Annotated in this window: 52 protein-coding genes and 1 pseudogene (2 of these 53 cut by a window edge); 40 read left to right on the top strand and 13 right to left on the bottom strand. The window is 46.3% G+C overall.

The window, feature by feature from the left end; translation table 11 throughout:
- The 17 genes from HMPREF1508_RS04745 to HMPREF1508_RS04670 all read left to right on the top strand — a co-directional run.
- Nucleotides 1–464, top strand: partial view of a glycoside hydrolase family 43 protein gene (locus tag HMPREF1508_RS04745; protein ID WP_044959889.1) — the final stretch only. It extends 511 nt beyond the left edge of the window; the window shows 464 of its 975 coding nt (coding positions 512–975); its start codon lies beyond the left edge, outside the window; its stop codon occupies nt 462–464.
- Between the two features lie 19 nt (nt 465–483).
- The gene (gene arfA / locus HMPREF1508_RS04740) at nt 484–2,025 is read left to right on the top strand and encodes an arabinosylfuranosidase ArfA (RefSeq protein ID WP_044959887.1); all 1,542 of its coding nucleotides are present in this window, start codon (nt 484–486) and stop codon (nt 2,023–2,025) included.
- A 169-nt stretch (nt 2,026–2,194) separates the two neighbouring features.
- Nucleotides 2,195–3,262, top strand: a complete 1,068-nt coding sequence (locus HMPREF1508_RS04735) for a LacI family DNA-binding transcriptional regulator (RefSeq protein WP_044959884.1) — start codon at nt 2,195–2,197, stop codon at nt 3,260–3,262.
- Between the two features lie 208 nt (nt 3,263–3,470).
- Nucleotides 3,471–3,704: a prolyl oligopeptidase family serine peptidase gene (locus HMPREF1508_RS10170; protein WP_156923184.1), complete on the top strand. Its 234-nt coding sequence runs from the start codon at nt 3,471–3,473 to the stop codon at nt 3,702–3,704.
- Nucleotides 3,705–4,009: 305 nt separating this feature from the next.
- Nucleotides 4,010–5,347, top strand: a complete 1,338-nt coding sequence (locus HMPREF1508_RS04730) for an ABC transporter substrate-binding protein (RefSeq protein WP_044959881.1) — start codon at nt 4,010–4,012, stop codon at nt 5,345–5,347.
- A gap of 172 nt (nt 5,348–5,519) precedes the next feature.
- Nucleotides 5,520–6,359: a carbohydrate ABC transporter permease gene (locus HMPREF1508_RS04725; protein ID WP_242834501.1), complete on the top strand. Its 840-nt coding sequence runs from the start codon at nt 5,520–5,522 to the stop codon at nt 6,357–6,359.
- Nucleotides 6,356–7,147: a carbohydrate ABC transporter permease gene (locus HMPREF1508_RS04720; RefSeq protein ID WP_044959878.1), complete on the top strand. Its 792-nt coding sequence runs from the start codon at nt 6,356–6,358 to the stop codon at nt 7,145–7,147. The genes HMPREF1508_RS04725 and HMPREF1508_RS04720 overlap by 4 nt, the downstream gene beginning before the upstream one ends.
- An 84-nt stretch (nt 7,148–7,231) precedes the next feature.
- Nucleotides 7,232–9,139: a sensor histidine kinase gene (locus tag HMPREF1508_RS04715; RefSeq protein ID WP_044959876.1), complete on the top strand. Its 1,908-nt coding sequence runs from the start codon at nt 7,232–7,234 to the stop codon at nt 9,137–9,139.
- 2 nt (nt 9,140–9,141) lie between these two features.
- On the top strand, nt 9,142–10,731 hold the full coding sequence (locus HMPREF1508_RS04710; RefSeq protein ID WP_242834500.1) for an ADP-ribosylglycohydrolase family protein: 1,590 nt from the start codon (nt 9,142–9,144) through the stop codon (nt 10,729–10,731).
- On the top strand, nt 10,728–11,459 hold the full coding sequence (locus HMPREF1508_RS04705) for a response regulator transcription factor (RefSeq protein WP_044959873.1): 732 nt from the start codon (nt 10,728–10,730) through the stop codon (nt 11,457–11,459). Before HMPREF1508_RS04710 ends, HMPREF1508_RS04705 begins: the two co-directional genes overlap by 4 nt.
- 281 nt (nt 11,460–11,740) lie before the next feature.
- A complete protein-coding gene (locus HMPREF1508_RS04700; protein ID WP_198015564.1) occupies nt 11,741–12,700 on the top strand; it encodes a LacI family DNA-binding transcriptional regulator in 960 nt (319 codons plus the stop codon).
- A 74-nt stretch (nt 12,701–12,774) separates the two neighbouring features.
- Nucleotides 12,775–14,397, top strand: a complete 1,623-nt coding sequence (locus tag HMPREF1508_RS04695; RefSeq protein ID WP_044959869.1) for an ABC transporter substrate-binding protein — start codon at nt 12,775–12,777, stop codon at nt 14,395–14,397.
- Between the two features lie 148 nt (nt 14,398–14,545).
- Nucleotides 14,546–16,522 (top strand): ABC transporter permease subunit, encoded by a 1,977-nt coding sequence (locus tag HMPREF1508_RS09645; protein ID WP_049906891.1) that lies wholly within the window; start codon nt 14,546–14,548, stop codon nt 16,520–16,522.
- Nucleotides 16,523–16,555: 33 nt separating this feature from the next.
- Entirely contained in the window at nt 16,556–17,416 is an 861-nt protein-coding gene (locus HMPREF1508_RS04685; protein WP_049906890.1) for a carbohydrate ABC transporter permease, read from the top strand.
- A 10-nt stretch (nt 17,417–17,426) separates the two neighbouring features.
- Complete coding sequence (locus tag HMPREF1508_RS04680; RefSeq protein WP_049906889.1) at nt 17,427–20,051, top strand: alpha-L-rhamnosidase; 2,625 nt, start codon at nt 17,427–17,429, stop codon at nt 20,049–20,051.
- 193 nt (nt 20,052–20,244) lie between these two features.
- On the top strand, nt 20,245–20,475 hold the full coding sequence (locus HMPREF1508_RS04675) for a Fic family protein (protein WP_156923183.1): 231 nt from the start codon (nt 20,245–20,247) through the stop codon (nt 20,473–20,475).
- A gap of 22 nt (nt 20,476–20,497) precedes the next feature.
- Nucleotides 20,498–21,400 carry a DUF4261 domain-containing protein gene (locus HMPREF1508_RS04670; RefSeq protein WP_198015563.1) on the top strand — a complete coding sequence of 301 codons (903 nt, stop codon included), beginning with the start codon at nt 20,498–20,500 and terminating at the stop codon, nt 21,398–21,400.
- Nucleotides 21,401–21,660: 260 nt separating this feature from the next.
- Here the strand turns inward: HMPREF1508_RS04670 and HMPREF1508_RS04665 are convergent, their stop codons facing one another.
- From HMPREF1508_RS04665 to HMPREF1508_RS04650, 4 genes are all read right to left on the bottom strand, one after another.
- Nucleotides 21,661–22,350 (bottom strand): D-lyxose/D-mannose family sugar isomerase, encoded by a 690-nt coding sequence (locus HMPREF1508_RS04665; RefSeq protein WP_044959866.1) that lies wholly within the window; start codon nt 22,348–22,350, stop codon nt 21,661–21,663.
- 62 nt (nt 22,351–22,412) lie between these two features.
- Nucleotides 22,413–23,243: a carbohydrate ABC transporter permease gene (locus HMPREF1508_RS04660; RefSeq protein WP_044959864.1), complete on the bottom strand. Its 831-nt coding sequence runs from the start codon at nt 23,241–23,243 to the stop codon at nt 22,413–22,415.
- A complete protein-coding gene (locus HMPREF1508_RS04655; RefSeq protein WP_044959862.1) occupies nt 23,240–24,103 on the bottom strand; it encodes a carbohydrate ABC transporter permease in 864 nt (287 codons plus the stop codon). The genes HMPREF1508_RS04660 and HMPREF1508_RS04655 overlap by 4 nt, the downstream gene beginning before the upstream one ends.
- 65 nt (nt 24,104–24,168) lie before the next feature.
- Complete coding sequence (locus HMPREF1508_RS04650; protein ID WP_044959860.1) at nt 24,169–25,482, bottom strand: ABC transporter substrate-binding protein; 1,314 nt, start codon at nt 25,480–25,482, stop codon at nt 24,169–24,171.
- Nucleotides 25,483–25,708: 226 nt separating this feature from the next.
- On the opposite strand from HMPREF1508_RS04650, the gene HMPREF1508_RS04645 reads away from it, so the two are divergent.
- From HMPREF1508_RS04645 to HMPREF1508_RS10355, 14 genes are all read left to right on the top strand, one after another.
- A complete protein-coding gene (locus HMPREF1508_RS04645) occupies nt 25,709–27,478 on the top strand; it encodes a sensor histidine kinase (RefSeq protein WP_198015562.1) in 1,770 nt (589 codons plus the stop codon).
- An 80-nt stretch (nt 27,479–27,558) separates the two neighbouring features.
- Nucleotides 27,559–30,342, top strand: coding sequence for an alpha-L-rhamnosidase (locus HMPREF1508_RS04640; RefSeq protein ID WP_044959857.1), 2,784 nt, complete (start codon nt 27,559–27,561; stop codon nt 30,340–30,342).
- An 81-nt stretch (nt 30,343–30,423) separates the two neighbouring features.
- The gene (locus HMPREF1508_RS04635; RefSeq protein WP_156923182.1) at nt 30,424–31,212 is read left to right on the top strand and encodes a hypothetical protein; all 789 of its coding nucleotides are present in this window, start codon (nt 30,424–30,426) and stop codon (nt 31,210–31,212) included.
- A gap of 115 nt (nt 31,213–31,327) precedes the next feature.
- Nucleotides 31,328–32,068 carry a DUF6577 family protein gene (locus HMPREF1508_RS04630; RefSeq protein WP_242834499.1) on the top strand — a complete coding sequence of 247 codons (741 nt, stop codon included), beginning with the start codon at nt 31,328–31,330 and terminating at the stop codon, nt 32,066–32,068.
- Complete coding sequence (locus tag HMPREF1508_RS04625; protein ID WP_044959851.1) at nt 32,065–33,120, top strand: nucleotidyl transferase AbiEii/AbiGii toxin family protein; 1,056 nt, start codon at nt 32,065–32,067, stop codon at nt 33,118–33,120. The genes HMPREF1508_RS04630 and HMPREF1508_RS04625 overlap by 4 nt, the downstream gene beginning before the upstream one ends.
- Nucleotides 33,121–33,681: 561 nt before the next feature.
- Entirely contained in the window at nt 33,682–34,272 is a 591-nt protein-coding gene (locus HMPREF1508_RS09640; RefSeq protein WP_049906888.1) for a DUF1294 domain-containing protein, read from the top strand.
- Nucleotides 34,273–34,635: 363 nt separating this feature from the next.
- A complete protein-coding gene (locus HMPREF1508_RS04615; protein ID WP_044959850.1) occupies nt 34,636–35,118 on the top strand; it encodes a helix-turn-helix domain-containing protein in 483 nt (160 codons plus the stop codon).
- Nucleotides 35,119–35,178: 60 nt separating this feature from the next.
- A complete protein-coding gene (locus HMPREF1508_RS04610; RefSeq protein ID WP_044959849.1) occupies nt 35,179–35,697 on the top strand; it encodes a helix-turn-helix domain-containing protein in 519 nt (172 codons plus the stop codon).
- A 279-nt stretch (nt 35,698–35,976) separates the two neighbouring features.
- The gene (locus HMPREF1508_RS04605; RefSeq protein ID WP_044959847.1) at nt 35,977–36,198 is read left to right on the top strand and encodes a hypothetical protein; all 222 of its coding nucleotides are present in this window, start codon (nt 35,977–35,979) and stop codon (nt 36,196–36,198) included.
- Between the two features lie 32 nt (nt 36,199–36,230).
- Complete coding sequence (locus HMPREF1508_RS10545; protein ID WP_242834498.1) at nt 36,231–36,743, top strand: Sec23/Sec24 zinc finger-containing protein; 513 nt, start codon at nt 36,231–36,233, stop codon at nt 36,741–36,743.
- Between the two features lie 10 nt (nt 36,744–36,753).
- The gene (locus HMPREF1508_RS04590) at nt 36,754–36,978 is read left to right on the top strand and encodes a hypothetical protein (RefSeq protein ID WP_044959845.1); all 225 of its coding nucleotides are present in this window, start codon (nt 36,754–36,756) and stop codon (nt 36,976–36,978) included.
- Nucleotides 36,979–36,999: 21 nt separating this feature from the next.
- Nucleotides 37,000–37,266, top strand: a complete 267-nt coding sequence (locus HMPREF1508_RS04585; RefSeq protein WP_044959843.1) for a hypothetical protein — start codon at nt 37,000–37,002, stop codon at nt 37,264–37,266.
- Between the two features lie 17 nt (nt 37,267–37,283).
- Nucleotides 37,284–37,505, top strand: a complete 222-nt coding sequence (locus tag HMPREF1508_RS04580) for a hypothetical protein (RefSeq protein WP_044959840.1) — start codon at nt 37,284–37,286, stop codon at nt 37,503–37,505.
- A gap of 16 nt (nt 37,506–37,521) precedes the next feature.
- On the top strand, nt 37,522–37,668 hold the full coding sequence (locus HMPREF1508_RS10355) for a hypothetical protein (RefSeq protein WP_198015561.1): 147 nt from the start codon (nt 37,522–37,524) through the stop codon (nt 37,666–37,668).
- 256 nt (nt 37,669–37,924) lie between these two features.
- Here the strand turns inward: HMPREF1508_RS10355 and HMPREF1508_RS04575 are convergent, their stop codons facing one another.
- Together HMPREF1508_RS04575 and HMPREF1508_RS10880 are read right to left on the bottom strand one after the other, a co-directional pair.
- Nucleotides 37,925–39,424, bottom strand: coding sequence for a response regulator (locus HMPREF1508_RS04575; RefSeq protein WP_044959839.1), 1,500 nt, complete (start codon nt 39,422–39,424; stop codon nt 37,925–37,927).
- Between the two features lie 60 nt (nt 39,425–39,484).
- Complete coding sequence (locus tag HMPREF1508_RS10880; RefSeq protein ID WP_084640249.1) at nt 39,485–39,685, bottom strand: helix-turn-helix domain-containing protein; 201 nt, start codon at nt 39,683–39,685, stop codon at nt 39,485–39,487.
- Nucleotides 39,686–39,708: 23 nt separating this feature from the next.
- Between HMPREF1508_RS10880 and HMPREF1508_RS04570 the strand changes: the two genes are divergently transcribed.
- Nucleotides 39,709–40,077: a thioredoxin family protein gene (locus HMPREF1508_RS04570; protein ID WP_044959838.1), complete on the top strand. Its 369-nt coding sequence runs from the start codon at nt 39,709–39,711 to the stop codon at nt 40,075–40,077.
- A 5-nt stretch (nt 40,078–40,082) separates the two neighbouring features.
- Here the strand turns inward: HMPREF1508_RS04570 and HMPREF1508_RS04565 are convergent, their stop codons facing one another.
- From HMPREF1508_RS04565 to HMPREF1508_RS04550, 4 genes are all read right to left on the bottom strand, one after another.
- Nucleotides 40,083–41,162, bottom strand: coding sequence for a LacI family DNA-binding transcriptional regulator (locus HMPREF1508_RS04565; protein WP_006907120.1), 1,080 nt, complete (start codon nt 41,160–41,162; stop codon nt 40,083–40,085).
- 355 nt (nt 41,163–41,517) lie between these two features.
- Nucleotides 41,518–42,825 (bottom strand): TRAP transporter large permease, encoded by a 1,308-nt coding sequence (locus HMPREF1508_RS04560; RefSeq protein WP_006907122.1) that lies wholly within the window; start codon nt 42,823–42,825, stop codon nt 41,518–41,520.
- A gap of 1 nt (nt 42,826) precedes the next feature.
- Nucleotides 42,827–43,339: a TRAP transporter small permease gene (locus HMPREF1508_RS04555; protein WP_006907123.1), complete on the bottom strand. Its 513-nt coding sequence runs from the start codon at nt 43,337–43,339 to the stop codon at nt 42,827–42,829.
- Nucleotides 43,336–44,385 (bottom strand): TRAP transporter substrate-binding protein, encoded by a 1,050-nt coding sequence (locus HMPREF1508_RS04550; protein ID WP_044959837.1) that lies wholly within the window; start codon nt 44,383–44,385, stop codon nt 43,336–43,338. The genes HMPREF1508_RS04555 and HMPREF1508_RS04550 overlap by 4 nt, the downstream gene beginning before the upstream one ends.
- A gap of 101 nt (nt 44,386–44,486) precedes the next feature.
- Between HMPREF1508_RS04550 and HMPREF1508_RS04545 the strand changes: the two genes are divergently transcribed.
- The 4 genes from HMPREF1508_RS04545 to HMPREF1508_RS04530 all read left to right on the top strand — a co-directional run bounded on the left by HMPREF1508_RS04545 (nt 44,487) and on the right by HMPREF1508_RS04530 (nt 49,745).
- Nucleotides 44,487–44,813, top strand: a complete 327-nt coding sequence (locus HMPREF1508_RS04545) for a hypothetical protein (protein WP_044959834.1) — start codon at nt 44,487–44,489, stop codon at nt 44,811–44,813.
- Nucleotides 44,814–44,846: 33 nt separating this feature from the next.
- On the top strand, nt 44,847–46,286 hold the full coding sequence (gene uxaC, locus HMPREF1508_RS04540; RefSeq protein ID WP_044959832.1) for a glucuronate isomerase: 1,440 nt from the start codon (nt 44,847–44,849) through the stop codon (nt 46,284–46,286).
- 85 nt (nt 46,287–46,371) lie between these two features.
- Nucleotides 46,372–47,868, top strand: coding sequence for a tagaturonate reductase (locus tag HMPREF1508_RS04535; protein WP_044959829.1), 1,497 nt, complete (start codon nt 46,372–46,374; stop codon nt 47,866–47,868).
- Between the two features lie 272 nt (nt 47,869–48,140).
- Nucleotides 48,141–49,745, top strand: coding sequence for a UxaA family hydrolase (locus HMPREF1508_RS04530; protein WP_044959826.1), 1,605 nt, complete (start codon nt 48,141–48,143; stop codon nt 49,743–49,745).
- 136 nt (nt 49,746–49,881) lie between these two features.
- Here the strand turns inward: HMPREF1508_RS04530 and HMPREF1508_RS04525 are convergent, their stop codons facing one another.
- On the bottom strand, nt 49,882–51,096 hold the full coding sequence (locus HMPREF1508_RS04525) for an ATP-binding protein (RefSeq protein WP_044959825.1): 1,215 nt from the start codon (nt 51,094–51,096) through the stop codon (nt 49,882–49,884).
- Between the two features lie 442 nt (nt 51,097–51,538).
- Between HMPREF1508_RS04525 and HMPREF1508_RS04520 the strand changes: the two genes are divergently transcribed.
- On the top strand, nt 51,539–52,231 hold the full coding sequence (locus HMPREF1508_RS04520; protein WP_044959823.1) for an MgtC/SapB family protein: 693 nt from the start codon (nt 51,539–51,541) through the stop codon (nt 52,229–52,231).
- 285 nt (nt 52,232–52,516) lie between these two features.
- Here HMPREF1508_RS04520 and HMPREF1508_RS04515 read toward each other — a convergent pair whose 3' ends face one another.
- The gene (locus tag HMPREF1508_RS04515) at nt 52,517–53,404 is read right to left on the bottom strand and encodes a hypothetical protein (protein ID WP_049906887.1); all 888 of its coding nucleotides are present in this window, start codon (nt 53,402–53,404) and stop codon (nt 52,517–52,519) included.
- A 9-nt stretch (nt 53,405–53,413) separates the two neighbouring features.
- On the opposite strand from HMPREF1508_RS04515, the pseudogene HMPREF1508_RS10875 reads away from it, so the two are divergent.
- Together HMPREF1508_RS10875 and HMPREF1508_RS04505 are read left to right on the top strand one after the other, a co-directional pair.
- Nucleotides 53,414–53,674: pseudogene (locus HMPREF1508_RS10875) on the top strand (response regulator); the annotation flags it as partial.
- 107 nt (nt 53,675–53,781) lie between these two features.
- Entirely contained in the window at nt 53,782–54,288 is a 507-nt protein-coding gene (locus HMPREF1508_RS04505; RefSeq protein ID WP_242834497.1) for a helix-turn-helix transcriptional regulator, read from the top strand.
- 9 nt (nt 54,289–54,297) lie between these two features.
- Here HMPREF1508_RS04505 and HMPREF1508_RS04500 read toward each other — a convergent pair whose 3' ends face one another.
- Complete coding sequence (locus HMPREF1508_RS04500) at nt 54,298–55,818, bottom strand: UxaA family hydrolase (protein WP_044959819.1); 1,521 nt, start codon at nt 55,816–55,818, stop codon at nt 54,298–54,300.
- A gap of 223 nt (nt 55,819–56,041) precedes the next feature.
- Between HMPREF1508_RS04500 and HMPREF1508_RS04495 the strand changes: the two genes are divergently transcribed.
- Nucleotides 56,042–57,671, top strand: partial view of a sigma-54-dependent Fis family transcriptional regulator gene (locus HMPREF1508_RS04495; protein WP_044959818.1) — the 5' portion only. Its footprint extends 293 nt past the window's final position; the window shows 1,630 of its 1,923 coding nt (coding positions 1–1,630); the start codon lies at nt 56,042–56,044; its stop codon lies off the right edge, out of view.

Genomic DNA, 57,671 nt, shown 5'->3' with positions numbered 1-57,671 from the left:
ATAGACTTGCTACGCGTCAGGTGCTGTTATCCACGCCAGATTACGAGTGGGAGCGACATGGTTTCTGGGTTAATGAAGGCCCATCTGTTTTAAAGCATGAAGGCCGAATTTATTTAACTTATTCAGCCAGTGATACAGGACCAGCTTACTGTGTTGGAATGTTGTCTGCGGATGAGAAATCAAATCTTCTTGATCCTGGCAGTTGGAAGAAGAACAGAGAACCGGTTCTTGCCAGTTGCCCGAAGTATTCCATTTTTGGCCCGGGACATGATTGCTTTACTGAGGATGAGAGAGGAAATACCATTCTTGTCTATCATGCCAGAACAAAGCCTGAGATAGAGGGGGATCCGCTCTATAATCCAAATCGGCATACGATGCTGATGAAGGTGCGTTGGGACGAGAAAGGAGAGCCGGTTTTTTCTCTTGATGAGAAGGAGGGAAACGGTAAGAAGCCTGATGTTTGAGTAAAATAGGGGGATAGAGATGGAGAGCAGAGAACTTGGTTATGTGAAGCTGGTTTTGGATCGTGAGTATGAACTCTCTAAAGTGGACGACAGAATCTTTGGATCATTTATCGAGCATCTCGGGCGGGCAGTATATGATGGTATTTATCAACCGGGAAATTCTCTGTCAGATGGGATGGGGTTCAGAAGGGATGTCATTGATTTCGTAAAGGATCTGCAAGTTCCGATTATTCGGTATCCGGGTGGAAATTTCGTGTCTGGATTTAGGTGGGAAGATTCTGTTGGACCGCGAAGTCAGCGGCCAGAGCGGCTTGATTTGGCGTGGAGAAGTACAGAATCTAACCAGATTGGGATCAATGAATTCAGCAAATGGGCGATGAAGGTAAAGTCGTCTGTTATGATGACAGTGAATCTTGGAACGAGAGGGATCCAGGATGCGTGTAATCTTCTAGAATATTGTAATCAAGTGTCAGGGACTGAATATTCAGATCTGAGAATTGCTCATGGTGATAGAGATCCTTATGGTATCAAGGTTTGGTGTCTTGGCAATGAGATGGATGGTCCGTGGCAGATAGGGCATAAAACAATGGAGGAATATGGTCGTCTTGCGGCGGAGACAGCGAAAGCGATGAAATTGATTGATCCATCAATTGAACTGGTCTCATGCGGAAGTTCCAATTCAGAGATGCCAACATTCCCACAATGGGAGGCGGTTACGCTGGAACATACTTATGACTATGTTGATTATATTTCTTTGCATAGTTATTATGATAACCGTTCCGAGGATACGCTTGACTACCTGGCTCAGTCGGATGACATGGATAAATTCATCAAGAAGGTCATTGCTACATGCGATTTTGTAAAGGCAAAGAAGAGGGGGGAAAAGAGCATAGATCTGAGCTTTGATGAGTGGAATGTGTGGTTTCACTCCAACGAGAAAGATGAAGCGCTCATGCGGGATCAGCCATGGCAACGTCATCCACCTCTTCTTGAAGATATCTATAATTTTGAGGATGCATTAGTCGTAGGCTTGCTTCTGATTACACTTCTTAAGCACGCGGATCGCGTTAAGATTGCCTGTCTCGCTCAACTTGTCAATGTTATTGCTCCGATTATGACAGAACAACATGGTGGCAGGGCGTGGAGACAAACGATCTATTGGCCGTTTATGCATGCATCAAAATATGGTCGAGGTGTGGTGATAATGCCTTCAGTTCATGGCACAAGACATGAGACAAGTGGGCATGGAGAGGTTACGGATGTAGAGTCAGTCAGTGTATTTAATGAAGATAAGAGGGAATTGACTATTTTTGCGGTAAATCGGACGTTGACAAAAAACATAGATTTTTATGCAGATATTCGAAGCTTTGGGGATTGTCATGTGCTGGAACAGATTATTCTGGAGAATGATGATCTTCATGCCTGTAATAGTTCCGTGGAAGAAAAGGTTGTACCGAAACGCTCAGACGATTTATCAAGTGATAATGGCATGTTGCATACGATTCTTCATCCGGCATCATGGAATGTGCTTCGAATCGGGGTGAACGGCAGGAAAATGTAACCATAAATATCAGGATTGCCGTATATAGAAGCAGATAGTATAATTGGTTAAACGTTATACGTATATAAGATATTGAAGATACAATTGGTATATTAATGCTTTTATTTTAAAGCGGGAATTTTAAAATCGAATGATAGGTTATGAATGGAAACTAACTTGGAGATAATCAATGGCTACAATCAGAGAAATTGCGGAAAAAAGCGGAGTCTCAATAGCGACAGTTTCCAATATTATGAATAATAAGGGAAAAGCAAGTCCTGAGACGATAAATCGTGTCCGCAAGGTGATTGAGGAAATGCATTATGTTCCCAATGTGGTTGCCCAGAATTTGAAGCTGAAGAGATCTACAAGTATTGGTGTCATAGTGGAGGATATGACAATATTCTCTGTGCCCGATGTGCTTGATGGGATTACGGATTATTGTGATCAACTTGGATATCAGGTTTTCCTGGTGAATCTCCGATTGTTTAAAAATTATAACGATACATATTACAGTGAGAATTTCTATTTTGAGAAAGTACATCAGGAGATACAGAAACTGAAGAATCTTCAGGTGGATGGAATTATTTATGTTTGCGCTCACGAGAGACAGATAGAGGTATTTCCGGATGATTTGAATCTTCCAGCGGTTATGGCTTATGGATATTCAGGAAAAGAAAATATCCCATCAATCGTTGTGAACGATAAGAATGGGATGGGACAAATTACAGAGTATGTATTGAAGGCTGGACATCGTAAGATTGGGCTTATAACAGGAAAACGTGACTCAATGCATGCGCAGGCCAGACTTATAGGTTTTCAGGAGACTCTTTTTCATTATGGGGGGGAAATGGACCTGGAAATGATTCAGATTGGGGATTGGGAGAGGAAAAGTGGGTATACTTTGGCTGAGCGTCTGTTGAAACAGGGGGCAACAGCAATCATGTGTATGAATGATTTGATGGCAGGCGGAGTGTACGATCGGCTGGAAGAACGGGGGTTGATACCAGGAAAAGATATTGCTGTAACCGGTTATGATGACAGGCAGCTTGCGACATATTATCGACCGTCTTTGAGCACAGTTCAGCTTCCCTTGCACGATATAGGGTGTGCAGCAGCTAAAGTTTTGCTGGAAATGTTGGAAGCGGATTCGAAAAGCAGAAAAAAAGGGGGGGTTTTGCACGGGCAAATAACGGATGCGATTGTAGAAGTGCCATGTAAGCTTGAAATAAGAGAGTCAATCAGCAGGATAGGGTAATTATAAATGATCTATAATTTACGGTATTGGTTTAAGCGTTGACATCTTGAATAGAGATGTTTCAGGGATCTTCAGAAGACGGTGTGCGAAAGGCGAGCCCTAAAACAGCCTCACAGTCTCAGACTGAGAATTTTAGCTTTTGAAGATCCGCTTGTTCGTGGACATGGAATCTCAAAAAAAGATATTTCTGTGCTGGTTGATGATATGATTGTTAATACCAGTAGATATCTTCCAGAGTGTTGGAACTGAAGTTGTACTAGAGGATGAAGCAGTGCCGCCGGAAAACACAAAAAAATTAGCAGCAGCCTTAAAGGCTCAGGGGATTGCTTACGAGGCGCATATTTATCCGGGAGTGCCCCATGGTGTCGGAACAGCAAAAGGCTTGTCTGCAGAGGGCTGGATCGATCAGGCGGTAGAGTTCTGGCTGCCAGATGGACAATAAGATGTAAGGAATATTGTCGGAAGCAAAGAGATCCATAGAAGGATTGCGACTGTTGAACGAACCTCCAATTGTTAGAGCAAAATTCTAATGATTGGAGGTTACTTTTTGTGGCAGAATTTCGGGAGTTACTTTGCGTGTCTTTCAGCCCATATTGTATGCGTGAGCTAAAGAATTGCTACATAGAGCCATAGGATTGTCATATTAATGATAAAAAACGTGTGATAGCATCAGATTATAAACAAAATTGATTTTTTCTAGAAAAATCAAAGGGAAAGAGGGACATCATATACAAGAGGAGGGATAATATGAGGAGAAAAATTGTTGCATATGTCTTAACTGCGGCATTGTCAGTCGGATTACTGGCAGGATGCGGTTCTTCCGGGAAGGGGAATAAAGCGGATAATTCATCCGCGGGCAAGGGAGAAAAAACAAAAGTAGTCTTCCAAACATGGAATCCGGGAGAATCGGAATGGGCGCATCTTGCTGAGGAGTTTAAAAAAGACAATCCGGATATTGACCTGGAATACCGCTTTGTACCGGATTCGGATCATTATGAGAAATTAAAGGTTGATCTCGCCGCGGGAGACGCGGCAGATGTGTATGGGATGCAATTAGGAGCTAATTACAGCGCGTTCAGAGATTTTGAAGCTGATCTTACTCCCTATGTACAAGCTCAATACGGTGATAAGTGGGCAGATCAGTACAACAGCTATGCGCTCTCGATGCTGAAAACAGATAAGGGGGGCTATTATGCTCTTCCCCTTGGGCTTACCTATGCGGGCTTTGCCTGGTCCAATGATAAAATACTCAAAAAACATAATTTGAACGTCTCGGAAAATGAGAAACTGGAGGACTTAAAGAAGTTATGTAAGACCCTTCGTGAGAAAGGAGAGTATCCTCTTGCAATCGGAGCGAAGGATTCGTGGGTCAATATTGATACCTGGATGAATATTGCGAATGACATCAATTCTGAAAAGCTGTATTCAGCTTTAGATGGCAAGACTTCATTTGAGGACCCGGATCTCGTTCGAGCCTTTCAGATCTGGCAGGAATGCTTTTCTGACGGAGTCTTTCAGGATGGCGCAACCGGTGTTGGAATGTACACGGATACAACCAATCCATTTGAAACAGAGGGAACGATTTCCATGTGCTTGAATGGATCCTGGGAATGCGGGGTATTCCTGAAAACGGATGAGCAGACACATAAGGAGTGGAATGGAGAGGGGGCTCACCATACGGCTTTCCTGATCGATTGGAATAATGATGGTAAGGCTGCCCCCGTTCAACAGACAGTGGATGTTGCGCTGTGTATGAACAAGAACACCAAGAACCCGGACGCTGCTTACAGGGTGATTGACTGGATGCTTCATCGGGGACAGGATATTCTTGTCAATCAGCTGCTGCAGTACTGCCCATCCAGAACAGACTTGAAGCTGGATGTTCAGGGTTTATCGGAAAATGGAAAGGAATGTCTGAATTTCATTATGAAGCAGGCATCAGATCACATCGGAGGATATCGTGAAATGAGTAATGTCGATCTGAAGCAGGCGCTTGCAGATGAACTTACTAATCTGGCCCTCGGAGATACAACACCCCAAAAAGCGGCGGCGAAAATTCAGCAGACATCAGAATCAACCCGGTAGTTAAGAGCTGAATTTGTCAATCTGTAAATTGGATGAGCAGAAGGAGTGAGGGGGACTACAGGTCAGAAATGTAGTCACCCCTCTTCTTACATCTGGCATGTGTTTTTGGAAGGGTAATCTTATGAGCAGGAGCAAAAAAGAGAGTAGGATGGGATACCTGTTCATCGCGCCGGTGGCAATTTTATTTGCTGTATTTATTGTATATCCTATTGTCTATAACGTCGCGATCAGTTTCTATGAGTGGAATGGGATTGAGGTCAATCGAACCTTTTGCGGCATTCAAAATTATGTTCGTCTCTTTCATGACCCGATTATGATGAGGTCCATGATTAACTTCGTCCTGATTGCGGTTTTTACGACCTTGATCCAGGCATTTCTTGGGATCATCTTCGCTTCTTTTTTTATCAGAAAGATCCCATTTTCTAAGGCCTACAGGATCTTATTCTATCTTCCGGTTATTGCGACGCCAACGATTGTCGGAGATCTGTTTTCTAAGATTTTCGAGACGAATCGAGGAAATTTAAATGTATTTCTCCATGCGATTCATATGGATTTTTTGTGCCAGCAGTGGCTTGCCAGCAGTAAGACAGCAATGTTGTGTATTATTTTTGTAAATATCTGGCAATGGACCGGTTACAGTATGTTGATGTACTACGCCAATATGCTGACGATTCCACAGGATTTGTACGAATCAGCAGAGTTGGATGGGGCTAATTCTGTGCAGCGCTTTTTGCATATTACATTTCCCATGCTTCGGCGGACCCATTCGACATTGGTTATTCTTGGTGTTCTTGGGGCATTGAAATGTTTTGACCTTCCCTATGTATTAACGCGCGGAGGCCCGGCGCATGCGACGGAGACCTTTTCTACGTATCTGTATACGCAGTCCTTCAATCACTTCCGGCAGGGAATGGCTTCGGCGATTGCAGTGGTCATGCTGATCATCGCTTTGATTGTAACATTTATCCAACTGCGGATTTATATCAGACAGGATAAGGAGGCGCAAGGATGAGAAATTCAAAGAAGTATACAGTGATCTCAGAGATCCTGTGCCTGTTTTTCCTTCTACTTTTCGTATACCCACTCGTGTTGATGATCGGTAAAGCTTTTGATAATGGAGGAATCGGAAATTTTGTAAGAGTTTTTCGCTTTTTTGATTTGTGGAAAAATCTGCGGACGAGCATTCTGACGGTAGGGGGAACTTTACTGATTGTGGGTTTCTGTACCTCGTTGGCGGCTTTCTCTTTTTCAAAGCTGCGCTTTCGGGGAAAGAACATTTTGTACTATGTTTTTTTGACCGGATTGATGATACCGGCTTCCTCTCTGATTTTCCCCTTATATCAGATTGTGCGGCTGTTTCATTTTAATAACACGCCCCTGGCATTGATCTTTCCTTATGCGGCCTTGAATTGTTGTTTTAACCTGCTGATTCTCAAAAACTACTATGATACACTTCCGAGTGAACTGATGGATGCGGGACGGATTGATGGGGCAAATACCTGGCAGATTTTTTGCCTGGTGATGCAGCCAATTGCCCGACCCGGGTTGGTATTCGTCCTGATTCAGACCTTCCTTAGCGCATGGAATGAGCTTCAGATGGGCATGATCTTTATTACAGATAATGATATACAGCCTCTGTCAGTGATTCCGCTTCGATTCCTGGAGACGCGATCGCCCGGATTTACAAGTAATGTTCTCTATGCGGCATTGGTTATCTGTCTGGTACCGATTGGCATTTTCTATGTATTCGCTTCGCGTAAGCTGGTATCGGGGTTGTCAGCCGGTGCGGTGAAGGGATAAAAAGAGAACAAGAGGGAAATAATAAGCCATTGTAACTTGTTGTGCGGTTGATATGGGAGGAAGCGTTTTCCGCTTCAGATATCATTGTTCAGAGAAGAAAAAGGAAAAGAAAAAAGCAAAAGACATCAAACCAGTATTGCTTCCCGCGTGAGTATTGCCAATGGGATTACCTTTTTGGCCGCCTTTATTGCTGTGCTTACGATTTTGCTGGTGTGTGAGGGGATTTTTCTCTTCCACAAAAGTGATGAGAGTATGCGTGTTCTTTCCAACAGTACCATGAATCTTCTTGATAATACTTTGCGCGATATGGGAAGGGTGTCTCTGATCTGCTTTTCAGATGATCGAACACAGAGAATCGTGCATTCCTATCGAAATGAAGGAATTCGAGAGCAAATCGATGACACGAAGTATCTTGATCATTTGTATACATCTATGGTCGAAATACGGGGGGATATCCAGGGGATTACAATTACAGATAATGATGGAATCATTTTTCACAAGGATCCTGCTTCATCCATTCGGTCTGGGGGCTATGGTGAGAGCTTTATCCAAAAACTGGATGAAGTGGGAAAGCAGAAAGGGACTGTATCCGGTTGCAATATTTTTGTGGGGAATCTAAGAGACTATTTCGCGTATCGGTCCTCAAATTGGGATGATATATATCATATGAGTTTCCTGTATCTGACAAGGACTGTGTATCGTTTTTCTCCATACCAGGAAATCGGACACATTGTTTTAAATGCGCGTGTTTCGCATATTCAGGAGGTGATTTATCAGAGCCTGGAGGAGACCCTGGAGCAGGGCGCATTGTATACGTATTATTCGTATGACGGAACGGTGATATGCTCATCAGACGCAGGCTTGATTGGCACAAAGGTTTCAGTGGAAGATCAGGGAAAGGAGGGAAGCCTTCGCTTGTGGAACGCTTCTGTTGTCAAGCGCAAAGGGACATTATACATGTGCACACTGGCGAAGTCTGAGTTCAGTAACTGCTCATTTGAGTTGCTTGTGCCGGTTTCTTCCATTGCGAGGAACTTGTTGCCAACTTTTTTGATCAGTATCGGGACAGGGCTCTTATTGATGGTAACAACAATTTTGCTGAGTACCTATGTGACTAAGAAACGGTTGCGGGAATTAAAAGAGCTGTCAGTGGATTTGGGGAAGTTTCATCGGAAGGATCTGGCAAGACGTTACATTGTTGAGAATAACGATGAGGTGGGGCAGGTCAAAAGAGCGATTAACTCAATGCTGTGTGTCATTGATGATCTCGTCAAGTCAGAATATGAACATAAAATCAAATTGCAGCAGAATCAGATTTTTGAGCAGGACCTGGCGATGCGATATCTTAAGAACCAGATTAACCCGCATTTTCTTTACAATACGCTGGAGACCATTCGAATTACTGCGGCGTTAAATCATGATAAGGTGACGGCAAATATGTTAATGCAGCTGGTTACCTTTTATCGGCGGGGATCAAGGGCAGAAAGCGCACTTGTTCCTCTCGAGGATGAGTTTGTGACACTCAAGGCATATCTGAACCTGATGCACTATCGCTATGAGGGCCTTCATTATGAGTTTCAGATTGAAAAATCCTTGAACAAGGTTGAGATTCCGAATTTTATTCTCCAGCCGCTTGTGGAAAACAGCTTGTTTCATGGCTTTAAGAATCGCGGCTACCAGGGGAATATTACCATTAAGGCGAATCAAAAGGATGGATACATTTTTATCTACATTATTGACGATGGTATGGGGATGAGTGAGGAGTGTATTCGGGAATTGAATCAAACGGACGGCACCTTCGATGCGAACATACAGAGGGAAAGATCAGGCAGGCATATTGGGATCCAAAATGTGAAGGCAAGATTTCATATTTTTTATGGAGAGAAGGGAGGAATACACTTTGAAAACAATGCCTTGGGAGGGTGCACAGTTATCATAAAAATGCTGCCGGAAATAGTGGAGACAGATGGCTTGAAAAGCGGAGGAAAATGACTATGAAGAAAATGAGCCTGGATGTATATCGCGATAAGGTGATGGGATGTTGGGCGGGAAAAAATATCGGAGGAATCCTGGGCGCGCCCTTTGAATCGATTCGAAAGGTTGTTAAGGTTGATTTTTATCAACAGGACCTCTCTATGGGTCCTCCAGCCAATGATGATCTGGATTTACAGATCATTTCCCTGGCAGCGTTTGAACGATATGGACGCAACCTGACGGCATCGATACTCGGTGATTACTGGCTGTCCTATATGATCCCCAATTGGGTTGAATACGGGACGGGCAAGGCAAATCTGAGAGAAGGATTTCAGCCGCCGATATCAGGGTATCTGGATAACACATATAAGGACAGCAATGGATGTTGGATCCGCTCGGAAATATGGGCCTGCCTGGCTCCCGGGCACCCGGAAATCGCAACTCGGTTTGCCTATGAGGATGCGATTGTAGACCATGCGGATGAGGGAATGTATGGGGAAGTTTTCATGGCTGCGCTGGAGAGCGCGGCTTTCGTGGAGAGTAATAAGTTTGATTTAATTGAAATAGCGCTGTCTTACATCCCGGAGACGACACTTTTGTATCAATCCATTCGAACCGCCTTAAGGTGCTGGACAGATCATGTGCCTTTTCAAGATGTGCGAAAGATCATCCATAACACCGCACCGGGGACCTTTGGAATTCAAACAATCAAACTTTCGGAAATTTCCGGGGAAGACAACGAGGGGATGGAGATCGGAGCACCGGGTTTGGACTGCCCGGAAAATATCGGATATGTGATTGCGGCATGGCTGTATGGAGAGGATGATTTTGGGAAGAGCCTCTGCATGGCAAATTCGTTTGGCGAGGACACAGATTGTACCTGCGGAAGCTTAGGCGCTGTGATGGGGATTATCACCGGGGCCAGGAATCTTCCGAAAAAGTGGACAGATCCGGTGAATGATCGGATTTCCACAATGTGCATTGACCTGACAAGCCATGGTATCTGGGTGCCCGATACTGTTACACAGCTCACGGAGCGTGTCATACGGGACGCGTTCATGATGTTGGGAAATGAGTACTATGACATTCTTGCGCCGGAGGGGGCGGTCGTATATTGTCAGGATTCAAAAGTTCTCTACTGTGAGAAGGCGGGCGAATATCTGAGATATATTAATGGAAACGGGAAGACAGAGAAATTGCCAATGAGGGAATTATGCGCGCTCTCTCCGTTCTGTGTGAGATATTATTATCCGTCGTTTGCCGTAATCTTAGATTATGATGGGTCTGTCAGCTATCATTATGGGCAGTTGAAGCGGATCAAGGTAAGGATCAGGAATTCGGAGCGGATGCACCAGCAGCAGTGGGTTAAAATAACGATTTACTTACCGGAAGGCGCGAAGTCGGTTGGCGGCAACAGCGTTGAACTTCCGCTGAACAACAATTATTTATCAGAGGCAAATGCTGAGTTTTATATTAATACGGATGAATATCAAGCCGGACGGCTGGAAGGAGTGATTGATGTCTCTTTGGTGGGGAGACATTCTTCCGGCAGCATGAAATTTGTATTGGTAAGGGAGTCCTGTCATCCGGTTCTTGAGGAGAGATCGTGAAATATCAGGTTTTGTTGGTAGATGATGAGCGGATCATTCTGGAAGGCTTTCGAAAACTTTTTGATTGGGAGAAGTATCATTGTGAGATTTCAGGGACAGCAATGGACGGTGATGAAGCAGTGATTATGGCTGACGATATAGGCCCGGACATTGTAGTCATTGATATCAATCTCCCAATCTGTTCGGGCCTGGAGGCTTTTCAACGGATGAAAGAGAAGAATCCGTCTGTGCATGGCATTATTGTCTCAGGCTATGACGATTTTACCTACTGTCAAAGTGCTTTGCGAATGTCTTTGGACGACTATATTCTGAAGCCGGTTGACTATGAAGTCTTTGGAAAGGTGATTCAGAAGACCATTGAGCGGATTGATCAGGAGAGAGCAGGGGAGTTCTTTCATTCAGAGGAGGAAGATCAGGGAACCGTACAGAACATGCTCCGGTGGATTCATGAGCATTATATGGATGATATCAGCCTGGAGATTTTATCCAGGCAATTTCATTTGAACGAATCATACATAAGTCAGCTCATTAAGCATAAAACCGGAAAGAATTACTCCGCCTACCTGGCAAAGATACGGTTTGAAAAAGCAAGAACAATGCTTCGCATGAGTGACAAGAGTATTAGTGAGATTGCGGAGAAGGTAGGGTATAGTGATTACCGTGCTTTTACGAGAGCATATAAGGCTTATATGGGGGTTCTTCCGTCCCATGATCGGGGATTCAAGTAAAAACGATAGATTCTCTGTTGGAGATTGCTATTAGCGCGATTTTGAAGAGTCATATCGTTTGCGAAGGGTGCCTGCTTTAAGCGAAATCAACAAAAATATAACAGAAAAATCTCACATATAGACGAAAAAGTGGTCATACTATTGAAATAAACGAGAGGAAAGCATATATATAAATCAGAGGTTACACGAGTAACCTTGAGAATATCCAGAAAACTCGTGAGGGAGTCTGTTAAGGGAAGGTTTATTTGATGGATCGTAAAGCTCGTGTGACAAGGAAGGATGTGGCCCAAAAGGCAGGTGTATCCGTAGCTACAGTATCCTATGTTTTGAATCATACAAAGACGGTATCTGAGGAGGTAGAGGCGCGTGTGAAGGAGGCTGCAAGGGAATTGCGGTATCAGCCGAATCTGATTGCAAGAAGTTTAATTACGAAACGATCTATGCATGTCGCCATTTTGGTCGATAATCTCAACAACCCTTACTATATCAAATTGCTGGAGGGCGCACAAAAACTTGCAGCAAAAAAGGGATATATCGTAGCGTTAATGCTTCAGGATCACTTAAATTCAGAGAATTTGGACCAGTTGGTATCCAGACAGATTGATGGTCTCGTTGTTACAACACAGAAGTGGAAAGGGATCTATGAGAGAATCGGTTCTTTGATTCCTTGTATTGGGCCTCAGGATTATTCGAACAAATTATTGATTGACTACAGGCACGCAATGTTTGAAGCGGTGAAAACCATAAAGCGTTATGGTCATAGAAGGGTCGCCGCGATTTGTGGATTAGAGCAGGGGACGGATGATCCGAGAATCTGTAATCTGAGAGAAGCTCTTGAAAATGAGGGAATGGAGGTGGATCAGGAACTTTTTATTTGGGGAGATAAAGACAGCGAAACGACAGTGACTAAGGGATATCAGGCGATGGATCAATTATTGAAGAGAGGAAGAGAGTTTACAGCGGTTTTCGCGATGAATGATCTGATGGCCATTGGAGCAATGCGCTGTCTTCGAGAGCATAAGCTTCGGATTCCGGAAGATATTTCCCTGTGGGGCTGTGACAATGATGATCGCGATGAAGATCTTCAAATCCCATTGTCCAGTATCGATGTTGCTCCAAAGAGCATTGGGGAGGAGTTGATGCGTATGTTGCTGGCTGAGATTGAGGGAAGTCAGGTGACAGAAAAGACGATACGGGGAGTTTTTGTCGAGAGAAAAAGTATTGGGGTGTGCAAGCATTGATATTAATGTGACTGCAAGGAGATTACAGTCATATTTAATATAAGCAGCAATATGTTTTTATGAGGAGGTAAGACATGAAAAAACGAGGAATTGCGCTGGCAATGTCTGGTCTGATGGTGGTGTCTTTGCTATCCGCATGTGGGAAGACAAATTCCACATCAACAGACTCCAAGAACAAGGGAGAAGCAACGAACAAAACAATTACAGTGAGTGTTCAGACAGGTGTCGGCGTACAGGAAAGCTGGGAAGCCGTTGCCAAAGCATATGAACAGAAGCATTCAGATGTAAAGATCGATATTGATCTGAAGGCTCAGGAAGGTTATGACCAGTGGGTACAGACAACATTCAAGACAGAGAACCCGAAAGCTGATATTGTAAACATTAACCTTGCGGGTAACACGAAAAACGGGAAGTCGATTAACTATAAGGATTATATTGACAATGACAGTCCGTATTCTGATGGGACCTGGGGCCAACAGTTTGATGTCAGTCAACAGCGGATCGATGGCGCGAACGGATCTTTTGACGCGTTAAGTCTGGAGTCTGTCCAGGTCCTCTGGATGTACAATCAGGATATTTTTGACAAAGTGGGAGTTCAGCCGCCGAAGACCTGGGATGAGTTTATTGATGTTTGCAACAAGATATCTGCAGCCGGATATCAGCCGATCGCGGCTGCGGGAAATTATGACAGCTTTTATTCGGGCCAGATGGGATGGCTGTCTCAGATCTATGCGGATCAGACAACAAGATCTATGGTAGAGAAAAATCGCGCCCAAAATGGGGATTTTGATTTTAATGCCGATGTGGATGGCAAATGGAAATTGGATTTGAACGACCCGTGGAATGATGATCCTGGAAAGGTGAGCCAGAATCCGGTAAGAGCCTTTGCTAATGTCAAAAATGGCATTTACCGAGGTGATACTGACGCGATGAAAGCGGTTTGGACTAATTTTTCCAAAGTTTTCCCTAAGTTTGCGGGTGAAGACTCTTTCTTTGGAACGGATACAAATGGGGCAAAAACACTTTTTTATCAAGGAAAGGCGGCAATGACGGTTGACGGTGGCTGGGGAATCGTCACTTTCATGAAAGATATGAAGGCATTGGAGTCCGGAACAGAAATTAAGAATACCAATGGTGAAGCGATTCAAAATGTGAAGAAATTCACGCTGGGAACATTCAATATGCCATCTATGCAGGGAAATGGGTTTGAGGCGCCGGCCAGAACGATTGAAGTATCCAATGGTTTTCTTGGATGTATTTCAAAGGATCAGGTGCATAACGATTTGGTTATTGATTTTCTGATGTACTACAGCTCAAAGGAGGGGAAGACTGTTGCCACAAACGCCTTGCTTGAGGCGGGAGGAACCATCAATGGTCCCAGCCTGGTATATGGTGTGACCTACCCGGATGAAGTGAAGCATGCATTTGAGCAGTGCAAGTTTATAGGAAACTGTCAGAAAGATTTCAATAACTTGCTTGCAAGGGGAATCGGTGAGAGCGCAGAGACTTTCCGCGATTTTTATCAGTATTCATACGACTATCTGACAGGTAAGATCAGTGTCGACGACTGGGCAAAAAGTCACCAGAAGAATATCGAGTCTCACTTGACCAGTGCAATGGAGGAGAAGGGCGTTGGTGAGAGTGATCTTGCGAATCCACAGAATGAGCCTTCAAGTGCCAAGGCAAAAGCAAAGTAGGAATAAGCTACGGTAAACAGGGATGTGGAGTATTTTGATAGGAGGGGCTTATGTAGGCGCATGCAGGTGCTACAAGAGCACCCTCCTATACTTTATGGCTCTATGTGATACACACGTGTTCTTGACGATGGCGAGGGGGATTTAAGACATGTTTTTCAAGGGAAGGATGAGAAAAATACTTTTGCTGATATGCAGTGTTCTCGTGCTGACTTCAATTGTCTTGTTGACCTGTCTTCGTGGGGAAATGCAGGGAATTTCAGATACGAAGTTGTCGACAGGGACGATCAACAGTTGTTTGGCATATGATTCTGAGAGCAAAATTATAGTCGTTGGAACAAACTCTACAAATGAACTGATTGCCTATCAAGAAGGGCGGGAAATCTGGAGAGCAAGCGCTAAGGGGGCTTACAGCAATATTGTTATTAATCATAAGAAGGGAATCGTCTGTGCGGGAAATCAGGACTATCGGGTCTATTTGTATGACCTGAAGTCAGGGAAGAAATTGCGGGAAATAGATACGACGCACAGAGTTGTGGCCGTGGATTTCAACACTGCGGGGGATCGAATTGCCGTTGCGACTTTGACAGGAACCAGCAGCGCCAGTGCGATGGTTTTTGATCTCGATGGGAGCGAACTTCTCTCGTTGAGCTTAAAGGTAAAGGTGGCAGGTATCCTTTTTACCGGCGATCAAAGTTTTGCAATCGGAAATAATCGTGGCGAGCTGATTCGTTTTAACTTATCAGGACAAGAGTTAGGAAAATATAAGACGAATTACTCGGTGCTGCAAATGAATCATACAAGTAAAGGGGGAATCGCAGTTTGCAAGGATGGTTCTTACTATTTGTTTGACCAGGATTTGAATATATTGAGGTCTGGTAGGATTGAAAACGATATTCATGCCGTGATATCCAGTGTGGGATGTGATGAGAAGAACGAGGGAATTGTCGTAGGTACAGAAGAGGGATATATCTTTGCCCAGGATCAGAGTGGCAGGCAAATAGCGGAATTGAAGGTAGAAGGCGCAGTGAGATCTTTTGCGACAGATGGAGATAAAGTGATTTTTACAGGAGATGAAGATCACATAAGAGAGGTTGAGCTTAAAAATTTAACTGCACTGGAATTGAAAAAATCACTTTTCATATTTGCCAGAATCATGTTGGTTGTCAGCCTGCTTTTTATGACGATTCTCATGCTTACTATGTTCCCGCAGAGTGGAAAGTTTCTTAAAAAATGCTGCAGGGATATTTGGAAGGCCAGAATGGCATATTTTCTTCTCCTTCCAGGATTGATTTTGATATGGATTTTTAATTATCAGGGGATTTTTACGGCCTTTATTCGATCATTTACAAACTGGTCCAGCCAGAATAGCACACTGGCTCAAATTCAGTTCGTGGGATTTGACAATTTTCGGAGAATGATCACAGAGGGATATTTTTTAATTGGAGTTAGAAATTTACTGATTCTTGTTTTGACAGGAGCGATTAAGATTTTGACAGTTCCCCTTCTCTGTGCATGGCTCTGCTATTCAGCCTCCGGGACAAAGAGGAAATATGTTCATCGTTTCCTTTTTGTTCTGCCAATTGTTGTCCCAAGTGTGATTAACGCTATGATCTGGCTCAAAATATATGATCCTAATATTGGATTGATCAATGAATTCCTGAGAACGATCGGTTTGGGCAATCTTGCGAGAGTCTGGTTGGGGGATGCTGGAACTGCGATTTGGGCAATTGTATTTATGGGTTTCCCGTTCGTCAACGCAATGGCATTTTTGGTTTACTATGGAGGCTTACTTGCGATAGGACATGATGTAGAGGAATCGGCGCTGGTTGATGGGGCAAATCGCTGGAATATCTTTTGCAGGATTCAATTGCCGCTTTTAAAGCCGCAATTTCGCATCATGTTGATTTTGACATTGATTGGCACCATGCAGAATTTCAACGAAATATATGTCCTGACGCAGGGAGGACCCGGAACATCGACCTATGTGCCTGCCCTGGAACTCTATTTCAATGTAGCCCAGTTTGGGAGATATGGTTATGCATGCGCACTCGGTGTGGTTCTTTTCCTTATGACTTTAACAATTACTTTGATCAACCTCTATTTTACAAGGGAGAGACAAAAGTAATCATCGGATCGTTATAAAGGGAGGAGAGAACATATGAAAGCAATAGCTGTGAGACGGTATCGGAGCAGAAGGGTTAAGGAGAGACGGTTTCAGATTATTCTTGAACTGGTAATGTGTCTAATTACATTTCTGGCCTTTGTACCGATTATTGTGATGCTGATGACATCATTTAAATCAAATGTGGAGATCTATAATGATTTCTTTGCCCTGCCAAAAACATTGCAATGGGAGAATTATCAAAATGCTTTTGACGTCCTGGCGACGAATATGGGAGGTACATTGACCGTAGTTGCCATAGCGGTCCTCTTTACGCTGGCATTGGCAGCAGTGGGAGGCTACGTATTTGCAACAATGGATTTTCCCGGGAAGGGCGTTCTCTTCTTCCTGTTTTTGGCATTGATGATGATTCCGGGATCACTTTATCTGACGCCAAACTATATGTTGATTCAGAAGTATCACCTTTTCAATACCTGGGGAGCTCTGATACTGCCCTGGATTTCCGGGGGACAGGTCTTGGGAATCGTACTCTGCCGAAATGCAATGGAACAAATCCCCAGGGATCTGTTCGAGGCAGCTAAGATGGAGGGATGTGGTCCGATTCGCTGTCTGATATATATTGCCTTGCCGCTTGCGAAACCGATATTGTCCACCGTTGCGATTATGCAGCTCGTGTCCTACTATAACGATTTCATCTGGCCAATGATGGTGATTGAATCCAATCGAAAGCAGATGATTACTGTTGCGGTTCGAATTTTCACAAGCGCGCAGGGGACAGTCAATATTGGAGCTATGTTTGCGGGTTATGTAATTGCGACCTTGCCGATCTTTATTCTCTTTATGTTTACTTCCCGATTATATATGGAAGGACTGACTGCGGGTGCTGTCAAAGGTTAGGAGGAGATGTATGAAGATTGATCGAATGATGACAAACCATATCACAGAACCAATCGGTTTTGAATTAGAACATCCGACATTCACCTGGGTGGCCAGGGGGGCAAGAGGAATCAGGCGCGTTGCCTGTCGTATCCAGATTGCGAAAGATCAGAAAATGAAAGAAATTCTGTTTGACAGCGGAAAGCAGGAGAATATCTCGCCCTTAGGATATTGCCCGGATTTTCAGCCGGACTGGGCGACACGTTACTGGTGGAAGGTGACGGAGTGGGACGATACGGGAGATATGGGGAGCGGGATTTCCTGGTTTGAGACAGCTGAAGAATCCCTGCGGGGTATCTGGGTCGGATCAGAGGATTTTCAGAATGCATGCTTTATAAAGAAGTTTAATTTTTCCGGGAAGCCGGTATCGGCAAGACTTTATATTACCGGATTGGGACTTTTTGAGGCCTGCCTGAATGGCCAGAAAGTAGGCGATGAGTATCTGTTGCCGCTTTACAATGACTATAATCACTGGATTCAGATGATTACCTTCGATGTGACAAATTATTTGCGGCAGGGGGAGAATGTTCTTAGTGTGTTCCTGGGGAACGGATGGTACATGGGGCGATTTGGATTTGTTGATCATCTGAAGTATTTGTATGGTGACAAACAGATGCTCTGTTTTGATCTTCTGATCCAAACAGAGGATAGAGAGTATCGGATCAGTTCTGATGGAAACATGACTTGCTGCGAATCCCCTTTTGTTAAGAACAGTATTTATAATGGTGAAATTTATGACAGCAGAAAAGAAATTGGGCAAATCACTTATTTAGAAGGAGGAGAAGAGGGGACTTTGAAAAAAGTACGGGCTTATCAGGGATTTACGGATTTGGTTCGCCCAAGATTGAGTCCTTATCTTCGTATCAAGCGCAGAATAGAACCGGTGGAAATCATTGATACCCCTGCTGGAGAGACGGTCTTGGATTTTGGGCAGGAGTTGGTTGGACTTCTGGAATTTCACTGCAGAGAAAAGAAAGGGCAGGAAATATTTCTTCAGTGTGGAGAGATTCTGCAAGAGGGAAACTTCTATAATGAAAATTTGAGAACGGCCAGGGAGGAACTGCGTTATATCGCGGATGGAAGAGAGAAAATCTATCGTACACATTTTACGTTCTATGGATTTCGCTATTTAAAGGTATCCGGTGTAAGCGAGGTTCGATTAGAAGATTTTGCGGCCTATGTACTCACCTCAAGCATGGAAGACCTCGGGGAAATCAAAACGGATCATATTAAGATCAATCGGTTGATCCAAAACGCGAAATGGGGACAGATGGGGAATTTCCTTGATGTGCCGACTGACTGCCCCCAGCGTGATGAGCGAATGGGTTGGACTGGTGACGCGCAGGTTTTTTGTGGGACAGCCTGTTTTAATAGCTATGCAGCTGCCTTTTATCGCAAATATATGAGGGATATGCTTTATGAGCAGAGGGAATCGTGGCATGAAGGGGAAGTTCCTTTTGTTGTTCCGGATGTCCTAGGACAGATCAATCGACTCTTAGCCTCTGAAGGAAAAGAAGCTGTCCAAGGGACAACAGCTGGTTCCACAGCGTGGGGAGATGCGGCTGCTGTGATACCATGGACCCTGTACGAATTCTATGGCGATCAGGGATTACTGAGGGAGCAGTATCCGAGTATGGTCGGTTGGATTGAGTGGTTGCATCATATTGACGAGGGAAAATGTGGCGGATCACATCTACTCAATTCGGAATTTAGCTTTGGAGATTGGCTGGCTTTGGATAACTATCATCAAGGCTCTAGTTTTGGAGGGACAGATACGACATATATATCTTCCGCTTACTACTTTTATTCAACTTCCCTTACAGCGAAAGCTGCCGGCGTATTGAGTTATGAGGAGGATGCGCGTCAGTATCAGTCAAGAGCGGAGGAAATAAAAAAGGCGATACAAGCCGAGTTTTTTACAAGGACAGGAAGATGTGCCTGTGATACACAAACGGCATTAGTTCTGGCCCTCCACTTTGATTTAGTGCCAGAAGAGCATCGGCAACGCGCAATAGAGGACTTGGAGAGAAAGATCATAGATGAGGATGTGCATCTGACAACTGGATTTGTCGGGACAGCATATCTGTGCAAAACGTTATCTGAAAGTGGATTGGACGACTTGGCTTACCAGCTTCTTCTCAACGAAGACTATCCCAGCTGGCTCTATGAGGTCAATATGGGGGCAACGACAATCTGGGAGCGCTGGAATTCCGTATTACCCGATGGAACAATCAGCGATACGGGAATGAATAGTCTAAACCATTATGCATATGGGGCAATTGTTGAATGGATCTACCGCTATATGGGAGGAATACAAACGGATCCACAGAATCCGGGTTTTTCCCACTTTTATCTCAGTCCCAGATTCAACAGAACCCTTGGATTCTGCTGTGTCGATTATGACTCAGCGATGGGGAAGATTCATTCTGAGTGGAAGAGAACAGAGAAAGGATATGAGTATTGTTTCGAGGTTCCCTTTGATACGAGCGCTACCGTGAGGCTGGCAGATGGGAAAGATAAGATGTTTGGGCCGGGAAGATATACACTTGTATTGAAAGATGTAACAGAGAGAAAGCAAAAATCAAAACAAAAGTAAAATAGAAGTTGAATAACTAAAATATTCATCTTGTATTTGCTAAAAATGCGCATATTATAAAAATGAAGGTGGATCGCTTTACAGATAATCAGAGGATTGAGGGGAACATTCCGGTATTCCGACCATAAGAAGAGCGATGAGAGAAGCGGGGTTAAAAGAACCTGTTTTTACCGACGAAAGAGGAAGCTTTTCTGTGACACTCTATAAAGAAGCGCAGGTTACAGCTATTCATCAGGCAATGGGACAGAGCGATCAGGAGACCCGGCTGTTAGTATTCTTAGAGGAACCGAGGAACAGACAGGAGATCGCCGAATATTTGGGGATCGGAACAGTGAGCTATGCGATACAGGCTTATATTCATCCGCTTATTGAACGAGGACTGGTCAATATGACGATTCCGCAGAAACCCAGGAGCAGGAAGTAGATGTACGTGAGGAGCGTAAATTATGGAAGAAAAAACCAATGAAAAGCAACAAATCCTCCGTCAGGATTTATCTGAAAAGGAGGATCGTCCAGGCGGGATTTTTCTGGTTCATCTTTTGATGGAGGAAGCCTGTGCCCTCCCTTCAAGGGAGAAGATGATGGAGACCATGACCAGGCATTTGGGGGCGCTTGACTGTGTCAATTATGACGACAAGAGCGCGGCCTGCTTTTCTCCCAGGGAATATCTCATGGAAAGCGAAGACGGAAAAAGTTTCTCTCCCATTCTCTTTGTATCTGCCTGCGAAAAGATTGAGAAGCCCATCTTAAATGAGCTGGAATTAACCCAGCTATGGGACTGCCCTGATGGGAAGGAGATTCTTGCGTCCTGTCCTTACCAAATCATCGCATCGGATATGATGGCGGCAGGCCTTGACTATAAGCAGAGAGCCAAGATGCTGGTTCACTATATGCAAGCCCTGGCGGAGCTGTTTCCGACAGCAATGGCATTTGTTTTTGAGACATCCAAGAAGATGCTGACTACAGAGGAGATTGCCTCCTGCGAGCAGGACTGGGAACGATGTTTTCTTCGTTATGCAGTGAATATTCGCTTCTTTAAGATTCGGGGGACGGACGACTGTATGGTGGACTCGGTCGGAATGAGCATCCTCTTTCTGCCGGATGTGCAGTACCATTACCACGGACTGAAAGTGGAGGCGGTCGTAAAACATGCCTATGATGTACTGATCTATATGTTTGATCAGGACTGCCCTTTTGAGAATGGGGATTCTGTCGCAGGCTTGCGAGAGGGCCAGTATGATGATGCGGTGCCTTGGAAAGTATATTATGAGGAAGCCTTGATTCAGCCGGTTCGCCAGGTTGTCGATATAGATACAGGAGAGTATGCAGCCGGGGAGCGGGAAGAGTAGATGCAGGAGAGCTATTGCAGGCTGGGGTCTTTGGGGCAGATCCTGAAAAAAGCATTATAAGAGAATGAGGAGGATCATGAATTTTCCGATATACTATAAAAAGAAAGGCGCCATTATAAAAGAGTAAAACGAGGAGGAAGATTCCTTCACAAATAAGTAACTCAAACTTTCTATATCAAAAGTGAGTTTTCAAGGTTCGCGGACATTTCCCGTGTGGGAAGTTTCAGTTAATCATTGAAAATCACTGGAAAGCTCTCTTATCAATCATCTTCCCACTTTGGATATTCATTGCAGAGCAGGCGATAAGGCGGCTCATCTTCTTCAATTTTCGGGAATCTTCCAATTGGCTCATAGAAGCGGTTGTCGTGCTCATCGTCATTGCACATGGAAACTTCTCCCAGCAGCACAGGGCCGGTTCCTGGTTCCAGTTCGAAATCATGGTACATATTCTGGAAAACCGTGATACTTTGTCCCGGAGTCAGCCGTACCTGGGTTCCTGCGGGCACTGTGTGGGCACGTCCATCGCAATGCACGGTCACTGGCGTATCGGCAAGTTCGCCCTCCGGCGTAGAATTGTATACACGAATCAGCACATTTCCACCGCCTCGGTTGATGATATCTTCCATTTTATACCAATGAAAATGCATAGGAGCCATCTGTCCTTCTTTGATATACAGGAGCTTTTCCGCATAAGGCTTCGGATACTGCTCTTTTTTCTTCGGATTGCCATTTCTCAAAGTAATCAGGGAAAATCCCACTTTGTCAAATCGATCCAGACCATAATCTGTGATATCCCAGCCAAGCATATTGTCCCTGATCTCATCATACTCATGATCCATGTCCTGCCAATCCTCTGGCGTCAGATTGCAAAATGGCGGCAGCGCAATCCTGTACTCCCGGATCATGGCTTCCATCTCTTTTAAGGCTTTGTTGATCTCTGAACGTTTCATATGACACCCCTCATTGTTTTTCCTATTCCACTTATGTTTGTCAGCACAACAATGTACAGTCTTCATCCCTTCACTGATCCGGCAACCATCCCGGCAACAATTTTTTTGTTGAAGAGGAGAAAGAGAACCAACATCGGGAGTGTAATTAAGATGACATCTGCGAAGAGCAGATTGTAGTCACTTGAGAACTGGCCCTTGTAGTTGTAGAGGGTGAGCTGAACGGTCGCATTTTTGGCGCCGGGAAGAAAATATAGAGGATTGGTGAAATCATTGAAGATTGTCACTGCATCCAGAATAAGAACAGTTGCATGTATGGGCTTTAGAAGAGGAAGGATGATATCAAAGAAGATTCGTGCGTTTCCACAGCCATCGATGCAGGCGGCTTCCTCCAGTTCGACCGGGATAGAAGCCATATAGCCCCTGTAGAGCATGATGGTGAATGGAAGTTGAAGAGCAATCTCAATCATAACCATTCCGAACATCGTTTTATAGAGATGCATTTTCTGAAGAAGAGATATGGTTGGCAGAATGGCAGCAGGAATCATCAGACCAAGCATAATAAGCCACTGTATCGCTCGAGTAGGCTTGTCGTGCCTGCGTTGAATGACATATCCGGCCATGGAACTGCAGATGATCAAACCGATGACGGAACATATGGTAAGGATGGTGCTGTTTTTGAATGCCGTCAGCAACTGAAAATTGTTTTTCACTAAAACCTGGATATAATTCTCAAAATGCAATTCGCTTGGCCAGGCGATGCTGAGTTTGTTTGCCTCTGCGGATGATTTTATGGAATTCACAAACATGAAGTAAAAGGGGACGATGAAGAGAAAAATAGTGAAAATACTCCCTATAACCCCGCTGATCAGGCCTTCTCTCTTGGGTTTATTCATTGAATCGCCTCCTCACGTTTATTTAAGAAGTGTTGCAGGGGGAATGTAATCAGCGAGATCAGGATCAGCATAATGACATTACCCGCTGTTGAAAGTCCATAGAAGCCAAATGCATACTGCTTATAGATGACAGAGGCCATGACGTCAGTCGAAAAGCCGGGGCCACCTCCGGTCATTGCCCAGATCAGGTCAAATGAGCGCAGGCCACCAATGAGAGACAGGATGATGATTGAGTTCTGTGCCGGTGCTACCAAGGGGAGAGTGATGTAACGGATTTTCTGCCAAAAGTTTGCACCGTCAATTTGAGCCGCCTCGTAGTAGTTGGAATTGATGGACTGGATGCCGGCAATGTAGATGACGAGGGAGATGCTCAGGCCCTTCCAGACGTCTACAGCAATGATGCTAAATAGGGCCAGCTTCTCATCGCCGAGGAAATTTATGGCAGGAAGTCCGAGGGATGTAATCAGGTGGTTGAAAAGGCCTTTTGTTGGGTGCATAAGATAGCTGAAGGCCAGCCCGATTGCCATGGCAGAGACAAGGTTTGGAAAGAAGACGGCAGAGCGGATAAAGCCCTTGGCTCTTACCTTGCCACAGAGGAAGACAGCGATAAAGAAAGCAATCACTACCTTTAAGCCTGACGTCAGAAAAGCATAAATAAGTGTATGAGGAATCGAAGAGTTCAGGGACTTGTCTTTGAAAAAAGTAATGTAGTTATTAAGTCCACAGAAACGCGTTGAATCAAACGTCCACACGGTCAGGCTATAGTAGAAGGATTGGATGATTGGAATCAGAAAAAAGATCAAAAAAATAGCCAGCGCCGGGACTAAAAACCAAAAGGAATATCTTGATTTTTTTCGCATAGGAATTCTCCATGAATAAAGGTTCTGCAGCAGTGGTTAAACCACTGCTGCAGGGAATAGAAGGGTTATTTCCAATTGAATCCCAGCTGATTTGCGGAGAGCTTGCAGTCGTCATCGTATCTTTGGGCCGCATCTTTCCCATTTAGCTGACCAAGGGAGAGGGCAGATGTGATCTGCTCACAACTATTTCCCTTTATAGGAGTCTGGTACTCTAGTGCGGGGGTGGTTTTTCCCTGATCGAAGTATTTTTGCATGTCGACACGAATGGCAGGACATACGGTATCAGGAAGCTTGTAGCCCTTGAGACAGGAGGGACCGTTTGCCCCCATCGCCTTTATATATTCATTGACATTTTCGTCCTCATACCAGAAGTTAAGGAAGGCCATGGCAGCCTCTTTTTGCGGACTGTCCTTGCTGACATACCATGCCTGTGGCTCCCATACGGTGAGACCTGTTTTGCTGGCATCCGTTCCAGGGATAGGAAATACACCGAGTTTATCTGCGCAATCGGGGTGCTTTGCGATCATTTCTCCAATTGCCTGGGTCAGAATAATCCAATGAGTGGCTTTTCCAACAGACATATCTTCAATGCCATCCTGATACTTGGCGGCTGATCCGTCGGCATTATAATATGAAGTAAGATCCTCATATTTTCGGAAACTCTCCAAAGCGGCTTTTGTTGTGGCGAATTTTGCTTTCCCAGCCTCGAATTCCTGGGCAAAATTCGGGTCGCTTGTTATCACATTATGATTGTCACCCAGGAAAAGAACCTGTGTGGTCCAGGTGTCGCCATTGGAAAGATAACAGGGAGTTTTTCCGGCCTTTTTGAGTGTTTCACAGTTCTTTAGAAATTCGTCCCAGGTATTGGGAACTTTTAGTCCCAGGGATTCGTAATCAGGTTTCCAATATACAATAGCACCGGCCTGTGTTGTTGAGAATGGCGCACCATAAATTTTGTCATTTACGGAGACACACTTTTTGAAGTTATCATCGAAGCGGGCTGTCATTTTTTGATCCGTCATATCAGCAAAGTACTGCGTCGGATTTAAGGATAAAAATTTTGAGCCGCTGTTATAGTTGAAGATATCGGGTAAATCGCCTGAGGCAAGTTTGGTCTTTAAGACATTATCCCCATCACTGCCACTGGGGGCGATCTCAATCTCAAATTGCATACCAAGCTTCTCGGTTGCCTTATCCATGATTGCCCTGGTGGTAGAGTTTATCTCGATATTGCCACCCCAGACTTTTAAGGTTACGCCGGTATAGGGTTTATCTCCCTGGCCACTTTTTTTGTCGTTGCCAGATGTCCCGCACCCGGCGAGCATACCAACAGATAAAGACAATGCAAGTAACATAGATACTAGTTTCTTCGCCCTCATAGATACCCTCCTGGAATTGTAGATTTCGAGCTAAACTCGATCAACTGTATAAAAGATAACAGGATATGTTCCGGGAATACATGGACAATAATGGCAGAAGGCATGGATTTTTCAAAATAGTGGAAGTGAATATGAGGGTCTGTTAGCCTAAAAGAAGTAAGGAAAGAGGGAGGACTGTATGCATATGTGTCGATTGTTTCGGACCTTTCGATCAAAGATGATTGCATTGTTATTACTTCTTACATTGCTGGCTACTCTGCTACTGACGGCGATCTCGATCTATTCTGTGAGTGATCACTCCAAACTGCAGTTGACACAGGCAATGGGGCAAGTCGCGAATAACAAATTGGGGCAAGTCAGTGCTCAATATAATGTAATGGAGGATTCCATTCAGTTTATTCTCTCTAACCCAGAGATGCTTCAATCAATTACGGCGTTGAGCCATGAAGGAGATCCGCATTACTCGACAGATTACATTAACACAGCGAAAAAATCACTTGCCCGTGAGATGCGTCTGAACTATTTGGGACAAAATGTCTATCGGGTTCTTTATTATAATGAGTTCGGCCAGGTGTATAGCTCATCGAATGCGCAGACAGGAAGAATTGTCGAGTCCTTTGATTTGACGAAAATCCCTTATATTACATCCACAAATAAAAAACCGGGGAAAAATATTCTGGTGGCGCCACATACCGATAATTGGGGATATTCAGAAAAACCAATGGTTTATTCTGTAGTCAAAAAAATCCATGGAGAGAATCTTGGCTATTTGGAAGTTCAAAATAAACAGGATCATGGAATGAACATGACCGATATCCCCCAAGGTTTTTTTGTCACGATTTTATTAAATGGGAAGGACATTCTGTTTACGAATGCGACAGATTCAGATTTTGTGAAATATCAAACATCCATGGCGGCCAGTGGGAATTCTGCGATAGAGAACAGCTATCAGGGAGATCGCAAACGTACAGTGATTTCCAGGGATAAGAAACGTGATGTGTGTATTGTGGTTTCCTGTAGTGAAGAGATCGCACTTTTATCGTACTTGAAACTTTCGCCTGTTTTTATTGGGAGTATTCTGCTTTTTATTATCTGCTCTATTCTGCTGTTGCTTTTAGTAATACGGCGGTTTCTCAGGCCCTTATCTTTGATCCAGGGGATGATAGAGCAAACAAGTCTGGAGACGATTCCAGATCTGGAGTTGCATTATCACAATTATGACAGCGAAGAGTTCGTACATATTCAAAAGGCATATATCCGCATGGCACAGAGACTGAGAGAGGCTATCAGCAAGGAAAACAGTGCGGAGTTTCTTCGTCTGCAGGCACAGTTTGACATGCTACAGGCCCAGGTGAATCCTCACTTTATTTACAATGTACTTAATATTATCTCTGCGCAAGCGGTCGCAGAAAATAGTGAGGAGATTTGTGATACCTGTAGCGAGTTGGCGGAAATGCTCCGTTATTCTACGGACACCACAGAACGATACGTTCCCTTGAAAAAAGAAATCGAAGGGCTGGAGCACTATATCTATCTACTGCAGGCAAGATGGCAGGATAAGATCGTGTTTGAGATATCAATTGTAGAGGATATGCAGTCGATTCTTGTTCCGAAAATGTTCTTGCAACAACTTATTGAAAATTGCGTCTCACATGCTTTTACTCAAATTAAGGACATTCGCGAAGTTGTAGTAAAGGGCCATATCAATGAAGAGGGGTATTATATCCTGGAAGTTTTTGATAATGGTGTGGGATTTTCCGAAGAGAGTCTGGTCCAGTTGCAAAAGGCTTTTGATCGTGTGAAGGGGAAACTTAAAAATCTGGATCATAATATCGAGGATAAAATCGGCGGTATGGGTCTGAAAAATGCGTATGCAAGACTTTATATTCTGTATGGAACTTATATGCATATGTATATCGGCAATAACGAAAAAGGAAGCGCATTTATTAAGGTTATCTTCCGAAAGAGCTTAGATGATTCAAAAATCCATGACTAGATGAGGATCAATCCATGGATATCGGGTTATTTACCGGATAGAATCAAAATGTAGATTCTACAGAAGGGAGTAATCTATCTATGGAAATTTATCATGTCAGAATCAATCACATTCGACGCCCATTGGGCTTTTGTATGTTACATACCCAGATCTCCTGGAAGATAAGAAATGCGAGGGGAAAGCGGCAACAATCGGCTCGGATTCTTGTCTCAGATCAGGAGAATATGTCCACCTTCTTATGGGACAGTGGAGATAAAGATCTGTCCTCTTTGGGGAGCGATATTCCGATTCGCCTGGAACCAAGGACACGATATTACGTGCAGATTATTGTGATCTCGGATTTGAATGAGATTGCGAAATCAAAGGTGACATGGTTTGAAACCGGGAAGATGGATGAGCCGTGGCAGGCTCGCTGGATCAGCTGTCAAAATCAGAAGAGACATCCGATTTTTCAGAGAGAGGTTCAGTTAAGAGCAGAGGTTGCCTCCGCGAGGCTTTACATATGCGGCTTAGGACTTTATGAAGCTTATTATGGAGATGAAAAATTAGGAGACGAGTATCTGACTCCTTTTTCTAACAATTACAGGCAGTGGTTGCAGGTAGAGACAATTGATGTTACCAGGCAACTCAATCATGATGACAAGTTATCTGTTCTCATGGGGAATGGATGGTATAAGGGGAGATTTGGTTTTACCGCACATGAGGACAAGGGATTCTATGGGGACTGCTGGCATTTGATAGCTGAGCTTCATATTCGATACAGGGATGGATCAGAAGAATTAATTAAGACAGATGAGGACTGGAAGCTCGCATTTAGTAATATTACTTTTTCCAATCTTTACGATGGAGAGCATATAGATGACACCTTAGCTCTTTTGCCAGAAGAACAAGTGACTCTTGCCCAGGGACCGGAAGGAAAGCTCATGGACCGCATGAGTCCTTATCTGACAGTACATGAGGTTTTGAGGCCAGTCGAAGTCATTCGTACGCCAAAAGGGGAACTTGTCATTGATCTGGGGCAAGAGGTCACAGGAATTTTTGAGTTGGATCTAAAGGAGGATTATGGAACGCAGATTCGCCTTCAGACCGGTGAAATATTGCAGGAGGGGAATTTTTATAATGACAACCTGAGAACGGCAAGGTCCGAATTCATCTATGTTTCAGATGGGAAAAAAAGAACGATTCGTCCGCATTTTACCTACTATGGTTATCGCTATGTTAAGGTCGAAGGCCTTACAAATTTTCAAAAAGAGCAGTTCAGGGCACTTTGTATTTATAGCGATGTTGAGATGACGGGAAGGATGAGAACAGGCCATAAGCTCGTCAATCAGCTTCTGTCGAACGTAACCTGGGGACTAAAGGATAACTTTTTAGACGTTCCGACGGATTGTCCACAGCGTGATGAGAGAATGGGATGGACAGCAGACACGCAGGTGTTTACAGCAACTGCCTTATATCTTACAGATGCCTATGCCTTTTATGCCAAGTATCTTTTTGATATGTACACGGAGCAATTACAACTGGACGGAATGGTTCCGGATGTAATTCCATCCGCAGGAATTCACTCCACATCTTCGGTATGGGGGGACGCTGCATGCATTATTCCTTGGATCCTATATCAGTTCTATGGGGATAGATCAATCCTTGAAGATCAATATGAAAGTATGAAGGCATGGGTAAACTGGGTTCGCAACTATGACGGAGATGATTTCCGCTGGCGAACGGCTTTCAGTTATGGAGACTGGCTTGCGTTGGATGCGATGGATCAGGATCCACAGCATGCAATGGGCGCGACAAATGAAGGGTTTATCTCAAGTATTTACTATGCGGCAAGCGCAGAGATTGTTGGAAAAGCCGCAAAAATTCTCGGGAAACTGGAAGATGCAGAGGAGTTCTTGAAATTATCGCAATATCAATTCAATGCGGTTCGAAAGGAGTACTATTCTCCGACTGGCCGCTGCTGTATTCAGACACAAACCGCAATGATTTTGACCTTAAAGTATCATCTGTCAGACAATGAAAAGTTGATAAAGGATACTTTATGGGATTTGTTTACAGCATCCGACCATCAACTGAGAACAGGTTTTACAGGGACTCCGCTTCTTGGAGATGTTTTGACGGAGCATGGATTCGCTGATCTTGCCTTTGAGTTACTTCTCTACGAGGGATATCCGGGCTGGCTCAATGAGATCAAACTTGGGGCAACGACGGTTTGGGAACGCTGGAACTCTCTCTTGAGTGATGGGAGAGTCTCTGGAACGGATATGAACTCAATGAATCACTATTCTTATGGTTCCATTGTGGAGTGGATGTATCGGCATGTTGCAGGTATTGCTCAATTGGAGGGGGAAGTTGGATTTAAGAAAGCGCTGATCGCTCCAAAAATTCACTGGGATTTACAGGAGCTGGAGGCAGAGTACGATTCGCCGGCAGGACGATATCGCAGCGTCTGGAAGATTGTAGATCCAAATCATTTATATCTTTCCTTTGATATTCCATTTGGGGCGGAGGCATATGTTGAACTTCCATACTTTAAAAGGGAGAAATATTCCAATAAAGGGAATTCTCTTCTTCAAAAGGAGGTGGATGGCCGCTACTTTGTAGCAAGTGGACATTATGAAATTCAGTATGTGACGGATAAGCAACTCACACCAAGATATACGGTTGATCTTCCGGTTTTACGCCTGGCGAAGAATCCCAGGGCAATGCAGCTCATGGCAGGCTTTATGCCACATGATAATGTCCCAGTCGAGATGAGGGGGAAATCATTTCGTGATTTACTCCGTAAGTATCAACCGGAGATGCGTGAGGATGAGATGGAAGAGATCAATGAGCAGTTAACTATGATATTCACCAAGAAATAATAAGCGGAAGAGTTTCTTGTAATCAATAGGACTCTATGTTGAATGTTGGGGCGGGATCCTTCGGGGACCCGCTCCAATACTGTGTTTGAACAATACAGATTAGCTGGTTTGTTTACTGAAGAGTTTGCAACCTGGGCGCGGCATCTGCAGGAGCAGAAACCGCTGATCATTCCTGATGTTGAAGCTATCCGGGATATTAATCCGAAGGAATATGAGGAATATCAAAGGCTGGATGCCAGGTCGATCATGGGCGTTCCCTTCGGTCAGCACTCACTGGGCTTCATGGTTATCAGAAATGGAAAACGATATGTTAATCATTCGGAACCGCTGCAGCTTGCCTGCTTCGTAGCCATGATGATGCTGGACTTTTCCGATCAGATTCGTGTGACAACGGATGCCGAGGAGATGGAAGAACTCTATCATCGGGCAATGAAAATGCATGACGGCAAAGATAAGATCGTGCTTCTAAAGAAAGCGTTCAGTCTGTATCGAAGCAGACTATTCGTGCAGGGAGAGGACAGCATTGGCAGATGGTTGCTGCCATACACAGCGCATTACAATCAGGTGTTCGTTGATATCACAACAGAGCTGCTGAAAATGCTAGGCCGGCGGAGGGATTTTCACTGCATTATGGATTACGCGCCGGTGGCATTGGAAAAAGAGCCTGGAATGCAGACAGCGTATTTCTGGACGATCGTTGCAGCAGATGGTATCGGCAACAGCATCGCACGGGACAAGGCTCTGGATAATGCCAAAATAGAACTTACAGATGAAGAATACATGTCGGCAGATGCTTTGAGAAAAAATTACACCATACATTCGTTGCAAAGCAAGGCTTCCTTCTCCTACACCACCTTCGCGGTAAATTAAAAATACTGCGAAAATGGTGTTTATATCCCGACAGATTTGCTGTATACTCATAACACCAAAACAGCAGTAATTACATTATACTGCGAAAATGGTGCTTCGGAGGGAGAAGATCGACATGCAGAATATCCAGAAGGGACTGTCAGCAATAGAACCAGGCCGGACATTTTCCAGAGAAGAATACTATGCAGCAATTCAAAATGGCTCGGAAATGTTGTTAAAAGAAGATGCCCTTGCGTATTCCCTGCGTAGAGCTCTATCGGATGGAGACATCGTAAGAGTGTCATGGAATCAGTATGCCATTCCAGCAAAGAAACGAATCTATCGACATGATTATTCTGAGGCGGCTAAAGAAGTAGCAGCAAAGATGCAGGAAGCATTCTCTGATGTGCGTTTTCAGATTTTTGAGTTGATACAGCTTAACGAGTTCGTCAATCATCTGATTGCGCATAATACCATCTTCCTGTATGTGGAGAATGATGTCGTAGATTATGCCTTTGATGCCCTGAAACGGGAATATGCTGGCAGGATTATGTTAAAGCCATCAATTACTGAGTATTATAGATATTTGCTAGATGACGAAATCGTTGTAGGCCGTCTGCCGTCTGAATCTCCCAAGGGACTGGAGCAGCCGTGGGAGACCAGGCTGGAAAAAATTCTGGTTGACATCGCTGTAGATAAGTTGCTCAGCCAGATTGTTCCGGCGGGAGAATATCGGAATATTTTCACGGATTCAATAGACAGGTACTTCCTGGATACAAAGGGAATGTTCCGATACACAAAGCGAAAGGGTGCGGAGGAAAAATTCCGTGCTTTCCTGGGAAAATACAAGATCAATCTGGAGGATGACGAGCAATGATTATCAGAGAGAATTACAGTGAAGAACACATCAGGGAACTCCAAAGAGAAAGCAAATGCGATCCCGGTCTGATAGAACGCACCTTGTTTGCATTCGGCCTTCTTGAAGCACTGTTAAAAGTAGGTCTGTCATTTACGTTCAAGGGTGGAACAAGCCTGATGCTGCTGCTTTCCAAGCCGATGCGGTTATCAACAGATATCGACATTGTTGTCGAACCCGGAACCGATATTGACGCATATATCCAGAAGGCTGCTGCAATCTTTCCGTTTAAATCCGGTGGAGAGCAGGAACGTAAAGCCCGTGGAAAGATTGAAAAGCGCCACTTCAAGTTTTTCTACGATTCACCGGTAAGAAGCGGGAAAGAGCTATACATTTTGCTGGATGTGTTGTTCGAAGAAAATCACTATGCACAGCTCGTCCAGAGGGAAATAGCAAATGATCTGCTGCTTACCGATGGTGAAAATCAAGTGGTAAGCATCCCCTCGGTCGATTGCGTGCTGGGTGATAAGCTGACAGCATTTGCTCCGTATACAACTGGCATCCCGCTCCGCAAGGACAAAGATATGGAGGTCATCAAACAATTCTTTGATGTCAGTACGCTGACGAATGAGATAACTGATTTTGACCTTGTCCGAAGAACATACTTTGATATTTGCGATACAGAAATCGGCTATCGGGAGCAGAATATTACTCCTGCAGATGCATTGTTGGATTCCATACAGGCAGCCGTATGCATTGGTTCCCGTGGAAAGTCTAATGAAGATGATTTCTCGAGCTACCTGAGAGGAACGAGGGATGTTTCACAGCACATATATGTATCGGGCTTCAGTATGGAAAGGGCGGCGTTAATGGCTCCACAGGTTATTTACCTTGCGGCATGCCTGCTCACGGGATCGACATATACTCGTGTCGATGATCCGCAGCCGTATCTGAAGGAAAAGCTCACACAGCCGGATATGATGATAATGAAATCTTTAAGGCGCGGCAGCCCTGTTGGTTATGCATATCTTGCCTGCGCTGACAGGTTACTAACCGATTATAGGGGCAGATAGAGCAAAAAATTATCTAAAAACTATTATAGAAAAACAATCTAAGCGTGATGAGGTTCAGGATTTTATAAAGAAATTAGAAAAACAAGAACTCATGACAGAGTTTGATAAAAATGTATGGCTAAGCATGGTAGACTTCCTTACAGTGCATCATGATGGAAAAGTTAAATTTATATTTCTTAATGGCAGCCAGATAGAATTAAATAGATAAAATTAAGGAGGGCACTTCGTTAAAATTTGGTGAGGTTCAACGTCTGAATCTTCTAAATTCAGGAACTTTATGATATTATCCATTGTAGAAATCTCCTCTCTTAAATTTATTCCGAATAAAATAATGATAAGAGAAATGAGAAAAAGAGGGCAACACCTCAAGTGCTGTCCTCTTAAACTGTCTTTGAATTTTACTTTAGTCCCCTAAAGTTCGCCCCCAAACTAGGTGTACGAAAAAGGCATCCCCCAAACTTGATTTCATTTTTTTGGAGACCCCAATTGTTTTTGGAGACCCTTGGGGTGTGAGATAACGCGTACATTCTTTAATTTAGCACAGGAGATGCGAAGCAAGAAATGACTCTGACATCTTTACAATGGTATGTGATAGTTATAAATGTTGCTGCATTTTTGATCTATACAATTGATTTTCAAATCTACAATCATGGTGGAGATGGAATAAAGCCAGAGGTGATTTGTAATATAGTAACTATATGCGGAGGAGCGTTTGGTACATTAGCGGCGGAATTGCTGTGGGATAAAAAAATAAACAAGATAAATGCACAATCACGAATCTACACAGTCGTCTGGTTGATTTTACAAGTGGCTTTTTTCTGGGCTATCTGGGGGCCAAACCATGAGGCAGTGAAGGAACATGTGCTTGCCTTTTTTAATGGACATAAAATTCTATGTCTATACTACTTAGCAATAAACGTAATAACATTTATTGTTTTTGCTATAGATAAGATTAAGGCCATGCTTGGAGCATGGAGGATCCGGGAGATCATCCTATTAGGGCTTTGTCTCATCGGCGGTGGGACAGGTGGTTTATTGGCAATGGACCTTTGTAATCATAAAGTGAAATCCATGCATTTCGTTGTTGGTGTCCCAATGATGATATGCGCTCATCTGGTTTTAATTGCTTTTATTGCTGTAGGAGCATTCTGATTTGGAGATGCTTTTGAAGCAGGTAGCGAATGAAGAACATGAGCTCTATCAGCAGTATTAAGCTTACGGGCTTTATGGCCTGCTACTGATCTGAATTATATTGTCGGCGCGTATCTCATCTGTGCAAGTTCCGATAACAATCAGACGATAATTCTCTCATGGGTATCGGTTTGCAATTGTATGTTTTCTTTTCAATTTTTCAAGGTTCTTTCAATGTGCCTGTAATATTTTGCGAGAAGGTTTTTTCTTGTTTTTTAATACAACTTTTTAATACAATATATATGCTGCAAAAGCAGAGATCCTGATATATTATAAGAGAAAGAAACAGCGTTATGTGAAGTTACAAATGGCGGGATTTAAGGCATGAAAACATACACAGTAAAAGAAATTTCGGAGCTGCTCTCTGTTGATCAGGAGACTGTACGAAGATGGATAAGGGACAAAAAGCTGAAGGCTGACATGCCCTCACGAAAAGAAGGAAGTCAAGTCAGAGAAGACGACCTTTATAAATATCTTTCATCCACCGCAAAGTATGCGGGAAAAGCAGCTCTCCTGGCTGCGGCGAATCCAGCATTGGCCGCAATTTCTCTTATAGGAGTTGGAGCCTCAGGTGTAGCATCAGCTGTCATGGCTCTGTATATAAACGAGAAAAATTTTGTGCTTTCAGAAGAAAACGTTGTAGCCGTCCTTGAACAGGGCATAGATGAATGCCAAAAGGAAATAACTCAGAAGCTGAAAGCACGTGGCCAAATTGATGAGGAGATAGCTACCGCTCAAACGAAACTTGAAACGTTGCGGGAACTGATGCGGCAAGTTGGCGGTTCTGGTACTAACCAGCCAGAGTAACAAGCTGCCGTGGGTTCATTCGAACCGTCTCAGGTTCTGACGGAATGGAGAGATGTAATTATGGGGAAAAAGTCAACGAAAGAAAATAAAAGCGTTTTTCAACTGAGCCGCGAGGAAGCCGGGATGACACGCGCTGAAGCAAGTGAGGCTATGGTGTTTGTTTCAGAAAGCCGTATAGAAAAATACGAAAGCGGAAAATCTCCGGTACAGCCGGAAGAAGTACTGGCAATGGAAAAAGCTTACAAAAAGCCATCCTTGTGCAATTACTATTGCTCTCATGAGTGTCCGATCGGTCAGGAGTATGTTCCTGAGATAGAGATAAAGGTGCTGGAGCAGATTGTATTGAAAATGCTTGCCACTATGAACACGCTTGAAAAAGCGAAAGACAGATTTATAGAAATCTCAGCCGATGGCGAGATTACCGATGATGAGCTGACTGATTTTGCGCGGATTGAAGCACGCATAGAGCAAATCTCGATGGCAGCCGATTCTCTGTCACTGTGGGTAAGCAATACTATTGCCTCTGGAAAGATAGACGCTGACAAACTGGATAAGGCAAGAAAAGCGGTTCAAAAGTGACAGAATCCTTGTAAGTCGCTAAATCAGAAGAATACAAGAGCTGATTTTGCCGAATGAGTTATGTATCCCTTCTCGCTTATCTTGTAAATTAATTTATAAGAACAAGCGAAGGGAGGATACGAATGAATGTATCAGCGAGGGACGTTCGAACGAGAGTGGCTCTGAGCCGACTGCTGTTAAAAATGGAACAGCAGCCAAAGTATAGCGGAGAACTTGGCTTACGTGATCTGTCCGGATTTCAAAGGCACTCTGTTTATGAAGGAAGTGAGGTGAATAACAATGGCAGGACTGTTGCTTGTCGTTCTTCTAATGGTTGTTCTGTTTAAGGCTACAGGTTTTGCTTTTCGCATCGCCGGAAAGATTCTGGGCGGAATAATCAGCATTGCCGGATACCTGATTCTTGCGGGTATTGCTGTTACAGTATTTGGAATTGCAATGGTGGTGCTGCCAGTCATTTTAATTATCGGTGGAGCAGCCCTTATCTCTACGGCCGCTTCCTGAAACAGATATAAAGATTGTGAGGAGGAATGAGGATGTCATGGAACTATGCTGAGCTGTCAAAAGCGGCTAAAGACGCCGGAGGGCCAGAAAAACTCATGGATTTACTGGTTCAATCCGGAAGAGATGCAGGACATAAGGACATGCTGCCTGCTATCGGTATTGCAATGGGGATTGGCGCACTGGGTTATGCGGGTGTGCAAAAAGTAATCCAGTACTTTAAAAGACGGTCAGTTTCGCCTGATGCCGTAGAAGTGGCAAAAAAGGAACTGATTGAAGGAATTAATGAATACGATGCGATGCACCCAGATAGTAACGAAGTGGGTGAAGATGAAAAACCGATGAGGAGGAAGAAAACAATGAGTGAACGTTTTCCGGGAATCGACTGGTATTGTGACCGCTGCGGAGCATACCTGAATGATCAGCTAGGGTTCGATGATTATCATTATGTCTGGAAATGCACAGAGTGCGGACATAAGAACAGCATTTCGGCGGACGACATCTACGAATCAGAAGAAGACTTTAGAAACCCGAATAGAGACAGATAGGAGGACGACTATGACTACAATTTACAAAACCAATGAGTGGAAGGGCTATGGCAAACAGAATTATTACTGGAACGAGTATCGTCTTAAAGGAAATGAGGTGGTGAAATACAAATGCCATAGGCAGAAGTTCTTCGACGGGCACGAAAACAACTGGGAGAACGAAGAAAATGTTGTGGAGTCCTGGACTTTAGGCGATCCCAACATGCCGGATTGGCTGAACAAGTATTTACCATAAATGATAAGGGGGAATTTGCATATGAGGCACGTTTTTAAGGCCACGAAAATTGGATGGGACGAAGAAAAAGAAGGTGTATGGTTTGACTCGGATCAGTATACCAAAGAGGAAGCCGAGGCAGAATTTAAGCCGTATCAGGGAACAACGCAAAGAGGATACCCTTATACCGGGTATGAGTACGACGGTGTGAAATATCACGATTACACGTACCTTGGAGAATATGCGGACGATGATATGCCGAAGAACGATTCAGATGTTTTTGCACATCTGATGAAGAAAAATAAGTAAAGAAAGGGTGTTGACAAATGACAAAATACAAAGTCATTTATCACTGGTCTGATGGAACTGAGGACGAAGAGGATGAACTTTTCGATTCTGAGGATGAGGCGCAGGAAGCCGGGCTGTATGGGTTAAGTTGCGCGAAGCTTGGCGGAGAAATCTTAGAGATGTCTAATCCAGGGGATTATCCATTCCATGAAAGCGATTATGAGGACGATGATTTTGAAGTAGTAGAAGTGGATGAGTAAAACTAAAGGAGGAAAAATGACCAGAGAAGAACTGAAAGCACAGATTGATGAGCTAATGCGTCAGTATTCTGACAAAGAAATCGATGGAGCCACTTACGCACAAAAGATGATGGAGTTAACCGCATCAGCAAGAAACGAAATCGGTGAGCCTGAAGACGATTAAACAGGGATAAGAAACAGCCCGACTCCCAGCATTTATTTGCTGGTTGTCAGGCTGTTTTCTTATGCCCGGATTTCCTGTCCGTTGCAGAAGGTCACCCGGATGTCATCTCTGCTGTAGACCTTCAGGTGGTCGCATGACTATGCATAGTTCATCCGAGTGTTTGATTTGTTGCATGGCGTTCGGGGACTCTTGTGTCTAATCATACGCTTAGGAGCGAATGGAAACATCTATTCACCCAACATTTATTGTAGAACCATCAATTGGAAAGAACCTCTTCTGCATAGGTACTGGGGGATTTCCCAAAGTAAGTCCGAAAAACGCGGCTGAAGTAAAATTGATCGTCGAAGCCAACCATGGCGGCCACATCTTTGATGAGGGTGGAAGGGGTCTCCTGGATAATTTTTGTGGCCTCTTCCATTCGAAGCTTTGTCAGGACCTGGACAAAAGAAGCGCCCTCATGCTTGCGAAACATGCGGCTCAGGGATGCCTGAGAGACAGAAAAGTGGTCACATAGATCCTGAATGGTAATGTGGTCTTGCAGATGATTCCTCAGATAAGTGGTGACAAGGGAAAAAGAGTTCCTGGAAGTAATATCGAATTCAGTTTGTGCAGAGGTTAGGATTTCGCGATATAGTTGCAGTAAATTGTTGGCAAGAATATCTAGGCTTGTTGCATTTTCGAACAAGTCTTGAACCAACTGGCGATCACAGACAGTGCAATCGACTTCGTCTACACCATACTTTGTAATGAGATCCAGGATGATTTGGTCAGCATGTTCCAACCACAACTGAGAGTGGTGTTCTTTTTCCCATGCCTGAAAGAGGGTTAATATCGTGTCCAAAGTTGCAGCGTAATTTGTCCGGTCGAGAAGAGGAATCAATCGATTTTCGAGATGTTGGATTTCGTCGCGATTGAGTCGAGTCCTTGGCAGGGAATATGTATTTGCGATGTCTACACTCTGGGATTCTCCCGGTGTGGAGAGCTCTCGCTCAACTTGATAGATTTGATTCATGAATGAGGGAATTTCACAAGTCGCACAGGCAACAGATGAGTAAACGGCTGTAATGTAGGAATCGCTCTGCCGGAAATACTTATTTTGTAGATGCTGTATGGTACTTGGAAGGTGATTTTGGGAGAGAATCTTCTCTGGAATGAATATAAAAGCTTCACTCTCGTCACGACCGTAGAAGATCACGTCTTCCTCAATTTCCGAATACACCTCATGCATTGAGTCCGTATGGAAACGAGATAATAAGCCGTTTTGGCGTATAAAAACAAGATAGTAACGGGAAAAAGCGAATATTTCATGCAGATCGGCAGCAGACGTAATTTTCCCAGAGGAAAGATTTTTGATTAAACGGTTTCTCTTTTGAAGTCTTGCGTTATCCAAACGAGTCACTGCCCGCTGAACAGCAAGATGAAATTTTTTCGGTGTAATCGGTTTCAGAAGATATTCGCTCACACCGATATGAATCGCTTCTTGAGCATATTCAAAACGCTGATATCCGCTTAAGAGGATCATTTGTATGTCAGGATCAAGATTATGAGCTTCCTGGCATAGTTGCAGGCCATTGACGCCTGGCATGCAGATATCTGTAATCAGAATATCTGGGTGGGTTGAAGAAATGGCTTCCAGTGCTTTGGAGCCATTTTCTGTTTCTGCAATAACCTGCAGATCCGGTTCTCTTTTTTGAATGAGATTTAAAAGAAGTTCCCGTGCAGTTTTTTCGTCATCAGCAATAATAACGTTATACATAGTATACCTCACCTCTTATAGATGAAATTATATAAAATATATCAGATGAATGGATAGACCTCATCTCTTCCTGCGATATTCTGCCGCGGACATATGCATGAATTTTTTGAAGGTGCGGTTAAAATGGTAGACCGTGTGATATCCGCAGTCTTCCGCAATCGCTGCTATGGTTTTGCCGGAATACTGTAAGAGTCCGCGTGCCTTGTCGATGCGATAGGTGTTGACAATGTCCGTGTAATAGCGGCCGGTGCTTCGATAGATGGGCTCTTTTAACCACTATAGTTATGGAAATCGAAATCAGACAATATGGATCGGACACCTGTGCTCCCTGTGCAGCGATCAGACAAAAGCTTGAGAAGTGGCAGCAGGATCATCCGGAGGTGATCTACCGCTATCTTCCCATTGAAGAATATCTGGAGGAAGCGGCTCAGAAGGGGATCCTGTCTGTTCCAACGGTGATCGTCACAATCGATGGGGCAGAGACGGCAAGAGAATCCGGTTATTTCAGTCTGGATGAGCTTCTCTTTCGTCTGGAGCAATACATGAAAATGACGGAGAAGACAGAAATGACGATTAGAACAGCGACAATGGACGATACGGATAAATTCGAGCACGGCGACGTGGCGTGGAATCAAATGAGGTTGACATTTTAAACCTGTTAAATCCCTATATCTCCCGCAAAATGGGTTGTACCCCTCTGCACCAGGCGACAGGGAACCATGGTCTCCTGTGAGGTCTGCTGACCTTCGAGAACCTGGATCAGAATGGAAGCAGCTCCCTTTGCCATGTCGGCACAGTGGTTGTCAATGGTGGTCAGCTCCGGCATGGTGCACTGGGAGAGAATGGAGTTGTTGTAACCGATGATCTGAACCTGATCGGGGATGGCGACGCCGTATTCCTGCGCCAGTTTCAGGGCGGCCACAGCGAAGATGTCCTCCGCCCCGATAACGGCGTCGACGGGGCAGGAGTGGGGATTGGAATCGGACTGCTCATCAGACATGGAAGCAATCTGATTTCTAAGACAGGAGTCAATGGCGGCCAGCTCTTTGGAAATTCGGATCAGATAGCGGCCGTTTACGCGAACCCCGGCTGCTCCCATAGCTGCCCTGTAGCCGGCCAATTTCTGTCTGCCGCTGTAAGAGTCCGCCCAGTAGAGATAGAGGATCCGCCGTCTGCCTGCCGCGAGCAGGGCGCTGGTCGTCTGGAACATGGCCTCAAAGTCATTGCTGTAGATACAGTAAATGCCCTTCCCATCCATACGGCCGTTGATCAGGACGACGGGGATGGATCTGGCTGCCTTGCGCAGATAATCCTGGTCTGAGACCTTTTCCTCCGCGTAGGAGGACCCGATTAGGATCAGCCCGTCGATCTGCTTGGACATCAGCCGCTTCAGCGACCGCTTCTTGGAGGAGAGCTCTTCTCCCGTGCAGGTGAGGATGGCGGAGTAGCCGTGACGCTTTAACTCCTGCTCTGTGTGGTAGACGCATTTGGCCAGAAAGGTATCCGAGGCGTCTGTCACCATGATGCCGATGGTCTTCATGGAGCCCAGCCCCAGACCCCTAGCGAAGACGTTGGGCTGGTAGCCGAGCGCCTTGATCGAGGCAAGCACCTTGTCTCTTGTTTTCGCGGTTACCTTGTCGCTCTGATTGAGGACCCGGGAGACGGTGGCGATGGAGACGCCGGCGTGCTCTGACACATCGTAAATATTCACTTGACTGTGCTTTTCGTTGATTCCCATGACTTCTCCCCGGGGAAAGCATCGCGTTGTCTGATGATTGCGCTGTTTAATGTTTGAGAGTCGGCGCCAGTGATCCGTGCCGCTCATGTACCAAGTATAGGGGATTGAGGATTTTTTTCGCAAGAAAAACCCTCGACCGCCTTTTTGAACCGATTTAATCCCAAAAGCAGGAATACCCTCCCGCGCGGATCCCAGGAAGGAGGGGGATTTCGCGCAGGAGGGTATAGCTGTAATCCGAAAAGCGGTTCTTTATATCTTCCTGCCGGAAGTCAATACAGGGCTATACGGATCAGCGGCAGCAGGTCAGAGAAAATGCTGTGCCCGTGAGCGTTTACCCATTTGTCGCAAGGGTATCCTACTTCACGTAGCCCATGAGTCCGGGAAGGAAGAGGGAAAGCTGGGGAATGTAGGTGACCAGCATGAGGACGCCTGCGATGACGACGAAGTAGGGCCAGAGGAAGCGGAAGACGCTCTCGATCTTGGTCCGCCCCACTTTGACGCCGACAAAGAGGGTTGTGCCGACGGGCGGGGTGATCGTGCCGATGCAGAGGTTGAAGATCATGAAGATACCGAAGTGGATGGGGCTGACGCCAAGTGTCTTCACAATGGGAAGGAAGATGGGTGTGAAGATCAGGCAGGCCGGAGTCATATCCATGAAGGTACCGACAATCAGAAGAACGATGTTGATGATCAGAAGGATCACGTACTTGTTGCCTGTTAAGGCCAGCAGGCCGGCGGATACCGCGGAGGGGATGCCGGTGAAGGCCATGACCCAGGACATGATGGAGGATGTGGCGATCAGGAAGATGATGATGCCGGTCATCTCAGCGGAGTCCAGAAGAATCTTTGGGATATCCTTGACCTTGATCGTGCGGTAGATGAAGGAGAGAACCAGGCTGTAGACGACAGCGACGACAGAACCCTCGGTCGCGGTGAAGATGCCGGCGATGATTCCGCCGATGACGATAATGATCAAAAGAAGAGAGGGAATGGCCTGGAAGAGGATCTTACCGGCCTCTCTGGCGGAGAAATGCTGGCGGTTGCGGTAACCGAGCTTTCTTGCGGTGAAGTAGATCAGAACCATGCAGGCGAGACCCCAGAGAATGCCGGGGATGTAGCCGGCCATAAAGAGGGCCGCCACAGAAGTTCCTCCGGACACCAGAGAGTAGGTGATCATGACATTGGAGGGGGGAATCAGAAGGCCGGTGGGAGCGGTCGCGATGTTGGCCGCGGCGGAGAAGTTGGGGTCGTAGCCCTCCTCCTTCTCGATGGGGCCGATGATGGAGCCCATGGCGGAGGCAGCGGCCGTACCGGAACCGGAGATGGCTCCGAAGAGCATGTTGGCGACGACATTGGTCTGAGCCAGAGCGCCCGGGGTACGGCCGGTAATCAGCTTGGCAAGGTTGATCAGGCGGACGGCAATTCCTCCCTTATTCATAATGTTTCCGGCCAGAATGAAGAAGGGAATGGCCAGAAGCGAGAAGGTGGAAATGCCGGAAAAAATTCGCTGGGCGCCGGTGACGACGGTCGCGTCAGCATTTAAGACGGGCAGAATTGCCGCGATGGAAGAGATTCCGAGGGCGACGGCGATGGGAACGCCGGCGATCAAGAGGATGGCCAGGGTGATCAGGATGATCAGGCCGCACACAATTGCGATATTCATATTATGCCTCCTGTCCTTCTGCTGATGCAGAGGCGTCGATAGAGCCGGTCAGCAGATCGATGATATTTAAGATGCCGTAGATGACGATCAGGGTACCGGTAATGGGCACCACACAGTAGACATAGGCCATGGGAACGCCTAAAGAGGCGGTAGACTGAGTCATCGTCAGACGGGTGATGGAAATGCCGCCGTAGAACAGGACGATGGCGGCGAAGGCGGTGATGAGAAGCTCGATCACAGATTCCAGAGCGACTCTGGCCTTGCCGGTGACCTTGTCGGCCAGAAAGGCCATGCGCATGTGATCTCTCTTTCCGAAGACATAGGCGGAGATCAACAGGGCCATCCAGGTGAAGGAGTAGGTCAAGAGCTCCTCAGAGACCGTAGACGGGCGGTTGAAGAAATAGCGGGTGACAATCTGGTAGGTTCCGACGACGACCATCAGGGCGAAGAGGAAGATGCAGACTGCGGCTAAGACCTTGTCAATGATGTGACGAATCTGATGCAGGATTTTCATGATTTGGAGCCCTCCTTGCTAACCTTTTGATTGATCTCCTGGATGTGGTTGTAGAGATCGACGATCTTGGGATTTTTCTCAAGCATAGACTTCTGCAGAGGGGCGACGGCTTCCTGGAAGGGGGTTAGATCCACATCTGAGAAATGAACGCCCATGTCGTTCTGCGCGGTTGCCTTGGCTGCGGCGACCTGGTCATCCCAGGCGCTGTTCTCCACCTGAGTGGAGAGGGCGGCGGCCTCCTTGAAGATCTGATATTCCTCCGGGGACAGACTCTTTAAGAACTTGACGTTGCCGATCAGCATGTCGGGGATCATCTGGTGTTTGGTGTAGGAGTAGTACTTGGCCACCTCGCCGTGCTTGTTGTTGGTCAGGGCCAGCTCATTGTTCTCGGCCCCGTTGATGACGCCCTGCTGGATGGCGGTGTAGACCTCTCCGAAGCTCATGGGAGAAGCGGCCGCTCCAAAGGCGTTGCACATGGCGATGGAGGCGGGGGACTGCTGCACACGGATTTTTAACCCCTTGAGATCCTCGGGACTGTTGATGGGCTTGGTGGCGTAGAAGCTTCTGGTTCCGGCATTGTACCAGGTGACGACGCGGAAGCCGGCCTCATCGGTGGAGTTGTAGACCTTTTCCATATAGTCCGTGTCGTTCATGGTCTGTATGTAGGCCTTCTCTGAGGTGAAGAGATAGGGCATGGAGAAGATCTGATAGACGGGGGAGAAGTTCTCCAGATTGGCTGTCCCGGCGACGGTGAAGTCGATGGCTCCGGTCTGGGTCAGCTCAATGGCCTTCTGGGCGGAGCCTAAGAGCTCATTGGGGAAGATCTGTACTTCGTACTTGTCCCCCAGACGCTCTTCAATATACTTCTTAAATGCCAGAAGTCCCAGGTGCTCCGGGTGTGTTTCAGATTGGGCATGCGAGATGCGGATGATTCTTTTCCCTCCAGTCAGACTGGACCCGCTCTTGCCGGAACCGCAGGCTCCCAGGGGGAGAACCATGCAGGCGGTCAGAGCCAGGGCAAGGAATCTCTTAATGGATTTTTTCATATGGTCTTGTTACCTCCCGTAAATGTAAGCGATTACATTAACTGAATATAGGGTTCCATTCTTTTGAAGTCAATGAGAAATGAGCGTATGAAAAGAGATTTGTGCAAGCTGCAAGAAAAACGAACTGGGAATTTGTACAGTCTTCCGAAAATGAATCCGCAGCAGAGGGTCAAGAGCGAAAATCAGAGAGGAAAATGCCTGTAAAAGCTCTTGCAGAAAAGGAGAAAAAACATTTCCGCCGGGAAGACGGATGGAGAGAAAATGCAGTATTTACGGGGCTTTTACGGATAGGACATATCCTTAAAAAGGGAAAAAACAGGGGATGTAAAAGGAAGAGAGAAAGAAAAAAGAAGAGCAAATGGCTGCTGAAAGGAGAAGAAATTGAGGGCTTGACAGATGAAAATAGCTGGGCTAATTTGGGAGTGTAATGTAAGTGCTTTCATTAAGAAAGAAGGTATTGTATGGGTCAGTTTTTGAATGAGAACTTTATGCTTTACAACGAGACAGGAAGACGTCTCTTCCATACCTATGCGGAGCAGTTGCCGATCATCGACTATCACTGTCATATCTCCCCACAGGAGATCTATGAGGATCGCCGCTTCGACAATATATCCCAGATCTGGCTGGGAGGGCGCAATCCCGACGGGACCTATTTCGGGGATCACTATAAGTGGAGAGTCATGCGGTCGAACGGGACACCGGAGGATCTGGTGACCGGAGAGGCGGATCCTCTGACCAAGTTTAAGGCATTTGCGAAGGCTTTGGAGATGGCTATCGGCAATCCCATGTATCACTGGTGCAATCTGGAATTGAAGAAGTACTTCGGAGTCACGGAGCCTCTGACGGAGGAGAATGCCGAGAAAATCTACAATCACTGCAATGATATGCTGCGGCATGACCCGAAGATGACAGTCCGCGGTCTGATCGAGCAGTCCAATGTCCGCTTCGTTGGGACGACAGACGATCCCGTCGACGATCTCAAGTGGCACGAGAAGATCGCGGCGGATCCGGGCGTTTCCTTCCAGGTATGCCCGTCCTTCCGCCCGGACAAGGCCATCAATATCCACCGCGAGGGTTTCGCCGACTACATGAAGCAGCTGGCTCAGACAGTGGGCAAAAAATCCCTGGATACGATGGAGGATGTTCTTGACGCCTTAGATCAGCGGGTTTCCTTCTTCAAGGGACACGGATGCCGGGCGACGGATCACGGGCTTGACTACGTCATGTATCGCCCCTGCTCTATGGAGGAGGCAAACAGGGTCTATCAGAAGGCCCTGGAGGGAAAGAGCCTGAGTGATGAGGAGAGAGAGGAGTACCAGACCACCCTTCTGACCCATCTGGCCAGAACCTATCACAGGGAGGGGATGGTAATGGAGATCCACTACTCCTGCCTGCGCAATACCAATGCCCGCATGTTTGCTGCGGAGGGACCGGACACCGGATTTGACACGATCGCGCAGAATGACTGTATTCCGGCGCTGGCTTCCCTCTTGAGCGATCTGGACGAGACAAATGAACTGCCCAGAACCATCCTCTTCTCCCTGGATGCCGCTGACTTCGACCGCATCGGAGCTATGCTGGGCTGTTTCCAGTCCGAGGAGATTCCCTCCAAGATACAGATGGGGGCCGCCTGGTGGTTCCAGGATACGCGCGATGGGATGGAGAAGCAGATGAAGTCTCTGGGGAATCTTGGACTTTTAGGAAATTTCGTGGGCATGCTGACCGACTCCAGATCTTTCCTCTCTTATACAAGGCACGACTACTTCCGCCGGATCGCCTGCAATCTGATCGGCGAGTGGGTAGAGAAGGGAGAGTATCCCGCCATCGAGTCCTCCCTGAAGAAGATTGTGGAGGGAATCAGCTACTACAATGCCGAGCGCTATTTCGGGATTCATGAATAAAGGAAGGAAAAGGGAATATTTCGTTTCCGCAAAAACAAAAATTCAGTAAAAAGGGACATTCAGAAAAATCAGGAGAGGTGAACAGGTGAGTCTACTTAATTATCGGGTATTGGAAAAGAGCAACTACCAGGGGTATATCCTGAAGCCGGGAGCTCCGGTCAAGGTTCTTCAGTTCGGCGAGGGGAATTTCCTGCGGGCTTTCGTGGACTACTGGTTTGACATGGCCAATGAGAAGGCGGGCTACAATGGCAAGGTGGCCGTGGTTCAGCCTATTGCCCAGGGACTGACTCAGCAGATCAACCAGCAGGAGGGGCTCTACACTCTCTATCTGCGGGGCTCTGAGAAGGGGCAGAAGGTGGACCGAAAGCGGGTGATCTCCGCCATTGATGCCTGCTATAATCCATACAATGTCGAGGACTGGCTCAAGGTCAAGGTGATTGCCTGCTCGGATGACCTGGAATACATCGCATCCAATACGACGGAGGCCGGGATCGCGTACGACCCTCAGGCAAGCCTGGATCAGGCGCCGCCCGCCTCCTTCCCGGCCAAGTTGACCGCCCTGCTCTACGAGCGCTACAAGGCGGGAAAGAAGGGGTTGACCGTCCTCTCCTGCGAGCTGATCGACAACAATGGGAGAGAGCTTGAGAAGATCGTTCAGAAGCACATTGAGGACTGGCATCTCGAGGCGGGATTCTCCAGATGGATCGAGAAGGAGAACCTCTTCTGCTCAACTCTGGTAGACCGGATTGTCCCGGGCCGCATTCGCGATCAGAGAGAAGTCGACGAATTAAACCAAATCAACGGCTATGAAGATCAGCTGTTAGATGTAGGAGAGGTGTTCGGTGTCTGGTATATTGAGGGACCAGCGGAACTTGAGGATCGTCTGCCATTTAAGAGAGCGGGACTCAATGTCCATGTGGTCGAGCAGGTTGCCCCCTATAAGAAACGCAAGGTGCGCATCTTAAATGGCGCCCACACGGGTTTTGTTCTGGGAGCCTATCTGGCCGGGGAGAATATCGTCCGCGACTGTATGGAGGACGAGGTTATCCACGGATTTATGAACAAGATTCTCTATGATGAGGTCATCCCCATTCTGCCTCTGGACCGGGAGGACTGCGAGAATTTTGCGGCGGCAGTGACAGACCGCTTCAACAATCCCTTTGTCGATCATCAGCTTTTATCCATCTCTTTGAACTCTACGTCCAAGTGGAAGGCCAGAGACCTGCCCTCACTCCTGGAATATCAGGAGAAATTCGGCAAGCTGCCGCAGGCTCTTTGCATGGGCTTCGCCGCCTATATCGCCTTCTTCAGCAATGACTTGAAGGAGAGGACCGCGGACGCGATCCTGGCCCGTCGCCCGGCAGGAGATGACTATCAGATTCAGGATGATGACTGGGTTTTGGACTTCTACTGGGAGCACAGGAAGGATGATGCAGCGACACTGACCGCGGCTGTCCTTGGAAATGAGAAGATGTGGGACCAGAATCTGAACGCTGTTCCGGGTCTGACAGAGCAGGTCAGCCGCGATTTGGGACTGATCCGGGAGCAGGGGGCAAGGGAAGCCTATGCTTCAGTACTCTGAGCTTTTGGGGAGACCTTCGGAGGGAGATAAAACTGTCCTGAAATAATACCTGATCGGGTTAGAAAAGCGCCCTCCGCGGCGAGGGCAGGCGCGTCCCTGAAATACGACGGCGGTGCGGTCAAGCGCGTCCTTGGAATACGACGGCGGTGTGGTCAGGCACGTTCTTGAAATACGACGGCGGTGCGGCCAAGCGCATTCTTGAAACGTGATGGAGATGCTGGCAAGTGCGCCCTTGAAAGACGATGGAGGCGCAGGGAGCGAGAGGTAGAACAATGCGATATATTCATATTCACCCCAGAGACAATGTCCTGGTAGCTCTTGAGGACTTAAAAGAGGGAGAGCAGATCAATCTGTCTGAAATTGACCTGTCTCAAATGGACCAGGGACAGATGGCGGGGAAGGCGGATGCCGTCTCAAATCCAGGTCAGGGAAATGCATATTCAAATCAGCCGGATACAGCCAGGGATGTCTCGATAAGAGCCGGATCGCTCACCCTCCTTGAGGATGTAAAGAGAGGACACAAGGTTGCTCTGACAGACATCCCTGCCGGGGGCCGGGTGATCAAGTACGGCAACCCAATCGCCATTGCCAAAGAGGAGATCAGGGCCGGCGCCTGGGTGCATACCCACAATGCCAGGACAGCTCTGACCGAGACAGCGGACTATCACTATGATCACCAGGTCTTTCCTTTGCCCAAGCTGCCTGAGCGCACCTTCGAGGGCTATCGCCGGGCGGACGGAAGAGCGGCCATCCGCAATGAGATCTGGATCCTGCCCGTCGTCGGCTGTGTCAATGATATTGCGGGAGGTCTGGCAAGGGAGAACCAGGATCTGGTCAGGGGGAATATCGAGGGCATGTATTCCTTTGCCCATCCCTATGGGTGCTCACAGCTGGGCGGGGATCTGGACGCCACCAGACGCCTGCTGACGTCACTGGTCCGCCATCCCAATGCGGCGGGAGTTCTCTGCGTCTTCTTAGGTTGCGAGAATTTGACCCGGGAGCTCTTCTTAGAAGCTTTAGGAGATTATGATCCCGACCGGGTTAAATTTCTGGTCTGCCAGGATGTGGAGGACGAGTACGAGGAGGGGCGGAAGCTCCTAAAGGAGCTGGCCTCCTATGCCGATCGCTTTAAACGGGAGCCGATTCCTGCCTCAGAGCTGGTGGTCGGACTCAAGTGCGGGGGATCCGACGGTCTCTCCGGAATCACAGCGAATCCGACGGTGGGACGTCTCTCTGACCGCCTGATTGCCCTGGGAGGGTCGACGGTTCTGACGGAGGTCCCGGAGATGTTCGGGGCAGAGAATATTCTCTTCGCGAGGTGCAAGGATCAGGCGACCTTTGACAAGGCCGTCGCCATGGTCAACCGATTCAAGAAGTACTTCGTGGATCACGGACAGACTGTCTACGAGAATCCCAGTCCGGGCAACAAGGCGGGAGGGATCACAACACTGGAGGACAAGTCCTGCGGCTGCGTTCAGAAGGGTGGTTCGGCCCAGATCGTGGATGTCTTAGATTATGCCTGCCCGGTCAGCAAGAAGGGACTGAATATCCTCTATGGGCCGGGCAATGATCTGGTCTCTTCGACAGACCTCGCGGCCAGCGGAGCCCATATGATTCTCTTCACCACAGGGCGGGGCACCCCGTTCGGGGCGCCGGTACCCACTGCCAAGATCGCGACCAACAGCCCGCTGGCTGCCCGGAAGAAGAACTGGATTGACTTTAACGCGGGCACCGTGGCGGATGGACTTGAGACTCTGGATCAGGCCGGCGACAGGCTTTTGGACTTTGTTCTCGCTGTGGCTTCCGGCCAAAGAACTCAGGCCGAGAAGAGCGGCTGCAGGGATATCGCCATCTTCAAGGACGGGGTGACGCTGTGAATCGGTATTCGCAGATTTGACCCGGGGCGTTTACCAATTTAAGGGGATAGGGAAAAATTGAGTTTAAATAAGAGGGAAGGCACTGGTGCTCTGGGATCGATGCCTTCCCCTGTCTGTCTTAAGCCTTTTGGCTCATTTAGTCCCATGCTTTCGCCAGCAGAAAGTCTCTGATATTTTGGTGTTTGATACCATCCCGGCTCATATCAAATTCATCCATAGAGATAACGTACTTGGGGAAGTGATCGCGGATAGGCTTATAGGCGCCGAATTCCCGGGCAATTGTCTCGGGAGACGAGAGCAGATAGCAAACCTGGACATAGAGCTTCTTGTCGGCTCTCTCCGCGACGAAGTTGATTTCCTGCTCGCCGGCCTTACCGATCGTGACATTGTAGCCGCGACGGATCAACTCGATGCAGACAATGTTTTCAAGGAGCTGATCAATATCACGATTGTTTCCGCCATAGACTGCCTGCCGAATGCCATGATCCACCAGATAGTATTTCTCATTGACAGACAGGATGCGCTTGCCGACAAGATCCTCGCGGCGCAGCTTGCAAAAGAGAAAAGCGTCACAACAGGCCCTGATGTAGTTGAGGACTGTTTCGGGAGCAACCCTGCGATTTTCACTCTTGAAGTAGTTGGAAATGCTCCGTGCGCTGAAGGTGTGCCCGATATTGGCCATGACGTAGGTGATTATTCGCTCGAGAAGATCGACATCGCGAATCTTATTTCGTTTGATGATATCCTTCAGGATGACAGAACTATATACATCACGCAGATACTGAAGGGAAGCCTCCCGCTCCTCATGGAGATTGATCAGGAAGGGCATACCGCCCAGCTCCAGATAGCTGTGAAATTCCTTCGCGGGATCAATCCGGGTGGCCGCCTGCTTTCGTCCTATTAGATACTCTTGAAAAGAGAAGGGATAGATGACAAATTCAGTGTAACGCCCACCCAGGTAGGTGGCCAGTTCCGTTGAGAGCAGATGGGCATTGGAACCGGTGATATAAATGTCGCAGTTGAAATCGACACGGGCAGAATTGATGCAGCGCTCCCAATCGGTCACCTCCTGGATCTCGTCAAAGAAGAGATAGGACTTGCCGGAGATCGATGCAATACGTCGGCTGAGTTCCTCATAGAGAGCTCTTGCATTGCAGAATTTGGTATTCGCAAGCGACTCAAAGTTGAAGGAGATGAAGTTGTCATCAGAAATACCCTGGCCTCGCAGTTCATCCTTGATCAGATCGAGCATGACAGATTTGCCGGATCGGCGCATTCCCGTCAGGATTTTGATCAGTTCGTTCCCGATAAAAGGCCGAATGCGCTGTATGTACTGTTCACGTGGAATCATGTCCTCACCGCCTTTCTATGGAAATCTGTCAAGAGCATAGCATATCTATAACTGACAAACCAGTTTAAAATATGATTTATGACAGTTACAATTGACAAAAAATAAAATATAGATATTTTATCAATTATAACTGACAAAATAAATCGGAGCAGATCACCAAAGCCCTCGACCATTTGGCGCGCGAGGTCATGGAGGACTGCGATATCTGTGGAATGAAGGTTGTCTGCGATCAGGTCAGGGAGGTCATGGCCCAGGAGTTCGGGAAGTAAGTATATGTATTGTCGGATCTGTGCTTGTGATTTGCAAAAATCATAGGACTTTTTGCATAATGGTTGTAAAGACGGCAGGGCACTGAAGAGGAGCCGTGTACAAGAGGTTTTCAGGAGTAATGCAACAGTGCCTTGACGATGAAATCCATATAAGCAGATAGGAGAAGCAGAGCATGTGGAGAGAGTGGATGAATATCCTGTCAGGTTGGTCTACTGCAGCGATCATCGGCCGCCTGGCAATTGCCACCGTCATGGGCACCATCATTGGAATTGACCGCGGCTTGAAACGGCGCGGAGCCGGAATTAAGACGCATGCCCTTGTCTGCCTGGGATCAGCCCTTGTGATGCTGACCAGCCAGTATATGATGATGCAGTTCGATCATCAGGCGGACCTGGCCAGGCTGGGTGCCCAGGTTATCAGCGGCGTCGGATTCCTGGGCGTCGGAACGATTCTGGTGACGGAGAAGCAGCGGATCAAGGGACTGACGACAGCGGCGGGTCTTTGGACTTGCGCCTGCGTGGGCCTGGCGATCGGCATCGGCTTCGTGGAGGGGGCAGTTTATGCCCTGATTTTTATTGCCCTTGTGCTTCGCATCCTCAACCGCTTTGACCTCTTTTTACAGAAACACGCCAAGGTCTTCGATCTGTATCTGGAGTTGGAGGACGGCAAGAGTATAGAGTTTTTTCTGCAGAAGATGCGGGATCACAATGTGAAGACAGAGATTATTGAGACCAGGAAAATGCAGGATCCCTGGAAGTACGCGTCCATGGTCATCTCACTAGAGATGGATCGCTTCGGCAAGCGGGCGGACCTGATTAAGGAGATCCGGGAACTTGATTATGTGCATTATGTGGAGGAGATGTGAGGAGCAGCTTTGGCATGTGGGCTTTTTCTTTGATCCGATTGAAAACGAAAATTTGGTCCAGAGGGGACTTTATCTCCAGATGAAAGTGCAACAGACCGCTGCATGGAGAGGGGTTCCCGGTGTGGCGGCCTGTTGTCGATTATGCCAGCAGCAGAGTCATTTCCTTGCGTTGAGTTCGAAGGGAATGAAGATTTCCCTCGGGACAATGTCACTTGGCAGATGCCTTATTGTATGCTATATTTTGAATTTCCAAGAATTTGTCCAGTCCCATGGTCTTCAGCTGGCTCATATAGTCATTCCAGCCGGACTCAACCCGCCCTTGGAGACCCAGTCAGCCTGGGTGGAATCCACGTAGGCGCTGATATCTGTGTAGAGGGTGGCCAGGTTCTGCAACTGTTCCTGAGAGTAGGAGACATTAGGAAAGGCGGGCCTGGCGTACTGAGCGAAGTCCTTGTCCATGGCAAGCTTGGAGGCGTTACCGTTATCGCTTTCATAGGTTACCCTTGCGTTGAATTCGTCATCGACATATTTGGGACCAAAGTCCCGCAGAGAATTGACCCAGGCGAAAGTATCGGCAGAACTGCCGTCGTCTGGTTTTAAGACCTTGTAGTTGCCATCGCTGTTCTTCTTCACCGCTTTGTCGAAGCCTCCGTAGAAGTTCTGAATGGAAGCGTCATCGGTATAGAAGCCGTCAATCCACTTGAGGAGAGTATCCGGGTTCTTGCACTTACTGGTTACGATGAACTCGTAACGGCTGTAATTCAGGTGCTGGGGGTCAGAGGCAATGTACTGTTTGCCATCGGATCCCTTCAGAGCTGGAAGAGGTGCATATTGGTCTGCGTTGGCGCCAAAGGTGGAGTCAGTGGTCCAGCCGGGGGCAGAGCCGATGACAGGAGTTTTGCTCATCAGCTTGGAATCGCGCATGGTGTCATCCTGGGTGAAGATTTCAGGATCAATCAGCCCCTGTTCATAGGCCTTATGCATGGCCTCAATTCCCTTCTTGTACTCCTCCGTTGTGGGGAGGAAGACGGGCTTGCCATCCTTAATGGCCATATCGTATGTGTTGTCGCCGCCGACATTGGTTCCGAAAGGAAGAGTGTAGAAGTAGACAGAGTCAGCATAGCCTTCCCCATAGGGAATCTCGTCGTTGCGGCCCTGAAAAAAGGAATTCACTGGAAGGCTTTGGGATTCACACAGGCTTTGTCAGCCTATCAGGTCGAAGCGGCCAGGAGAATTCTGCTTACAGAGAAAATAGATCTGCTTTTATCTGATATTGATATGCCAGGAGGCAGCGGGCTGGATCTCCTTCGCTGGATGCGCGGGGAGAATGATATGACTCCCTGTATTTTCCTAACCAATTACGCGGATTTTGCCTATGCGCAGGAGGCGGTCAATTTAAAGTGCTTTCATTACTTTCTCAAGCCGGTGGATTACGAAAAACTGACGGAGAATATTGCGAAAGCCATTGCCGAATGCGAGGCTTCTCATAATGATGTTTTAAATCGCTACAGGTTTTTCTGGCAGGAAAACATTTTGCGCAGGGAGATGTGGTGCAGCTGCTCTACGCGTACCTGGAGGGGCGCGGAATTCGTGCCCACCAGCTCTTTGCGGGAGAGATATACAGGACAATTGCGGCCTGTGCGTCAGACCGGGCGGAGGATTTGGAGATGTATTTTCACTATCTTTTCTCTGTGGCCCAAGAGGGTCTGAAGCTGACCTCCTCAGAGAAGAGTATTGCCGCCCGCGTGCGTGAGTATGTAGATGAACATTATCAGGAGGATATTGGCAGGGAATCGCTGGAGGAGATTCTCTATTTTGATCCGGATTATACTTCCAGGCTTTTTAAAAAGGAGATGGGCGTTTCCTTCATGACCTATGTTATACAGAAGAGAATCAGAGAAGCCAGGCGACTTCTGGCTCATACCAATCAGCCGATCAATCGGATCGCAGCGTGGGTAGGCTATGAGAATTACTCTTACTTCACCAGGTTATTCAAGCGGGAGGTCGGTATGACCCCGGCTGAGTACCGGGCAATGAAGAGGAGTGACAGGGGATAGGGCCAGGGATTATGTGATTGGTGCAGGATTGAAAATGCACATATCATTGTGAAAACCGTATTGGTCAGAGTATGGCTTTTTGAGTCCGCTGGCCACATCAAGAATCATGTGGAAAATTTCATTGCCGATATCCTGGATGGTGGCTTTTCCAATAGCAATATCGCCTGCAGAAATATCAATCATGTCAAACCAATGTTTTTTCATGTCATTTCGACTGCATACTTTAATAACTGGGGCAATTTCAAGTCCGTAAGGAGTTCCGCGACCAGTCATGAAAACCTGCAGACCAATACCGCTGGCTACCTGACTTGGGCCACAGACAATATCACTGGCAGGAGTGACAGCACAGATAAGGCCTTTTTTGCTTGGAAGTTCTGCCGGACCAATGACCTGGGTGATCGGTGCGGATCCAGATTTTGCAATACTTCCCATTGCCTTCTCAACAATATTGGAGAGTCCCCCGGCTTTGTTGCCCGGACTGGGATTCGCGTCTCGGTCTACTTGGCCTGCCTCGAGGTAGTGATCATACCAGGCAACCTCCTGAACCAATTTATCTCTGGCCTCTCGATCGATACAACGTGCGGAAATCAGGTGAACACCGTCTCGAAATTCTGTGATTTCGCTGAACATTACGGTAGCCCCTCCCTTGACGAGCATATCAGAAGCATAGCCTGCGCTGGGATTTGCGGTTATTCCTGAAAAAGCATCTGATCCGCCACACTGCATTCCGATTCGTAGTTCAGACAAAGGAAGTTCTTGACGACACCTTTGGTTGAGTATTTCAAGCTTTTTTTTAGCCATGTCATAGATTGCCTGCATCATGGCATCGTGTCCCTCATAGTCTTGAAGTGTCAGTACGTTTTCAGGAATGTTTTCTTCATCCGTAAGAACCTTGTCATAGGTGAGTTTTTCACAACCTAAGCCAACTACCATGATCTGTCCGCCAAAATTGGGGTGATGAATCAGGTTTTTGATGGCACGAATCGGAATGACGGCATCGGGGGCATTGATGGCGACACCGCACCCATAGGGATGAGAAACAGCGACAATATCATCCACATGGGGATATTGCGGCAGAAGGCTGCGTTTCATCTGCTCAACAGCAACCTTAAGCACACCAACGGTGCACTGAACTGTGGTGACAATACCCAACATGTTTTTGGTGCCGGCAGGCCCGAAATTGTTTTTATATCCCATCCAACTGGTTCGGGGAGGATCTGGAAGCAAAGAGTATGGTCTGATATTGGTTCCATAGGGGAGAGCGTCGAGGGAGGGACGATCCGGCAGGTCAAGAGAACTCTCATTAATCCAGCTTCCAGCTGGTGTGAAGGACTTCGCTGTACCAAGACAGACTCCATAGCGCAGAACAGGAGCACCTTTTGGTAAGTCACAAAGAGCTATTTTATGGGATTGTGGAATATCAGTAAGTGCGACAATTCCGTTGCCGATTTTGGTTCCGGCAGAGATATCGGAGAGTGCGATAGCGACATTATCACGCACATTGATCTGATAGACGTGTTGTAAAGACATAAAAACTCCTTGGATGCAATGTGATGTGTTTGCTTTTATCATAGTGACACGCTTAGAGCTTTTCTATTGACGGTGCTAACAAGAATTTACCTCAAAATACAACAAGGGGAACAAAATTTCAAAAATGAAAAAAATAATTTCTGATTTGAAATATCCCGATGAAGGAGAAATAATAGAGAAGAGGTACAAATAAAGAAAAATCGAGAATTTAAGGGGAAATCGGATGTCTAAATTAGCTTTTTTATTTCCAGAAGAACAGATGGTAAAGGATGCTGAGGAAATGATCGCCGAGCGTCAACTTGAAATTGCTGTATGCAAAAGAGTCTATACCGCGGATGCAGTGGACGAGGCGAGAAATGCTCTGATGAATGGAGCCAAAGTTATTGTTGCCAGAGGATTTCAGGCGCTTTTGATTCGAGAGTATACAAACACCCCACTGGTTGAAGTTAAATTGACAGTGCAGGAAGTGGGGCTGTTGATTAAAAGAGCGAAGCGATTGACAGGAAAGAAACATCCATATATTGCCTTGATTGTTTTTCGGAATATGGTCACAGATCTCTCGCATATTGAGGAACTTTTCAATGTGCGGTTTCGTCTTTTCTATATTGAAAAGGCAATGGAGGCACTGGAAGTTTTAGAAGGTGTTAAGAATGATCGACCGGATTGTATTATAGGCGGTAATGTGGCAATTAAGGCGGCTCAGGAACAGGGATACATGACGCTTTTTTACAGTTCCACAAGAGAATCTGTGGTGGAAGCAGTTGAAGCGGCAGTGTGTCTGGACCAGGCTCTTACACAGCGGCAGCAGGAAGAAGCTCAGTTTGAGACGGTTTTAGATGCGAGTTTTAACGGAATTATCAGAGTGAATCAAGATGGAATAATTATCGTTGTTAATCATTTTATAGAAGACCTGGTTGGGATGGATAATGAGGCAGTGAAAGGACAGCGATTAACAGAGATTTTTCCACAGATCAGCATGGAGCAGGTCGAGGGGATTCTTCTTGGAGAAACAAATCAGATTACGTCATCAGTCACAATACGAAATAAACCGATGGTAATTTTCATGGCGCCGATCGAGGTAGATGGGTGTATCACGGGTGCAATTATTTCAATACAGAAAGGTCAGGAGATACGGATTGTCAGCAGAAAAACGGAGCAGGACATGCGAATGCGAGGCTTTGTTACGCGTCAGACGTTTGAGATGCTTTCGGTTAAAAGCAAGGCGAGACGTGAAATAGTCGATCTGGCACGAATATACGCAGTGTCCAAAAGTCCCGTTTTTATGAAACTTCCGTCTGGAGAGAGCGGAATGGATCTGGCCAAAGCAATCCATAACAATAGCGCATGCAGGATCGGACCTTTTGTCAGTCTCGATTTAGGAATACTCTCAGAAGAGGAACAGGGGGCAGCCTTGTTTGGATCTTTAGAGGACGGTACAGAAGGAGATGTGGGAAAAGAAAGGGAGGTACCAGGTGAAGGAGCAATGCGATTGGCAAATCATGGAACGCTCTATATTCGAAATGCAGAGTGTCTTTCTAAATTAATGCAGAGAAAAATCATGAGAAATATTCTTCCTATGTCGGAGATCAGAACAGATGCGCAGAAGATGACCTGTTTTGATGTCAGATTTATTTTCTCATCTCAAGATGATTTTCGCATTCTGATGGAAGAAGGAAGGCTTATTCCTGATTTTTTCTACGCGACGAATTATCTTTTGCTGCAGATGCCACCGATTCGACTTTGCCCAGAGGATTTATATCAGCTTTTTGATGAGTGTATTCGCTTGTATTCAAAACAATATCATAAAAGCATTCATCTTACTGAGGGAGCATACTCCTGTCTTCTGTCATTTG

Origin of the sequence: Shuttleworthella sp. MSX8B, assembly GCF_000524295.1 — a bacterium.
GTDB lineage: Bacteria > Bacillota > Clostridia > Lachnospirales > Lachnospiraceae > Shuttleworthia > Shuttleworthia satelles.
This window is presented reverse-complemented; position numbering and strand designations above follow the sequence as displayed.

What these genes read in the sequence shown, in the direction of transcription:
- arfA (WP_044959887.1), top strand. Translation starts at nt 484, where the DNA reads ATGGAGAGCAGAGAACTTGGTTATGTGAAGCTGGTTTTGGATCGTGAG.
- HMPREF1508_RS04735 (WP_044959884.1), top strand. Translation starts at nt 2,195, where the DNA reads ATGGCTACAATCAGAGAAATTGCGGAAAAAAGCGGAGTCTCAATAGCG.
- HMPREF1508_RS04730 (WP_044959881.1), top strand. Translation starts at nt 4,010, where the DNA reads ATGAGGAGAAAAATTGTTGCATATGTCTTAACTGCGGCATTGTCAGTC.
- HMPREF1508_RS04720 (WP_044959878.1), top strand. Translation starts at nt 6,356, where the DNA reads ATGAGAAATTCAAAGAAGTATACAGTGATCTCAGAGATCCTGTGCCTG.
- HMPREF1508_RS04710 (WP_242834500.1), top strand. Translation starts at nt 9,142, where the DNA reads ATGAAGAAAATGAGCCTGGATGTATATCGCGATAAGGTGATGGGATGT.
- HMPREF1508_RS04695 (WP_044959869.1), top strand. Translation starts at nt 12,775, where the DNA reads ATGAAAAAACGAGGAATTGCGCTGGCAATGTCTGGTCTGATGGTGGTG.
- HMPREF1508_RS09645 (WP_049906891.1), top strand. Translation starts at nt 14,546, where the DNA reads ATGTTTTTCAAGGGAAGGATGAGAAAAATACTTTTGCTGATATGCAGT.
- HMPREF1508_RS04685 (WP_049906890.1), top strand. Translation starts at nt 16,556, where the DNA reads ATGAAAGCAATAGCTGTGAGACGGTATCGGAGCAGAAGGGTTAAGGAG.
- HMPREF1508_RS04680 (WP_049906889.1), top strand. Translation starts at nt 17,427, where the DNA reads ATGAAGATTGATCGAATGATGACAAACCATATCACAGAACCAATCGGT.
- HMPREF1508_RS04670 (WP_198015563.1), top strand. Translation starts at nt 20,498, where the DNA reads ATGGAAGAAAAAACCAATGAAAAGCAACAAATCCTCCGTCAGGATTTA.
- HMPREF1508_RS04665 (WP_044959866.1), bottom strand. Translation starts at nt 22,350, where the DNA reads ATGAAACGTTCAGAGATCAACAAAGCCTTAAAAGAGATGGAAGCCATG.
- HMPREF1508_RS04660 (WP_044959864.1), bottom strand. Translation starts at nt 23,243, where the DNA reads ATGAATAAACCCAAGAGAGAAGGCCTGATCAGCGGGGTTATAGGGAGT.
- HMPREF1508_RS04655 (WP_044959862.1), bottom strand. Translation starts at nt 24,103, where the DNA reads ATGCGAAAAAAATCAAGATATTCCTTTTGGTTTTTAGTCCCGGCGCTG.
- HMPREF1508_RS04650 (WP_044959860.1), bottom strand. Translation starts at nt 25,482, where the DNA reads ATGAGGGCGAAGAAACTAGTATCTATGTTACTTGCATTGTCTTTATCT.
- HMPREF1508_RS04640 (WP_044959857.1), top strand. Translation starts at nt 27,559, where the DNA reads ATGGAAATTTATCATGTCAGAATCAATCACATTCGACGCCCATTGGGC.
- HMPREF1508_RS04630 (WP_242834499.1), top strand. Translation starts at nt 31,328, where the DNA reads ATGCAGAATATCCAGAAGGGACTGTCAGCAATAGAACCAGGCCGGACA.
- HMPREF1508_RS04625 (WP_044959851.1), top strand. Translation starts at nt 32,065, where the DNA reads ATGATTATCAGAGAGAATTACAGTGAAGAACACATCAGGGAACTCCAA.
- HMPREF1508_RS09640 (WP_049906888.1), top strand. Translation starts at nt 33,682, where the DNA reads ATGACTCTGACATCTTTACAATGGTATGTGATAGTTATAAATGTTGCT.
- HMPREF1508_RS04615 (WP_044959850.1), top strand. Translation starts at nt 34,636, where the DNA reads ATGAAAACATACACAGTAAAAGAAATTTCGGAGCTGCTCTCTGTTGAT.
- HMPREF1508_RS04610 (WP_044959849.1), top strand. Translation starts at nt 35,179, where the DNA reads ATGGGGAAAAAGTCAACGAAAGAAAATAAAAGCGTTTTTCAACTGAGC.
- HMPREF1508_RS04605 (WP_044959847.1), top strand. Translation starts at nt 35,977, where the DNA reads ATGGCAGGACTGTTGCTTGTCGTTCTTCTAATGGTTGTTCTGTTTAAG.
- HMPREF1508_RS10545 (WP_242834498.1), top strand. Translation starts at nt 36,231, where the DNA reads ATGTCATGGAACTATGCTGAGCTGTCAAAAGCGGCTAAAGACGCCGGA.
- HMPREF1508_RS04590 (WP_044959845.1), top strand. Translation starts at nt 36,754, where the DNA reads ATGACTACAATTTACAAAACCAATGAGTGGAAGGGCTATGGCAAACAG.
- HMPREF1508_RS04585 (WP_044959843.1), top strand. Translation starts at nt 37,000, where the DNA reads ATGAGGCACGTTTTTAAGGCCACGAAAATTGGATGGGACGAAGAAAAA.
- HMPREF1508_RS04580 (WP_044959840.1), top strand. Translation starts at nt 37,284, where the DNA reads ATGACAAAATACAAAGTCATTTATCACTGGTCTGATGGAACTGAGGAC.
- HMPREF1508_RS10355 (WP_198015561.1), top strand. Translation starts at nt 37,522, where the DNA reads ATGACCAGAGAAGAACTGAAAGCACAGATTGATGAGCTAATGCGTCAG.
- HMPREF1508_RS04575 (WP_044959839.1), bottom strand. Translation starts at nt 39,424, where the DNA reads ATGTATAACGTTATTATTGCTGATGACGAAAAAACTGCACGGGAACTT.
- HMPREF1508_RS04570 (WP_044959838.1), top strand. Translation starts at nt 39,709, where the DNA reads ATGGAAATCGAAATCAGACAATATGGATCGGACACCTGTGCTCCCTGT.
- HMPREF1508_RS04565 (WP_006907120.1), bottom strand. Translation starts at nt 41,162, where the DNA reads ATGGGAATCAACGAAAAGCACAGTCAAGTGAATATTTACGATGTGTCA.
- HMPREF1508_RS04560 (WP_006907122.1), bottom strand. Translation starts at nt 42,825, where the DNA reads ATGAATATCGCAATTGTGTGCGGCCTGATCATCCTGATCACCCTGGCC.
- HMPREF1508_RS04555 (WP_006907123.1), bottom strand. Translation starts at nt 43,339, where the DNA reads ATGAAAATCCTGCATCAGATTCGTCACATCATTGACAAGGTCTTAGCC.
- HMPREF1508_RS04550 (WP_044959837.1), bottom strand. Translation starts at nt 44,385, where the DNA reads ATGAAAAAATCCATTAAGAGATTCCTTGCCCTGGCTCTGACCGCCTGC.
- uxaC (WP_044959832.1), top strand. Translation starts at nt 44,847, where the DNA reads ATGGGTCAGTTTTTGAATGAGAACTTTATGCTTTACAACGAGACAGGA.
- HMPREF1508_RS04530 (WP_044959826.1), top strand. Translation starts at nt 48,141, where the DNA reads ATGCGATATATTCATATTCACCCCAGAGACAATGTCCTGGTAGCTCTT.
- HMPREF1508_RS04525 (WP_044959825.1), bottom strand. Translation starts at nt 51,096, where the DNA reads ATGATTCCACGTGAACAGTACATACAGCGCATTCGGCCTTTTATCGGG.
- HMPREF1508_RS04520 (WP_044959823.1), top strand. Translation starts at nt 51,539, where the DNA reads ATGTGGAGAGAGTGGATGAATATCCTGTCAGGTTGGTCTACTGCAGCG.
- HMPREF1508_RS04500 (WP_044959819.1), bottom strand. Translation starts at nt 55,818, where the DNA reads ATGTCTTTACAACACGTCTATCAGATCAATGTGCGTGATAATGTCGCT.